We start from the raw sequence: 57671 nt of genomic DNA, 5'->3' as shown, positions 1-57671 counted from the left end.
CAGCGGAAAAAGCATCAGACCTATCAATGGAGGAGCGACTGAAGGAAACCATCTCGGAGGTGGAACAGAATGATCTAGAGGGTAGTCGGGATTGGAATGCAGAACCAGTACAAGCAATTGAAGAAGAACATGAAACAAATAACGATCGAATACCGGCAATGTATCCTATCGGTCAGCATCATGGTACCTATATTCTTGCACAAAATGAAAATGGATTGTATATTATCGACCAGCATGCTGCCCAGGAACGTATAAAATATGAATTTTTCAAAGAAAAAATCGGAGAAGTGCCGAATGAAGTACAAGAGCTCTTAATGCCTTTAACTTTTGATTTTTCTAGACAGGAAGCCTTGCTCATTGAACAATATCAGGAAGAATTCAGAAAGATTGGTTTGTTCTTTGAACCATTTGGCGAACAAAGTTACGCTATACGGTCGCATCCTCAATGGTTCCCAAAAGGTTTTGAAGAGGAAGTTATCCAGGAAATTGTCGAGCAAGTAATCGCCGATGAAAAAGTAAATATTAAAAAGATCAGGGAAGAAGCAGCTATTTTAATGTCCTGTAAACGATCCATCAAAGCAAATCATTACTTGAATCACGATGATATGTTCCGACTGCTAGAAGACTTAAGAAAATCGACCGATCCGTTCACTTGCCCGCACGGCCGTCCTATTATTGCCCATTTTTCTCCTTATGAGATGGAAAAAATGTTCAAGCGGGTTATGTGATTTGTGTATAACAGAATGAGTGCCAGCTTGTAGAAAATATGTTTTCTGCAAGCTTTTTTATTTGGGATGTGGAACAGGTGGAACTGCGAAATAGTTTAATGAGACATTCGCTCCTTTGATCTAGTTGAGAGTGGTTAACATTTTACTGCAGTGGCAATCAATAGTTCAGGTTGCAGTTTAACCACTGATTCGACGCATAGAGAAATGCAGTTTTTTGCCGTTTCCTTAACGCTTTTCATGTTTGTTATTAGTATTGTCAGGGTATTTGGATAACAACCGATAACGATTATGTATAATTCGCGTACATAATAAAAAAATAACCCTATAGAAAGGTGTGATGGGAAATGGCGGAAAACTTAAATGTTCATGTGAATGAAAACATGCCAGAAAATCAACGGTTGATCAACTTTTTAAATCAAGAGCTGTCTAATTTTGCGGTGCTGTATATTAAGCTTCATCGATACCACTGGTTTGTCACTGGCAGACACTTTTTTAAATTACACGAGGTGTTCGAGGACCTTTATAACGAAGCAGCAGAAGACTTGGATAACATAGCGGAGCGGGTACTTGCTATCGGTGGCAGACCCTTGGCAACTATGCATAAGTACATCAAAGAAGCGACCATCCATGAAGCACAGGCGGATGATACGGAAGATGAAATTGTCACCCAGCTATCTCGCGATTACCAAACAATCATCGATGAAATCAAAGAGAAAGGCGGTAAGTTGGCAGAAGAAGTGAATGACCAACCATCGCTTGATCTATTAAACGAACTGCAGGGGCGTTTGGAGAAACATGTCTGGATGTTGACCGCGTTTGAAGGCCATCTAAAATAATAAGTTCAAATAAGAAATTGTTAAGCATGCATTCAACTTGTAGAGAAACCTTGCGTTTTTCTGCAAGTTTTCTTTATACTGCGATCGCTTCTGCGGAAACAGCACACCCCGAATATCGAATATGCTGCAAGAAACGCTTATGGCTTCTGAGAACTCTATGGCCGTGCCCATGTAGAGCGACGTGTTCTTACACAGCGAAACATACGGACTCGACAAACATCAGAGTGAGAGAAGCGCCATAAGATAGAAATCTCACTGTGTCGCGCAGTTTCCACCTACTTTGTCTTTTTCACCCTACACGTGTACGTGATTCATTCAAATAAACCACGGTTCGTCATTGAAAAAGGAGGCACTGAATGAAACAGTGCCTCCTTTTTATTACCTTCTTACTGCACGGATGATGAGACTTAGTATTAGCACGAAAATAATCGCACCGATTAATGCCGGAATAAGGTATATATCACCTAGTTCAGGACCCCATTTTCCGAACAATTCCCCTCCGATCCATGCACCAATGATACCTGCAATAATATTACCGAAAATACCTGCCGGTAAATCCTTTCCGACTATTAAACCAGCAAGCCAACCGATTAGTCCGCCGACTATTAAATAAATGATAAAACCCATATTGTGTTACCTCCTTTTAGTATTTCGCTATTTTTGCTGATAAATTGAAAACTACAGCAAAGGATGCTGCGTTTGTAATACATGTACCCTAACAAAGTAAAAACTAAACGCTTGCTTATATTGATTGTCAGACGTGAAGATTGCGAAAAATCAAAGTTGATGTATAATGGTTTATCAAAAGGATAGTATAACCAAAACGTTAATTTATATATCTAGGAGTATTAGCATGAAACCAGTTGTAGTTGCGGTTGTCGGGCCGACGGCTGTTGGAAAGACCAGTTTGAGCGTGGAGATAGGCAGGAACTTTTCCGGAGAAGTAATCAGCGGCGACTCGATGCAAATTTATCGCGGAATGGATATCGGTACAGCAAAAATAACAAAAGAAGAAACAAAAGGCGTGCCACATCACATGATTGATATCAAGCACCCTGGCGAGACATTCTCTGTTGCAGAATTTCAACAAAAGGTAGCAGATTATGTGAAAGATATAACGGAAAGAAACCATTTGCCAATTATCGCAGGGGGAACAGGATTATACATACAAGCTGCTTTAAACGGTTATATTTTTGCCGACGAGAAGAGAGATGATTCCTTTCATGCAAAACTTGAAAAGGAGATCAATCAATATGGGATCGATTCATTCTATGCCAAGCTGCAAGAGGTAGATCCGGAACAAGCAGAGAAGATTCATCCCAATAATAAGCGCAGAGTCATCCGTGCCTTGGAAGTATTTGAAAAGACAGGCAAAACGATGAGTGAATATCAAGCGGGGCAAAAGGGAGACTCGCCTTACCGTCCTATTATCATTGGTTTGGAAATGGAAAGGGACCTGCTTTATCAACGTATCAACGAGCGGGTTGACGTAATGATCGAAACAGGGCTTGTAGAGGAAGTGAAGAATTTATACAATCAAGGTTTTGCAAACAGTCAGTCAATGAAAGCAATTGGATATAAAGAAATAATCCCTTATCTTAAAGGGGAAATGACCCTGGATGAAGCTGTCGACTTGTTAAAGCGAAACTCACGAAGGTTTGCCAAACGACAGTTGACATGGTTTAAGAATAAGATGGATATTCATTGGTACACAATTAAAACAGGACAAAAGGAGGAACAATTTGAAATAATTTTATCGGATTTAGCAGGAATGCTGGAGAAAAAATAGAAATTACATAGTACAGATAAAAAGAGGAGGAAAAACTATGTCTCAATCGGTAAATATTCAAGACCAATATTTAAACCAACTCCGGAAAGAACGGATTCAAGTCACCGTTTTTTTATTAAATGGTTTTCAGTTGAGAGGGACCGTGAAAGCTTTTGATAACTTTACCGTTCTATTTGATACGGACGGTAAGCAGCAATTGATCTTCAAACATGCTATTTCGACATTTGCGCCGGTTAAGAACGTTGCTTTGGAAAAGGAATAATACCAAAGGGGCATCATATCGGCTGTAAAGATATATGGTATAAAAAGGCGTTCATTGAACGCCTTTTTTAATTTTCGTCTTGTGCGCTCCAAGACGAAGTTGTTTGCCGCCAGCTTATGGGCGAATGTCACACTCGCTGCCTTTTCCACGTATAATATCGTGAATAAGGGGTGGTAATGTGGAATCTCAAGTATCATTAAAACGAAATGGTCAAATAAATATTATTTTAAACGAAAGAGAAAAACTCCCTACCTCCAATGAAATGAGGGAAGAAAATAGCTATGACCCATTTGTTGACATCGACCATCAATTTTCATCGTTTATTGGTTTAACCAACCTGAAGGATACCATGAAAGAAATTTACGCATCGATTACCATTAACCAAAAAAGGGAAAAGGCTGGATTGAAAGCGGAAAAACAAGTACTGCACATGCTTTTTAAAGGGAACCCGGGAACCGGAAAGACTACCGTGGCAAGACAACTTGCCAGAATGTTGTTTGAAATGAATATCTTGTCTAGAGGACATTTTATCGAGGCGGAGAGAGCTGATTTGGTAGGAGAATATATTGGCCATACCGCCCAGAAAACAAGAGATTTGATCGAGAAAGCAAAGGGCGGTATTTTGTTTATTGATGAAGCCTATTCACTGGGGCGCGGCGGTGATAAAGATTTCGGAAAAGAAGCGATTGATACATTGGTAAAGCATATGGAAGACAGCCACAATGAATTTATTTTGATTTTGGCTGGTTATCCTAACGAAATGGAATATTTTCTGTCGTTAAATCCTGGGTTGGTTTCCCGATTTCCAATCGTCCTTGAGTTTGAAGATTACTCTGTAGGGCAATTACTTGAAATAGCCAAACAGATGGCCGCTGAAAGGGAATACCAATTTACCAAGGAAGCGGAGTGGAAGCTGCAAGACTATTTAATCAAGCAAAAACAGAACAAAAACCATGATTTCTCAAATGCTCGCTTTGTCCGTAACTTATTGGAGAAATCAATTCGAAAGCATGCTGTCCGATTGATGAAAAAGCAAAGCTTAACGACCAAAGATCTGACCACTATCACCAAGAGTGATCTTCAATTGGATTAGATGGCAACTAGAACCTTGCTGTCCGAGGTTCTAGTTTTTATTTCGTTATATATTTGATATGATGAAAGCAGTATCAGAGAAAGAGGTTGAACAGATGCAGGAAAAAGTGCTAATCATAGCTGTCCGACAACCAAGACAAGAAGAGGAACGTTTTCAATCTTCACTGAGTGAATTACAGTCTCTTACGGAAACAGCGCAGGGAAATGTCCTGAAAATCATCACGCAAAATCGGGAAAAGATACATCCTGCTCTTTATATGGGTGAAGGGAAGGTACAGGAACTTACTGAAATTGTGGAAGAATGGGAAATAGATTTAGTCATCTCTAATGACGAGCTTTCACCAAGCCAGGCCAAAAATTTAGGTGAACGGCTAGGTGTACGAATCATAGATAGAAGTCAATTGATTCTTGATATCTTTGCAAAGCGGGCTAATACAAAAGAAGGAAAACTGCAAGTCGAATTGGCGCAGCTGGAATATATGCTTCCACGTCTTTATGGGCAAGGAAAGTCATTATCCCGGCTCGCAGGCGGTATCGGAACACGAGGTCCCGGTGAGACCAAATTAGAGTCTGACCGGAGGCACATTAGACGAAGAATAGACGAAATCAAGGCAAAACTGCAAGCAGTAGTAAATCAACGTGCACAGTATAGAAGCAGAAGAAAGGAAAACAGAGCATTTCAAATAGCGATTGTCGGTTATACGAACGCAGGAAAATCCACTTTTTTTAACCGGATAACCAAGAGTGAATCACTGGAAGAAAATCAACTGTTTGCAACCCTTGATCCGATGACACGACAAATTCAGCTTCCTTCCGGGTTTGCTGCTTTAATCACGGACACGGTAGGGTTTATCCAAGATTTACCGACAACATTGATTGCTGCATTTCGCTCAACACTGGAAGAAGTAACAGAGGCCGATTTTATCCTCCACATGGTAGACGCCTCCCATCCGGACTTGGAGAATCATCAAAAAACAGTAACCAAACTGTTAGAGGACTTGGGAGCGGAAAAGCTACCTATGCTAACTGTCTACAATAAAAAAGACATCCTGCAGGAGGACTTTATTCCATCTGTACATCCTTCGATGACGATAAGTGCCCATGATCCAATCGATTTAAAGCGGGTGCTGCATGAAGTTGAACAAATACTTATCGAGCAATGGGAAGCATACCAGACCCTTCTCCCGCCAGATGAAGGTAAGTTACTTCAAACATTGAGGAGAAGGACGATTATGACGGACCGTTATTTTGATGAAGAAAGAGATGGTTATCGAGTCAGTGGTTATATAAGCCCTGACCATCCGTTAAAATATAGGGTGAAGGAGCAGCACGAGAGAGAATGATTGATTCAACTATCAAGGAAACAGAAGAGGATATTCAGAAACAAATTGAAGTAGCAAACATGATTTCGGAAACCAATCAAAGAAGTGTGTTGCAGGCTTTCCAGAAACATCGAGTCAGTGACAGTCATTTCCATGCTACAACCGGTTATGGATACGATGATTTTGGAAGGGAAACCCTTGAATCAGTTTATGCTGAAGTTTTCGGGGGAGAAGACGCTTTGGTGCGTCCTCAAATCGTCTCTGGTACCCACGCAATTACAACGGCCCTGTTCGGTCTGCTGCGTCCGGGAGATGAGTTGCTTTACATAACCGGAAAACCCTATGACACTTTAGAAGAGGTCATTGGCAGCCGTGGAACAAACAATGGCAGTCTCAAGGATTTTGGCATCGATTATTGTGCGGTGGACTTGAAGGGAAATGGAACAATTGATTGGAGTAAAGTAAAACAATCAATAAAGAGAAACACAAAAGTTGTAGCTATTCAGCGATCAAAAGGTTATCATGACCGCCCATCTTTTACGGTTGACGAAATAAAAGAGATGGTTCAGTTTATTAAACACTTGGACAAGACCTTGCAAGTATTCGTAGATAACTGCTATGGCGAATTTGTTGAAACGAAAGAACCGCTCCACGTGGGAGCGGATTTGATCGCCGGTTCACTGATTAAGAATCCCGGCGGCGGGATCGTCCGGGCAGGAGGATACATAGCCGGCAAAAAACAATTGGTGGAACAGTGCGCCAACCGTTTGACAGCACCTGGTTTAGGTAAAGAAACCGGTGCAAGCCTCGGCATGTTGCAGGAAATGTTCCAGGGGCTTTTTTTGGCACCGCATGTCGTTGGGGAAGCTGTGAAGGGCGCTGTTTTCACATCGCGTTTTCTTGAAAAAAAGGGGTTTCAAACTTCACCTGTCTATCAAGCGAAAAGGACGGATTTGATCCAATCGGTTAATTTTGATACGGCAGAACAAATGATTGCTTTTTGCCAGGCGATCCAACAAGCATCTCCTGTCAATTCTTTTGTCAAGCCTTATCCTTCCGCGATGCCGGGTTATGAAGATGATGTGATTATGGCTGCCGGGACTTTCATTCAGGGGGCAAGTCTTGAACTGACTGCAGACGGACCGATTCGTCCGCCTTATACTGCTTATGTTCAGGGCGGTCTTACGTATGCACACGTAAAAATAGCAGTATCTGATGCAGTGAAGACGTTACAGGAAAAAGGGTATTTATCCAAATAGTGAGAGAAAAGAATCAGCCATTAAAGTCAGTGGCTGATTCTTTTCTATAGCACTGTTCTAATGGAGTTTACGTTTCGGGACAATAATGACGAACATTTTCTTGAATATTTACTGGGAAGTAGAGAGACAGTTAAAAAAAGAAATTTAATAACGCTTAACTCCTTTTTTACTTTCTTATCAGAAAATTCATTAAATTGATTACTTTTCGATGTAAAGAAATCTGACACACCTTGACAATTATTGTGCCAGATGTATAATGGAGTTATGGAAAAATAACAGGAAAGGGGTTTTTAACATGAGCGATCTGGACAGACGTTCCATGCCGTTATTTTCCATAGGTATTGTTAAGTCACTGACCGATTTGACAGCAAGACAAATCCGCTATTATGAAGAACATAACTTGGTGCATCCCGCCAGGACAAACGGAAATCAGCGTTTGTTTTCATTTAATGATGTTGACCGTTTACTGGAAATCAAAGAATTGATCGAAAAAGGGATTAACTTGGCAGGCATTAAACAAGTACTTAACATAAAAGATCTTCCAACAACAAAACAATTGAAGGAAAATGAAAAAACCCCGGAACTGTCTGAGAAGGAATTGCGGAAAATGCTGCAAAAAGAGCTTTACAGCACCGGACGTATGGGAAAAACATCGTTGCGCCAGGGAGAATTATCACGATTCTTCCATTAAATATATAGGAGGAGAGGAATAAATGGCTGCTAAATTTACGAAAGAAGAGATAATGCAAAAAATCAAGGAGGAGAACGTACGATTCATCCGTTTGCAGTTTACTGACATGCTCGGAACAATTAAGAACGTTGAAATCCCTCTAAGCCAATTAGAAAAAGCATTTGACAATGAAATGATGTTTGATGGCTCTTCTATTGAAGGATTTGTTCGCATTGAGGAATCCGATATGAAACTATATCCAGATCTTGATACATTCGTCGTATTCCCTTGGACATCTGATAAAGGAAAAGTTGCACGATTCATTTGCGATATCTATAATCCGGACGGCACTCCTTTCGAAGGGGACCCTCGCTATAATTTGAAGCGCAACCTGAAAAAGATGGAAGAGTTAGGCTTCTCCGCTTTTAATATTGGTACAGAACCAGAATTTTTCCTTTTTAAATTAGATGAAAAAGGCGACCCTTCTCTTGAATTGAACGACAAGGGAGGCTATTTCGACTTAGCTCCTACTGATTTGGGCGAGAATTGCCGGCGCGATATCGTACTTGAACTGGAAGAGATGGGTTTTGAAATCGAGGCTTCCCATCATGAAGTGGCGCCAGGACAGCACGAGATCGACTTTAAATATTCTGATGCTTTGAAGCACTGCGATGATATCCAAACGTTTAAGTTAGTTGTAAAAACGATCGCTCGCAAACATGGATTGCATGCTACGTTTATGCCAAAACCATTGTTCGGCGTGAACGGTTCGGGAATGCATTCCAATATGTCTTTATTCAAAGACGGCAAAAACTCTTTTTATGATCCAGAAGGAGAGCTGGAACTTAGTGAAACGGCTTATCAATTTATTGCCGGAATCATTAAGCATGCTACCAACTTCACAGCTGTTACTAACCCGACAATCAACTCATACAAACGTCTTGTTCCAGGGTATGAGGCTCCTTGCTATGTAGCGTGGTCTGGCCTGAACCGAAGCCCGCTTATCCGTGTACCTTCTTCAAGAGGTTTAAGCACGCGTGTGGAAGTGAGAAGCGTCGATCCAGCCGCAAACCCTTATTTGGCTATGTCAGTCATGCTTGCAGCGGGACTTGACGGTGTCAAAAACAAAATGGAAGCTCCGACAGCTGTTGATCGCAATATTTACGTAATGGATAAAGAAGAAAGGGAAGAAAACGGTGTACAAGACTTGCCGGCTACCCTTTACAATGCAGTAGAACTATTGAAGAAAGATGAAATCATCGTAGAAGCGCTTGGAGAGCATCTTTTCGAGCATTTCGTCGAAGCGAAAGAAATCGAATGGGATATGTTCCGTACACAAGTACACCCTTGGGAACGCGAACAGTATCTGCAAACTTATTAATCAATCAAACCCTTGGCGCACAAGCGTCAGGGGATTTCTTTTTATGCTTCGCCAAAGCGTCCTTTTTGGCCACCCACAACAGCACCCACGATACATCCACAAAAATTAATCCCCCTTTGAAGATGTGATTTGATTAAAGTAAGTTTCATATTTTGCCATCGATCTTTCATCCAGCGGTTTGGAAATAAGAGAATATACATCATTGGTAATTTGATAGCTACCTGGAAAACTGTTACAATTAAGTACTACAAAAAGGGGTCTTACTATCTACCTATAAGCTTAGTTATCATTCTGACTATATAGATGCTGCTAATGAAGTTATCGATGCTTACCATGCAAACCTTGACAGCAATCTATCTTCATCTGCTACTTATAAAGGGGTAGGAAACGCCATATTTATTAGCTCAGAAACGTACCCTGCCTCATTCTCTGTAGACACAAATGTAAGTGTGGTGAACTAATTTTGAATAAAATTAAAAAAAGTAATACTTACCTCAATTATTTTATCATTACTAGTTATCCTAGCTGTTTCAAATAATTTTTACTCTCTTTCGAAAAACACATCTGCTGAATCACCTGAAAATTATGCTTTGACTAAATTCAAAGAACAACAAGCGCAAGATTGAAAAAGGCTCCAATAAATTATTTATGAAAATTAATAATGAGGAAATTACCCTCAAGGAAATTTAAAAGAATTATGAATTTAATTAAAACAGCAAATGGACAAGAAAAACTTCAGATAAAAAAATAGAGAAAGAATTTATTAAGTCAGTATGAGAACAAAAAGCATTGTCCCAGAGGTTAAAAAGAAATTCGAATAGCAACAACGATAAAGATCCAGGAAACCCATAAATTTTTTCAAGATTACATTAAATCATTAGATATTTCCGAAAAAGAATATTGGGACAAATACGCAGTTGAAGAAATACCAAAATATACTTTCAGAAATGGAATTAAAGAAACAATTTGTGAGCCAGCAAAAATCAAAAGACAAAACTAATAACACCACTGAAATTTTGGAGCCTTTTTCTAAAGGTACTGATTTAGAAGAATTACACAGGCATGGAAAGAATACCAATTAAAATTAGTTGAAAACGCAAATGTTGAATTAATGACAAAGTAGGGTTGTAAGTTACTTATGAAAAAAAGGATAATGATTGTTTTTACTATGGTTAGTTTGTTTTTTGTAAGCAGTTGCGGAGAAGATGCGGAAGAAAGTGGTTATAAAAATGTTATGTATAAGTTTTATAAAGAAACTTTTTTATTGCAAAATTTTGACGCTGCTCAAGAATTAACCGTAAATATTCCTAAGAAAAAGTTACAAAAAGAATCCAGTAAAATTGATGAAAAATTAAGGGAAGATTTTAAAAACAAATTTTCAATTGCGTATCGAAAAATCTCCAATAAGGATGATTCTAACCATTTAAAATTCCAATTGTTTAGTCCTGCTTTTACCCAATTAGTTGATGTTAGTTTAAAGATATCGGAAGGGGAGTGGAAAGTAGATAAATTCACAACTAAAATTTTTAAAGATACAAACAAAATGGTGGATTTTTTGAATTCACATGAATGGAAAGAAAAACAACTAATAAATAAAAAAGAGTAATAGTCTAACGAACGCTATTCGTATAAATTTGTTGAATAATTTCCAAATCCAAAAAGGTTGCCACTATGGCAACCTTCTTTTGCTTACAAAGAAACATATCTTGTTGTCATGGTTGCTGCCTGTGCAAAAATGTTTATTGTACTCTATGAATTAGTCAGCAGGATAGAAGACCAGAAGCTGTACTTGATAAAGACAGTATTGATCAGTGGAAGTTAATGCAAGAAGTAAGAGACGTATTGATAAGAATTATTGTCATGAAGACCATAAGTCAAGCAGTTCATGGATCTGCTTCTACAATGGTTGATAATGTCATAAGATAATTATAATAAGGGGGGTGATTTTTAATTTGGAAAATGTCTTGATGTTTGCTACTATTTTATTTCCGGTTGTTTCCGCCTTAGTTGAATTGGTTAAAAAAACGTTTGTTCTTCCCAAAAATATTATTCCAACTATCAGCCTGGTGATAGGGATGGTGATTGGAGTCCTCGCTTATCCATTTAGTGAAATGGATATTGTTTTACGGCTGTGGGCAGGGGGTATAGCTGGTTTGGCAGGTACAGGTTTATTCGAGCTTGTCAAAAAAAGAGATGGTAAAACAAATAAAAATGAATAGCCCTCTATACAGAGGGCCGCGGATACTTTTATATCCTCATAGACAAGTATCGGAAAAAGATGGAGATAAATTCTATCAACAAATAGATAAATTTAGAAAGACCAGACAATTCGTTGTTTACAGATTCATTTTCTTGAACTCGGGTGTCATCCGATGCAGCTTTTTCATCTGTAGATTTAGACAGGTTTCCGGATTGTAAGCCGCTTTCTCGTTTTGGTGTTAATCCTTCCTTAATCGGTGATTCAGAAGTAATACTAACCTTAGCTTTTTCTTCGTTTTGTTCGGCATTCGATCCGCTAGAGTCAGAAAGAGTAGTAACAACTTTTTCATGATTATCCTGTTGATTACCACCGCTTGCCTTTTGTCCCAGCCTTGGAGTTGGATTCTGGATTATCTTGCCAGGATCCTTATCTTCTGTTTCTTTTGTTGGTTGTATTACTTTCTCAGTGTTGCCAGGTTTCTTTTGCTTTTTAGAAGGTAATGACTTATTCGTGGTACCTTGTACGTCTTCCGCTCCTTCGGACAACTGTTCTTCTTGCTCTATTTGCTCTGTTTCTGGCTGTTGTGGAAGGTTCTCTGAGTTGCTTTCTCCATTGCTTTCAGTTATGGAGGGCTTAAGCTCATGATTGGTTTCTGTTTTCGTTTTAACCGTAAGTGTTATACCTGTTGATTCATTTGAAAAGTTGTCAACCGTCGTCAATTTTATTAAGTATGTTTTGTCTGCTTCCATATTTGAAAACGTAAATACCGGATTTTCGGTACTATGCACGGAAGAAATAAGTTTACTGTCTAAATATAGGTTAGTCTTTCTAAAGTCGGTATCTTCGGGGTTTTCCCACATTACAGATATGGAACTTTGTGTTTTATCTTTTATAACAACATCAGAAACCTCCTGAGGAGCAATCTGGTCTGAGCGCCGAAAATCTATCAAACCAGCTCCAAAATAGACATCGTTGCCAGGATCTCCTAAATCAGTTGTATAATCCGCAGCCAGTTTCCTTAATCCCTCATATGCTAATTCTGGGTATTTTTGCTTTAACAATGCAAGCATACCAGTAACATGCGGAGCTGCTTGGGATGTACCGCTATAGGTAGCATATGTGTCATTTAAATACGTACTTCTTATATTTACACCTGGTGCGGCTAGTTCGACCTCCGGCCCAGTGGAAGAGAAGGAACCTAGTTCGTTATTTTTATTAGTGGCAGAAACCGCTATGACTTCCGGATATTTGGAAGGATAAATAACTGAATCTTTTTTTCCTTCATTCCCACTGGCTCCCACGATAAGGGTTCCTTCCTCGTAGGCTTTTTTTATAATATCTTCTAATATTTCACTATTGAATGAAGTTCCCAAAGAAAGATTGACTATATCTATATCCTGCTGAATTGCCCAATCGATCGCCTCAACAATATCGGCAAGACTACCTTCTCCATCTTGGTTTAGTGCCTTAACAGCATATAGGTTTGCGTCCGGAGCCACTCCAGAAATTCCAGTTTTATTGTGTTTGGCCCCTATGATTCCTGCTATGTGGGTACCATGACCATTATCATCCACCCATTCAGGACTATTATTTATTGTTGAATAGCCACCTTTAATGTTAAGATCCGCATGCTCAGCTACACCAGTATCAATAATGGCTATGTCGACTCCTTTTCCGGTGGTCTTTTCCGACCAGGCATGAGGAGCTCCAATTGCATACATATTCCACTGGCTTTCAACGGAAGCTGCTTGATTGATTTCTCGTGCAGTTTCTCCGGTTAATTTAACAATGGCATTCTTCTCTATGTAGGATATATCATCGTTATTTCGTAATAATTCTTTATTATCATGGGTTATCAAAACGGATAGGACAGGAATATTCTCATATCGATTGATAACTTGATAGCTTGCATGCATGATTTCTTGTTTGCTTCGCTCACTCTGATAACGGATAAGTACTTCTTCCTTATCCAATACAGCTCCGTCCATTTTTATAAAATCAATGGAGCTGAGGATAATTAGCAGAGAAAAGACAAAAAGCCACTTATTCACAGGCAATTACTCCTTTACTAATTAATACAGAGTTTTATTTTACCAGCATAATAACGATTTGTCCTTAGTATTTTTTTTTAGTAGTTCATTAGAGTACACAAAGGAGCAGTCTATAAACAGGAAAAAACTTTGGACAATTTCTTGGAAATTTAATAAAATTATGAGAGGGAGGTGTTATTTATCAAGTATGTTGGTTTTGTATTGATAGCAGCTTTGGTGTTGGCCGTCACAAAGAATTTTCAAGAGATATACGATTTTTCATCCATATGGTTATTTGTTTTCAATGTTTTATTGTTGGGGTATTTCGCATTCTTGGTAGTATTTCCGCTTCCTGAAACTAAAAAGCGAAACACTGCTAACTAAATTTATGGATAACGTTCCACACATATAGATAGAAAATCATTTTAGAAAGAAAAAAACCAAATCACAAGATTTGGTTTTTTTCTTTGCTTTTTACTGGATATGTCGATAGAGACCTACTACTTTTCCTAGGATTGAAACATTATCGAGAATGATCGGTTTCATTGTTGCATTTTCAGGCTGTAAACGAATATGGTCTTTTTCTTTAAAGAAGCGCTTAACAGTGGCTTCTCCTTCTTCCGTCATGGCCACGACTATTTCTCCGTTTTGAGCGGTTTGCTGTTGTTTGACAATTACCATGTCCCCATCAAGTATTCCTGCTTCTACCATGCTTTCTCCTTCGATAATCAACACAAATATATTTTCATCTGGATTAGCGATAGTGCCGGGTAGAGGCACATATTCTTCGATGTTTTCCACTGCGGTTATTGGGATTCCAGCCGTTACTTTCCCGATAACGGGAGCGAAAGTGGCTTCCCCGGCAGGAATTTCGTTTGCTTCTTCCAAATCGAGCACTTCAATCGCACGCGGTTTGGTTGGGTCTCTTCTAATAAACCCCTTTTTTTCCAACCTCGATAAATGGCCATGTACAGTAGAACTCGATGCAAGTCCAACAGCCTCTCCTATTTCCCTTACGGAAGGTGGATAGCCTTTATCCAAAACCTGTTCTTTAATATATTCTAAAATTGCCTGCTGCCTCTTTGATAGTTTTGTCATTAATGTAACACCTCGGACATAGTATTTATTGTGAATATTATACCATGCCTGGCATGTATATACAAACACTCGTTCGAAAAAAATGTTGACAGGAACCTATGTTCGTATATAATATAACTATAAACACGAACATAGGTTCTAATTATTTAGGAGGCGTATAGAATGTTTCAAAAACTTTCGAAACTAGACCTTTTCTATTTAACATTATTTATTTTGACTTTAGGATTAATGTATTATTCAATGGTCACCATCTAAATAATTTACGAGCAATAGCATTATAAGAGGTGTCAGAGCGTGGAGACAACAAAACAGCAAAAAGCAGTTATATATTGTAGAGTTAGCACAGCTAAAGAAGAGCAGGAAACCTCTTTGAAACGTCAAAAGCAGGAGTTAACTGATCTGGCTGTTAGTCATGGGCTAGAGATTGTATCGGTCATAGAAGAACAAAAAAGCGGCTACGAGATTGAACGGGAAGGCGTATTCCAGATGCTGGACCTTTTTTCTTCACAGCAAGCCGACTGTCTCCTCATTCAGGATGAGACACGGCTCGGAAGGGGCAATACAAAAATTGCATTGTTTCATCAGCTAAACAAATTGCAAATCCCCGTATATTCCCTGACACATCAGGGTCAGCTGCAATTGTCGGAATCGGACTCTATGGTCCTGCAAATCGTCGGAATTGTAGAAGAATATCAAAGAAAAATCCATAATATGAAAATTAAACGGGGAATGAGAAAGGCCATGGAACGGGGATATGATCCGGGCAAAAACTTAGCGAAGCAGCATGAATCTTCCGGTAGAGAGAGAATAGAATTCCCTATTGATGAGGTTATTCGGCTAAGGGCGAATAAGCTGACTTTTGAAGAAATAGCTGCGACTTTGAGAGGGCTTGGCTATCCAGTTTCTAAAGCCACCGTGCACCGAAGGTTTCAAGAGTTTGTTTCCCTTGATTCCAGCTCCAACAAACGATAAGATATGTACAAGACAAGTTCGGTTCTGTCTGAACTTGTTTTTTTGTTTCATGAATCTGTTTTATGGAAAGACAAGTAATAGAAATTATTTCAAAGGAGTATCTTATGCTTTCAAAAGATAAGTTGAATAGAATCAATGTGCTTGCTAAAAAAGCAAAGGAAGAAGGATTAACTGCTAAAGAAAAACAAGAGCAGCAATCATTGAGGGAAGAGTACTTAAAAAATGTCCGTAAATCCTTTAAAAATCAATTCAAGAGTATGACAGTGGTTGATCCGGAAGGAAAGGACGTCACTCCCCAAAAAGTAAAAGATTTAAAACATCGGGAAAAAAACAATCATTGAGGATCAAGCCTTTTTTGACAAGCATTCCAGCATGGAATTATAATGGACATGCTGAAATGCTTGTTTGATTTGTTTTTTCATTATAGGATATGAGGTGTACATAAACCGTAAATCAGAAAGGGGTTACAACAATACATGGTAAACCAAACAGAAAAACTATCCATTAATACCATTCGTACATTATCGATCGATGCAATTGAAAATGCGAACTCCGGTCATCCGGGATTGCCTATGGGAGCTGCTCCGATGGCATATACACTTTGGACAGACTTCATGACCCATAATCCGAAGAACTCGCACTGGTTCAATCGTGATAGATTTGTACTATCAGCTGGACATGGATCAATGCTGTTATACAGCCTTCTCCATCTTTCCGGTTATGGATTGACGATTGACGATTTGAAAGGTTTCCGTCAATGGGGGTCAAAAACTCCAGGCCACCCGGAAGTTCATCATACCGAAGGGGTAGAGGCAACCACTGGACCACTCGGACAAGGGCTGGCAATGACGGTCGGCATGGCGATGGCTGAACAACATCTTGCTGCCAAGTACAACAAGGAAGGCTATCCGGTTATTGATCATCATTCTTTTGCTCTTGTCAGTGATGGTGACTTAATGGAAGGTATCTCTCATGAAGCAGCATCATTGGCTGGTCATTTAAAACTTGGCAAGTTGGTCGCTTTATATGATTCGAACGATATATCGCTGGACGGTGAGTTGTCCCAGTCTTTTTCTGAAAATGTAGATGATAGGTTCAAAGCATATGGCTGGCAGGTTATTCGGGTTGAAGACGGCAACGATTTGTCCGCTATCCGAGATGCTATTAAAAAAGCGAAAGCAAATACAGAACAGCCTACATTGATCGAAGTGAAAACGGTAATCGGTTATGGATCACCAAACAAATCTGCTTCATCCGCTTCTCACGGTGCTCCTCTTGGTGCAGATGAAATCAAACTAACTAAACAGGCTTATGAATGGGAGCATGATGAGTTTCATGTGCCGGAAGAAGTCTACCAGGATTTCGATCAAAAGATCGTGCAACAAGGTAAACAGGCGGAAGATGAGTGGAACGCTCTTTTCGATAAGTATAAATCGGAATACCCAGAGCTTGCCAAAGAACTGGCGCAAGCTATTGCTGGTGAAATGCCTGCTAACTGGGCAGGGGAGCTGCCGAGTTACGAGGCAGGAAAAGATAAGCTGGCTACTCGTGCTTCTTCCGGTGAAGTAATCAATGCTATTGCCAACAAAGTGCCTTACTTTTTTGGGGGAAGCGCTGATTTAGCTGGATCGAATAAAACAAATGTAAAAGACGCGGGGGATTTCTCGAGAAATAACTATTCCGGCAGAAATATCTGGTTTGGTGTTCGTGAGTTTGCTATGGCTGCCGCTTTAAATGGAATGGGACTACACGGAGGATTAAAGGTCTATGCTGGTACTTTCTTCGTGTTTAGTGATTACTTGCGTCCTGCCGTACGGTTGTCTGCCATTATGAACCTTCCGGTAACATATGTTTTCACCCATGATTCCATCGCAGTGGGAGAAGATGGACCAACCCATGAGCCGATAGAACAGTTGGCATCTCTTCGTGCAATGCCGAATTTATCTGTGATTCGTCCTGCTGATGGAAACGAAACCAGTGCTGCGTGGAGGCTAGCGTTAGAATCCACGAAAACTCCAACGGCGCTTGTTCTTACCAGACAAGGCCTTCCTACTTTGGACGGGACTAAGGAAAAGGCATACGAAGGAGTCAAAAAAGGCGCTTACGTCATTAGTCCGGCCGATGGTGACCAAACGGACGGTTTGCTTCTTGCTTCCGGTTCTGAAGTGCAGCTGGCCGTGAAAGCACAGAAAGAACTGAAAAACAAGAACATTCATGTCAGTGTAGTCAGCATGCCTTCCTGGGATCGGTTTAAGCAGCAGGATAAAGCGTATCAAGAAGAAGTTCTCCCGTCTACTGTTAAAAAACGTCTGGCAATAGAAATGGCTTCACCTTTCGGATGGGAACGTTATGTGGGAGATGAAGGCACAGTCTTGGGCATTGAAACCTTCGGTGCTTCCGCTAATGGAGATAAGATTTTGGAAGAGTATGGGTTTACCGTAGAAAATGTAGTCAAACAGGCAGAGAGCCTCATTAAAGGGTAAATGACACTCCCCCCAGGCTGCTATCCAGTCGGGGGGTCTATTATGACTTCATATTTTTCTTGTACGACAAAAATCGCGGAATTCTACACCATCGTTTGACAACCGTTTCACATGGGATTGTGTATAATTGTTCCTACCAGGGAGGGACAAGCCAATGCCTAATTACTCCATTTTTTTGGTGAACAGTGAATTTGCGAATCATTATTATTATCGTTCTGATATTTTATATCGTTTTTTACGCAAGTTTGATGTTTATCCGGTTGATAGTATCCACTATAAACAATCTCGATATGTAACTTCTGAAATTCCTGTACGAGAAGTAATGGACTACCTGGCAAGGTGCCATACCGGCGAAAATGCATTCGAAAAGAAAGGGAACAGCTTGCGGATTGAAGGTCAATCAGACGTAGCGGAACTACTGATTGACGGGACTTGTATATATGGGAGTTCTTCTAGCTTTTCCGGAGCGGAAAAGCTGTTGTTTCAATATTTCAGGCGATTTAACAGCCGCTTTTTTATTATAGAGTATGATTCTGACAATTATGGATGGATCTCACCGATAGGTAAACGTCATAAGGACTTGAATACAAGGCTATTGTATTCTCTATTATGATTTACTATACTGTATGAGAGACAATTTGAAGGAGGAAGACGTGACATGGGCACGATTTGGGTAGTATTGATTGCCATTATTGCTTTGATTGCCGGTGTTGCTCTGGGGTTTTTCATTGCGCGAAAGTATATGATGAATTACCTTAAGAAGAACCCGCCGATTAATGAACAAATGCTTCGCACATTGATGATGCAAATGGGACAAAAGCCGTCGCAGAAAAAAATCAATCAAATGATGCGGGCGATGAACAACCAGTCAAAATAACGAATGAACCCACTTATTAGTGGTCAATGGTATCTAAAATAGATTCTATTTGATAACTATACATATAAATCCCTTGTCACTTAGCGGCAAGGGATTTATATGTAACAAAGTGAAAATTTCACTTTGTTGTCACAATGGCGTTTTTATCTTCTGCTACACTAAATAGGACGGATGTTTAGTGGGGTCCTCGATGCCATAACAATATAACGGTTTGATTCGCGCCGGAAAACACTTTCTATGTCGGACGGTTGAGATGATTTTTTTTTCAAGAGTGGATTACATACCAAAAAGGGTATTTAAACATACTGAAGTGAGCATTGGGGAGAATCAAATTGCAAAGAATTGAACTAACGAAGGAGGGAGAAAAATGGCAGCAGAATTAAATATTTTCATTGCCTTTGGAGCAGGCTTTTTATCGTTTATTTCTCCATGTGTTCTGCCATTATATCCGGCTTTTTTGTCATACATAACTGGAATGAGTGTGAATGATATAAAGGTTGAAAACGGAATGCTGAATAGCAAAAGCATTATCCATACAGTATTATTTTTGCTTGGATTTTCGAGTGTTTTTGTTTTGCTTGGTTTTTTTACCACCTTTATAGGAGAGTTTTTATTAACTTGGCAGGATGCAATCCGGCAGCTTGGAGCAATTCTAATTGTATTTTTTGGATTGGTTATCATAGGAGTATTCAACTTTCAATTTCTTATGAAGGATCATAAAATCGTTTTTCGTAACAGACCTAGTGGATTTATCGGTTCCTTTTTAATCGGAATGGCTTTCTCGATGGGATGGACGCCATGCACGGGCCCTATACTTGGTGCTGTCATCTCGCTATCTGCAGATAAACCGGATCTGGGAATGGTGATGATGAGTGCTTATTCGTTAGGATTCTCTGCTCCGTTTCTGATCCTTTCCTTTTTTGTGGGAAAGATGAAATGGATAAAAAGGAATGGGCCGCGATTGGTAAAAATCGGCGGTTATGTAATGATATTTATGGGCATCGCTTTGTTCTTCGACTGGATGACGGCGCTAACTTCCTACCTTGCCGGATGGTTTAACTTTTACGGATTTTAACCGATGGAAATCGCTGCATATTTATATTATGATAGAATTATGGAAATGAAAAAGGAGTTATGAAAATGCATGGAACGAATGACTTGATTTTAAGAACGGCGACAGTGTTAATATCATTCATTTTATTCGCTTTCTCAATTTATCTATTTCTTGCAGGGCATAATGCGCCTGGAGGTGGGTTTGTCGGTGGATTAATGACCGCTTCGGCGATTGTGCTTATGTATATGGCGTATGGAGAGAGAGCAGTCAGCAAAATTATACCTGTGAATTTTCGTTTTCTAGTACCGACCGGACTTATGATCGCATTGTTGACAGGTGTTGGTTCATTCGCTTTTGGCGAGCCGTTTTTAAATCAAACTTTTGGCCACTTCCATATTCCGTTACTGGGTGATAAAGAACTGGCCACAGCACTTTTATTTGATTTGGGTGTATATCTCACGGTAGTAGGGATAACCATGACAATCATTCTTTCGATTGCCGGCGATCGTGATTAGTAAGGGGGAATTTGATGGCAAACATATTAGTGGTTGATGATGCAAAATTTATTCGTGTAACACTATCGGGAATTTTAGAAAACGGGAGCCATACTGTTGTGGGGGAAGCAGAGGATGGTGACCAAGCGGTTGAGATGTACAAGCAGTTATCACCAGACTTAGTTACAATGGATATCACCATGCCGGGAAAAAACGGCATGGATGCAATGCAAGAAATCAAAGCGTTTGACAGCCACGCAAAAGTAATTATGTGCTCAGCAATGGGACAGCAAAAGCTGGTCGTAGAAGCGATCGAAAAAGGTGCCAAAGACTTTATAGTAAAGCCTTTTGATGAAAACAGAGTACTAGAGGCGGTTAATCGGGTATTGAGCTGACAATAGTTACTACATACATATAGTTAAGATGGAAGAGTTGATATTATGCTGATAACAGCGACCACAATCGTAGGAATCTTGATGGCAGTTACCATGATATTTGTCAGGATGAAAGCTTCGAGGAGACCGGCAAGTAAAGCCAGAATCATTTTACCGCCTTTATTCATGAGCACAGGTGCTTTTATGTTTTTGGTACCTGCCTTTCAGGTGTCGTGGGCACAGGTATTGGAAGCTTTTTCTGTCGGGGTGATATTTTCTCTATTTTTAATCAAAAGCTCCAACTTTGAAGTGAAAAATGGACATATATATTTAATTCCTTCGAAAGCATTTGTATTTATCTTGTTTGGATTACTAATCGTCCGTGTCACCCTGAAAGTGATCATCGGGAAAACTGTTTCCGTGGGAGAAACGAGCGGTATGTTTTTTTTACTGGCATTTGGGATGATACTATCCTGGAGAATTGCTATGCTGTGGAAATTCACAAGGATTGAAAAACGATTGAATAGCTCCGTAACGTCTTAAATGGGACACCCCGCAGTTGATTTAACTATTGGCTGCGGGGTGTCGATTTATTAGCAGGAACCTTCTCTAACTCAAACAATTCAGCATAAGGCTCCATATCAATTTGTTTTTCGTTCAGCTTTTTTCGTAAAAATTTATGGTCTCGCTTAGGCGTCGCGATAATATACCCTTCGATTAGAATATCTTGCGTTATTTTCTTTCGTTTTTTTTCCAAAGCAATTTCCCCAATTTTCCCCGCTATCTTTTGTCGTGCAATATCCCGGAATAATTCGGGGACGGGAGATACCAGCTCTTCTAGCAATGTCAATTCTTTCTTGCCCCACATATGGCGCGTTTTTTTTACGTAATATTCTTCCCAGTCAAGAATGGACTTGCCATCTTCTTTAGGGAGCCGCTTAAGGAATTTGCGGAACATAAAGAAGCCGCCAATTGCCATCAAACCAACCAGTAAGAACACCCAGGCAACGATGAAATAAGCAAAACCGCCTGTCATGTCGATCACCAATCTTTCTATTTTTGTCATAATTTATTCAAGTAAAGAAATATAGTGGAAATGTAGAAAAAATAGTGCAAAAGTTTAATTTTTTTGATATTTATAGTAATATTACTAATAATTGTTTAATTCTTTTACGGTATAGAAATAGGTATTCATCTGCAAGCTTTTAATCATCAGAATCAACTATGGTAATTATAAAAGGATATATTTATAAATACAAGTTTTCATACTGGATAGAGGAAAAAAGATAGAAGAAAGGCGGACTTTTTGAGATAATCATCCTAGTAGTCGGTACATGAGATAGGGGGACAAAAGGAATGGATTCAGAAGAAAGAAACAAAGAGACGAATATCCATCTCACGCATACTATGGAATTAAACGAACATCATCATCCTGCTACTGATTATTTGTTGAGCAGCTTGCCGGATAACATGCTCGAATGGATTGAGAATAACGGATATGATTTAATAACTGTATGCAACCTGGATGGCAGGGTCTTATATATTTCTAAGTCAGTACATCATGTGCTCGGTTTTAAAGCGGAAGAATTGATTGGAGTCTCTGTGTTAGAGCTTTTATCGCCGTATGATCAAAACCTTCTGAAGTCTAAATTAAACCAATACGCAACTGATTCCCAAAAGGTTCATTTGAGTATTCGCAATAAAGAAGGAAAATACATTTGGGCAGAAAGTGTTATAGGAAGATTAAGAGATGAAGAGCATGCATCGGATTTATTAATTTCTGTAACCAAAGATATACAGGACAAAAAGGAAGCCGAGGAAATGATGATCCGCTCGGAAAAAATGTCCGTGGCTGGGCAGCTTGCTGCAGGAGTAGCTCATGAGATTCGTAATCCGCTGACATCCATCAAAGGATTTCTCCAATTGCTTCAGGCAGGTATCGACCGGAAAGAGGAGTACTACAAAATAATGGTGGATGAGATAGAAAAAATTGAAACCATTACTTCTGAATTGCTTTTCATTTCGAAGCCTATGACGGATGACAAAAAAATAGAGATGTTATCTGAATTATTGGGTGATGTCATTGTTCTGCTCCGCTCTCAGGCAAAGTTGAAAAATGTTGATATTTACTTGAATCTTGATAAAGAACAATCTGTATTTTGTGACCGGTCGCAAATTAAACAAGTCTTTATCAATTTGATTAAAAATGCCGTTGAGGCTATGAAAGACGGAGGAAGCGTCTTCGTGAATGGAAGAACAAACAAAGGATGGGTTGAAATCGATATTGTTGACGAAGGCCCCGGCATTCCAGAAAATATTCTCCATAAATTGAAAGAACCTTTTTTCACTACAAAAAAAGATGGTACAGGACTCGGCTTGATGATATCTAACCAAATCGTCGAAAAACACCATGGTCGACTGGAAATCTATCGTAACCCTGATAAAGGAAGCACGTTCAGGGTAATCCTGCCAACTAAGCAGGAATATTGAACATGCCCTCTGCAAATCGTCCTGTAGGAAGTATGAGGAAATGAGAAAAAGAAGACTTTCTACAGGAGGTATCCGGTAACAGCTTTTTCGGAAGTAAAGGATTACGTCTCGAACATGGGCTTGCTGTCCTATCCTATCCTTTCTAAATCTCCTATTGTACTAGCAATCTTCAAAACTTAAAACTTTCTAAAAATATGTTCAAATGTTTTACTTATAAATCGATTTCATTTAAAATATATTGTGGATTCAAACAATAGATTTTGTCGAAGGCTGTTAAAAAGGGGATTGGAGGATCCTTCGACGATTCATAATCTTTAAAGGGGGTAACATAAAGTCTTATGAAAGCAAACAATACTTATAATGCAAAAAAGCAATTTGAACTGAATGGTAAAACGTATAACTTTTATCAATTAAAAGCCCTGGAAGACGCAGGACTAGGCGATATTACCCGCCTTCCTTTTTCTATCCGTGTGTTGCTTGAATCCCTTGTGAGACAACACGATGGCTTTGTGATCAAAGATGAACATGTTGAAAGCCTGGCGAAATGGGGGAAAACGGAAGGAAAAGATGTTCCGTTCAAGCCATCTCGCGTTATATTGCAGGACTTCACTGGGGTACCTGCAGTGGTGGATCTCGCTTCCTTACGAAAAGCAATGGTCGACATGGGAGGAGCACCTGATAAAATCAATCCGGAAGTTCCTGTTGACCTGGTAATCGACCATTCTGTCCAGGTAGACAAATATGGAACACCTAATGCATTACAAGCGAATATGGATTTGGAATTTGAACGGAACATGGAACGTTACGAATTTTTAAATTGGGCTCAAAAAGCATTCGATAACTATCGTGCTGTTCCACCTGCAACAGGCATTGTCCATCAGGTGAATCTCGAATATATCGCGAATGTTGTCCATGCACTCGAAAATGAAAGCGGTGAATATGACGCTTTTCCTGATACACTGGTAGGTACAGATTCTCATACCACCATGATCAATGGTTTAGGAGTATTAGGCTGGGGTGTTGGCGGTATCGAAGCAGAAGCAGGCATGCTTGGCCAGCCTTCATACTTCCCGGCACCGGAAGTTATCGGGGTCAAATTCACCGGCAGTTTCCCAAATGGAACAACTGCCACCGATTTGGCATTGAAGGTGACACAGGTACTAAGAAAACGTAATGTTGTCGGTAAGTTTGTAGAATATTTCGGACCGGGCTTGAAGGATATGCCATTGGCTCACCGTGCCACCATTTCCAATATGGCTCCTGAATATGGTGCTACTTGCGGTTTCTTCCCTGTCGATCAGGAATCTCTGAATTATTTGCGACTGACTGGAAGAAGTGAGGATCATATTGCTTTAGTTGAAAAATATTGTAAAGAAAACAACCTTTGGTATTCATCCGATCAACCGGATCCAGAATTTACTGAACTAGTTGAAATAAATCTTTCAGAGCTCGAGCCGAATTTATCTGGACCGAAACGGCCGCAAGATTTAATTCCGCTTTCCAAAATGAAAGAATCATTTAATGAGGCAGTAACAGCACCAGCAGGAAACCAAGGTTTTGGTTTGGATGCAAAAGAATTCGAAAAAGAAGCAGCGATTGGTCATCCGGATGGAAAATCTTCCGTGATGAAAACAGGGGCTGTGGCAATCGCGGCCATTACTTCTTGTACTAATACTTCCAATCCTTACGTTATGCTGGGGGCAGGACTCTTGGCTAAAAAGGCAGTAGAAAAAGGACTCGAAGTACCAGCGTATGTAAAAACATCGCTTGCTCCAGGTTCCAAAGTGGTTACCCGTTATCTGGAGGATTCCGGACTAATGCCTTACCTTGAACAGTTAGGTTTTAGTCTTGTAGGCTACGGCTGTACGACTTGTATTGGAAATTCTGGTCCATTGTCTCCGGAAATAGAGGATGCAATTGTGGAAAACGACCTTACTGTTTCTTCCGTACTATCAGGGAACCGTAACTTTGAAGGGCGCATTCATCCACTGGTGAAAGCGAATTATCTGGCTTCTCCTCCGCTTGTGGTAGCTTATGCACTTGCCGGCAGTGTCGATGTTGACTTATATAATGAGCCAATTGGCACTGACAACGATGGAAATGCTGTTTATTTCAATGATATTTGGCCATCCATTGACGAAATCAAACAGGAAGTAGCTAAAGCGGTAACACCAGAAATTTTCCGGAAAGAATACGAAAGTGTATTTGATTCTAATGAAAAGTGGAATGCCATAGATACGACCGATGAACCATTGTATAAATGGAATGATGAATCAACCTATATTCAAAATCCGCCGTTCTTTGAGGGATTATCTAAAGAGGCGGGGGAAGTCCACCAACTCAATAACTTGCGGGCAATTGGTAAATTCGGCGACTCGGTAACAACAGACCACATTTCCCCAGCCGGGGCAATTGCAAAAGACATGCCGGCTGGTAAGTATTTACAGGAAAAAGATGTTTCCCCTCGAAACTTTAATTCGTATGGTTCTCGTCGTGGTAACCACGAAGTCATGATGCGTGGAACATTTGCAAATATCCGGATCCGTAACTTGCTGGCTCCAGGAACAGAGGGTGGATACACTACGTACTGGCCAACCGAAGAAGTCATGCCGATTTATGATGCAGCAATGAAATACCAAGAGGACGAAACAGGTCTATTGGTCATTGCTGGAAAAGATTATGGCATGGGGAGCTCTCGCGATTGGGCAGCCAAGGGTACAAACTTGTTAGGAATTAAAACAGTCATTGCAGAAAGCTTTGAACGAATCCATCGTTCCAATTTGGTAATGATGGGAGTACTTCCATTGCAATTTGTCAAAGGCGACAGTGCTGAATCCCTAGGTCTGACCGGACGAGAAACATTTGACGTAGATATTGATGAAACCGTCAAACCCCATGACCTTGTGAAAGTGACGGCAACCGACGAGCAAGGCAATAAGACAGAGTTTGAAGTGATTGCACGCTTTGACAGCGAAGTTGAAATTGACTACTATCGTCATGGCGGTATCCTGCAAATGGTGCTTCGTAACAAATTGGAAACAAACTAATGGAGATTAAAACAGTCCGGCGATGCCGGGCTGTTTTTCTTTTGTACATTGCTCAAAAGCCTGTCACTATGCGGTATAAATATTAATCCGTATTAATATTAGTGGGGTGTTAAACAACGCTTTCGTAACATACTTCGCTTTCTGCGGACACAGCTTCAGCCGGGTGCTATATGAATAAGCTTCTTTGCTCCCTTGAATCTGGGATACACTCCAGCCACCACGAAAAGCGCAAGTTAATCCCACTGAATATAAAGCTAACATGTTTTCCCTGTCCATCTCTTTAGTTGGTATGCTCTTTTAACAGACGAATCAATAACAATAGTATGAACAACTTCCTGTTATCCTTTACATATTATTAGAAACAAATTAAGATTACAGAGTAAACAGGGCTTCTATGTTAATGATTTCCTACATAGAATGAAATGGAAAGTGTAGCAATGTACATGCTGCAAAATTTTTTGAGGAATGGTGAAAATGATTAAAAAAGCGACCGCTGCAATTTTGTTACTAACCTTGATTGTCATTTTTATCTATAATGTGACTGATAATGGAACTGAAAATGAAATGCAGCAGATGGTCAATAACCAAGCATCTGCGAACAATTTGAAAGCAGGACAGGCTGCTCCTGATTTATCGTTGGAATCGCTTGAAGCGAAACAAATAAATTTGTCCGATTTTAAAGGTAAAAAAGTATTGTTGAATTTTTGGGCAACATGGTGTGGTCCTTGCAAAGAGGAAATACCGGCTTTGGAACAGTTGAAGCAGGAATATGGAAATGAAGTGGAAATATTGGCGGTCAACGCCACTGCGACTGAACTGGATGGAATCGAAAAAGTTAAATCATTTAAAGAGCAGGCCAATGTTTCTTTCCGTATCCTTTTGGATAAAGAATCGAAGGCTGTAGATACTTACCGTGTCTTAAATATTCCGACATCCTATTTCATTGGCAGCGATGGAAACATCAAGCAGACGGTGACTGGCCCGATGACCTACGAATTTATGGAGAACACCCTAAAATCATTCGATTAGCTTATATTTTTTGAAAAGTTAGGCAATCCTCCTATTAACGGCGTTAGAGGAGGGATTGACCATTTCTTTGAGAAAACGAAAATCACTCGAAGACTTAATAAAGGAAAACAGGGAAGCCATTTTAAACGACAGTCAATTGCTGCATCATATCGAAGACAGGATCGACAGTCGAAGAAACGTTCTTTCGTCAAAACAGGAGGACTGATCACTAATCAGTCCTCCTGTTTTGCATAACTGCATTTATTTTGCCAATAATAATGATATCCTTTTGAAAGGGGGACTCGACGTGGGTAATCCTAAAAAGGACAGCAAACATTTCCGCCCCAGACATCTAGGAACGCAGCCGTTGGAGGCTGGGGGAAATAAGGGAAAACAAATGCAGGTAAAAAGTGACCGAAAACCTCAAGTGATACAAACAAAAGGTGAATAGGAGGGCTTGTCAATGGTGAAACATCGAACACAGCCGAATCCTGATGATCGATCTGACAATGTGGAAAAGCTACAGGGTATGGTTCAAAATACAATTGCCAATCTGGAAGCTGCTCATGAAACGATGAAGTTCGCATCCGGAGAGGAAAAGGAACAAATCAAAGCTAAGAACGCTCGCAGAGAAGAATCAATCCGCGGTTTTCGTGAAGAAATAAAAGACGAATATCGTGACAGCCGGCAACAGTAAAAAAGAGCCCTCACAGGGCTCTTTTTTACATAGTGCTATTTACTGGAAGATGGATGTTTCTGCCCATTTAGGACAGAAAATAATTGTGCAATTTATAATCATCAATGGCGGGGAAGCATGAAAATCTACAACATAGAATGCCTGTGATAGAATAAGGTTTGAATGGAAGGGAGCGGAATCGAAAGTGGCAATTACTGATAGAGACAACATAACAATAACCGGACAACTTGAGCAATGGACGACAATCAACCAACATCCCCCTTTTAGCGAGGTAGAGGCACTCCGACTTGTTAATGACTGGCAAAACGGAACAAGGGAGATTTCAGAATTTCATCAAGCAGTTGTGTACATGATCGTTGCCTTTCATCGATTAAAACGAAATCAAGAAGATGACCACATTGTTGATCTCCTTTTGAAAGAAACAGGTAAATTGATTGAAAAGCCGGTGGTATTACAGGAATTAAAAAGTATCAAAACCTATTTAAATTTTTACTCCGAACTGGAAAAGCTTCCGTTGGCAGAATGGGCTATCAGGGAAACAGATTTTGATCCCGCTAAATTAAAAAAAATACGTGAACTGTCAGTGGAAATGGATGAATTTTTAAATAAAAACAGCTTGATTCAGGAAGAGTTCGATGACAGCCGTTTATCACAAGTCGTTTCTCAAATCCTCGATCGAATATACCGTTTACTGGATATGCTAAAAGAGGCAGGGGATGCGATTGAAAATAAAAAAACCGGGCTGCCGGTTCAACAATTAAACAAGCAAGTAAAAGAAATTGTTAAGTGGAAATCGGAATTATCCACTCTGCTTCCTGACGCGTTTAAACAAGCTAATCAAGAAGATCCCCTGAAAATTCTTGATGATTTAATAGGAATGAAGGAAATCAAGCAATATATTCATCAATATTATCACTATTTAAAATACCAAAAAGAACGAAAAGAGCTTGGCTTCCAAATGGTCGACGAGCCGGGACTCCATATGATTATCAGTGGAAATCCAGGTACAGGTAAAACAACCATTGCCAGACTGCTGGCAGCTATTTACCATGAACTTGGACTGTTGGAAACAAACCAGGTCACCGAAGTAAATCGGGCGCACTTAGTCGGTTCCTACGTCGGACAGAGCGAGGAAAACACCGTCAACTATGTAAGACAATCAGTGGGCGGGATATTATTTATCGATGAAGCTTACAGTTTGAAACGGGAAGGTCAAAGCGGTAATGATTATGGACAAGCCGTTATTGACACGTTGGTATCCAGTATGACCAGCAAGGAATATGCAGACCGGTTTGCGGTAATTCTTGCAGGTTATCCTGAAGAAATGCGGCAATTTCTTTGGGCAAATCCTGGTTTGCGCAGTCGTTTTCCCGAACCGAATCATATTACGCTTCCCGACTTTAAGACCGACGAGTTACTACAAATTGCTGAAAAGACAGCATTAAATAATGATTACTTTTTTACAGAACAAGCGTTGCGTAAATTTGAAGGATTAATAGAAAAATCCAGAGTAGATGAAACCTTCGGCAACGCCAGGACGGTCAGAGACTTGGTTTTACGGGCCATTTTTCGTAAGGGAGCGTATAAACAACGTACTGCCGGTGAAAACTGGCTCGACCATATGAGAATTGATACCGAAGATCTTGAAGACTTGAATGATGAATCAGAAGAACAACAACCGATGCAGCGTTTGGATAATCTGATAGGATTGGAAAATGTGAAAGAGGAAGTGAAAAAGCTTTCTTCATTTGTCCGAATACAACAACAAAGAAAACAGCAAGGTCTTCCAACCGTTCCGATTCAATTACACGCTATATTTTCCGGGAATCCCGGCACTGGTAAAACAACAGTTGCCAACATCTATTCACAGGTGCTTAACGAATGCGGCTTGTTAAAAAGAGGACACCTGGTTGTTGCCTCGCGAAGCGACCTTGTTGCTGGGTTTGTCGGCCAAACTTCCATTAAAACAAAGCAAAAAGTCAGGGAGGCCCTTGGAGGCGTGCTGTTCATTGATGAAGCATACAGTCTATACCGAGGTGATAAAGATTTCGGAAAGGAAGCTATTGACACCCTTGTTGACGAGATGACCAAGCACAATGAAAATCTGGTGGTGATACTCGCAGGTTATACCAGAGAAATGGAGCAGTTTATTTCCAGCAATCCAGGGCTTGAATCCCGTTTTAAAAAATATTTTTATTTCCCGGATTATCAGGCCGAAGATTTGATGAAGATCACCAAGTCCCATCTCGAGGAATATCATTATCAATTAGATGAAGAAGCGGATCATTACTTGAACGAACAATATCAGGAACATGAAATTGATGGAAATGCAAGATTTGCAGTCAATTTAGTGGACGAAGCTGTTCAATTCCAGGCACTTCGTATTATAGAAGAACAACAGAGCACTGCCGAAGTGAATCAGCTTTTGACGAAAGAAGACTTCGCCCAGGCTTGGAGTACGATTAGGGGGAAAAGACCATGAAAATAGTGAAAACACCAATAAAGGTGAGATACCAAGAGACCGATCAAATGGGGGTCGTTTACCATGCCAACTATTTGGTTTGGTTTGAAATTGGCCGGACTTCATTTATTGAAGAACTAGGGTTTCAATATCATGAAATGGAAAACTTAGGGGTCGTATCTCCAGTGGTGGATGCCGATTTATCATTCAAACATCCAATTCGCTATGGAGAAGAAGCATTTGTGGATACTTGGATTAAGGAATACGATGGGCTGCGAGTATCATACGGTTATCGGATTTATAATGCAGAAGGAAATACTGCAGTCACAGGTTCCACCAGGCATGTCGTGGTGAAAAAGGAATCTTTTCGACCGGTTTCCATAAGAAAATCCCTTCCAGACTGGCATCAAGCATACCTTGATGCCATGAAAGGAGAATAACGGATGGCCTTTGGATTAAAAAGGAAAGAGCTGAATAAGTGGAAAAGGGAGGTAGAAAACGGTAAAATCGCTTTTCTTACTCACTATTGGCTTGATTCAAGATTCCCTGAATGTGATACTGTTACAAAAGCAGGGTGTAGTGATGTAGATAAATTGATAAAGTGGGGAAAGCAATACGGGTTGGATCCTTCTTGGATACACTACGATGATAAGTACCCTCATTATGATTTACTTGGTGAAAGACAAAAACAAATTTTAACTGCCGAAAGGCAATGGGGGCAATTGGAAAAGTTTCATATATAAAGGGAAACATTCCCGCCCAGTGTACATTCTATTATCAGTGGATGGGGAAAAGTATAGGGGACAAAAGGAAAACCGAATTCGTTCGATTTTCCTTTTTGATTTAACACCAGATTTACTTCTTTCATCACTTGTATAGAAATTTCGGTTCCTCGGAGTCCATTTCAACTTGCAGGTCAGCACCGTCAAAATACCAGGAATCATCTTCTTCTATAAAAAAATGAATCCCATTTACTGTTGAATCGGCTGTCGGATTTTCAGGGTCTTCTCTGGTCACCCCAAGTGAAAAGCCTGGCTGATGACCTCCTACGCCGCCATAACGTACAAAAAAACGCACTTGCTCATTTTTATCTAAATCCAATTCTTCAATATACCATTGTGTGGCTGATTCTGAAATTTGCAAATCCACTATTATCAAACTCCTTTCGCACCTGTTATCGTTTGTATTAACGAAATAAGTTGTCCTAAAACCCCTTTATTTCCTTTCGACTGACGCCAACTCACGAAAAATTTTGTAAGAACAAAAAGGTTTTTGTTGAAAAAAGAAGAAATAGTCAAGAGGCTGTTTCGTCCTTTAGATGCTTGTTATTTATTTATTTTCAAGCTAGAACTTCTGCTTGTCAATCCGTTATGCTTAGGAATAAAAAGAAAAAGAGGTGAGCGTCATTTTTGACCTGTCATTACTGCAATGGCTGATTGTGATTCTATGCAGCGTTTTTATCGGATTTGCGAAGGCAGGAATACCGAGCTTGGGGATACTGGTAGTGACTGTCATGATGTTTGTCTTTCCCGCAAAGCAATCTGTCGGTATTTTGGTACCGATGTTGATTATAGGAGATATTTTTGCTGTTACTTATTATCGCAGGAATGTCGTATGGAAATATTTGATTTCCTTGCTTCCATGGGTGTTGGCGGGCATTGTGGCAGGCTACTTCGTGTTGGATCATGTAAGCAGCAGACAACTTAAACCGTTAGTCGGGAGCATCGTTCTTTCCATGGTTCTTTTACACGTATTCCGGAGCAAGCTTGGGGAAAGATTTAATCAGCTGCTGCCTGAATCGAATTGGTTCACCGTTTTCATGGGAGTGTTGGGAGGATTCACCACCATGGTGGGAAATGCAGCGGGAGGAGTGATGGCTGTCTATTTATTGGTCAAGGGCTTGCCGAAACAGGAGTTTATCGGTACAGGAGCTTGGTTTTTTCTATGTGTGAATATAATCAAAGTTCCGTTTTACATCTCCTTAGGATTGATAACTACCGATTCGGCCCTGTTCAACTTGTACATGACGGCTGCGATAATTGCCGGCGCATTTCTCGGTGTCTATCTTTTGAAGTTCATCCCCCAGAAAACGTTTCAGGTTCTAGTTTTGTGCTTTGCTGCACTCGGAGCTGTCAGGTTGTTGTTTTAGACAATTAGAGGTTTGAATGCTTATTTAAAGGAGTAACCAAATTATGAAACAGATTCAAAAAGAAAAAAACAGCTTTAATGATTTTTATGTGAGAAAAGTAGGCATTGGAAAACCAATAGTATTTTTGCCCGCGGCTGGATTTTCTGGGCTGGAAGGGCTGAATATTGCCGATAGACTAAGTGCTTTCTGCCAGACACACCTTCTCGATCTTCCGGGTTATGGAAAAAGTAAAGGATTGGACGAGAAGTGCACAGCGAAACGATTGGCTGATTGGTTGAAAGAATACCTTGATCAACAACACATCCATTCTGCCGACATCATTGCCCATTCACTAGGGGGAGCCGTTGCATTGTCATTCGCTGTTCATTATCCAGAAAGGGTAAAACAGTTTATTTTATTGGATGCTGGGCATAAATCTTTTCCACGGGTACCTTTTCAGGAATTCGGACCCTTTGCGCTTTTGTTTCCTTTGTTAAATATAGGTTATCATCTGAAAGGGATTTCGTTTATGGAAAGGCTGACCGGGTTATTTTCCGAAAGCAATGCTGAGCAGGAAAATGAGGGAGAGAGGGTCGAGCGTTTTTGTGATATTGTCGGAATTGAGAACAGTACGTATGTCCAGGAAGCTTTACGACAATCCCCAGAACTGACTGCTGCCGGTATGAATCTTTTATTCGGGTATTATAATCTTAACTTACCAAATCTTGTAACGGAATTAACTGTGCCGACATATCTAATATATGGCACTTTTACCAACATAAATCCGAAACAATTCCGACTGACTAAAAGGAGCATAGCAAGACTGCAGGAAAAGAAAAATCTCCCGGTTAAATACATGCCGGTAAACAGTGGACATTATGTACACTGGAGCGGGGAAGATGTATTGGATAAATTGGCATTTATTATGGAGCAGGATTCAGAAAAGGAAAGAGAGCAAATTAAAGCTTATCCCTGAATATACGAACCATCTAATGGTTACGCTTACTGACTATCGTGGAAAAGTTCGATTCAGTGTAGGAAAGGAACTTATTCATTCAGTTGTTTACATACCGGAAAAAATAGCGAAGGAAGGAGGTCTCCCTAGGGTTAGAGTTCTATTCTCCCGTTGATTAAGTGAGGATACTTCTTATCACAACGTTATGATACTGGATTTCTTGCTTCAATTTATATAAGTCAATGCACAATTACTATAAAGAACAACCGAACGCGTTCGATCGTTTAAAATTTCGAATCATCGTTCGGTTATTCCTTCTATCACTCTGCATTTAGTCAGCCACTGTCATCAAGTGTTATTGGATGGACTTTGAAAATTTGCCTGGTCGGTTTCGGGTGGGATCATATCGGGTGGGACAGTACCATGAATATATGCTGGTGAAGGCTGAAGTTGAGGGTTTTGCCCCATCGCTTCTGGTTTTGAAACATACTCAAAAGAAGCCTGCCCATCCATGCTCTTTCCTTTTGCCCATCTGCCGTCTGAGCTTTCCTCCCCTTCTGAGAAGTTCATGAACGAATAAGAAACCTCTTGTTTTTCAAGGTTTTGTGGAAAAGTACTCGGTACAATGGCTTTTTGATTAGCCTCCAGTTCTTCGATAGCGGCCATCCATTGATTCTGATGCATCGTATCTCTCGCTATCAAAAAGGAAAGCATATCTCTGACTCCGGGATCTGTCGTCGATTCATACAATCGGACAACCTGAAGGCGGCCTTGTGATTCCGCGTTTAAATTTGCTCGGAAATCTGCCAAAAGGTTGCCACTAGCTATGGTATAACGCGAGTTCCAAGGATAACCGACACTGTCTGTCGGTGTAGCTCCTAGTCCGGAAACAATAATATGTTGAGGGTTCATGCCTCCCAGTACTGCTTCGACAGCAGGGTTTTTAGCGGCAGCCTCCTCCTGTTCTTTTGCCGGGGCGCCGTCTAATAATTGAGCAATCATGGTTGCGATCATTTCAACATGTGCGATCTCTTCGGTTCCAATGTCCAGAAGCATATCTTTGTATTTTTGTTCTGCACGGCAATTCCATCCTTGGAACAAGTACTGCATCATCACCGTAATCTCCCCGAATTGACCACCTAGTATTTCCTGAAGCTTTTTGGCATATACGGGATCGGGGCTGGTGGGTTTGGCATTGTACTGCAATTCTTTTATATGAGTAAACAATTAATATCCCTCCAATCAGATTCACTGTTTATTATTCTTCTTTCAGTCGGAAATATTCCGGAAGAGGGATAAAAGCAAAACCTCCCATAGGTACGAGAGGTTTGGGTCTTACTTTATTTTTTTCTTTTTTTCTCTGGAACAGGATCAAAACCCCCCGGATGGAACGGATGGCATTTTAACAATCGTTTGATTGTCAAAAAGCCGCCTTTTATAACGCCGAAGCGTTCAAATGATTCTACTCCATATTGGGAACAAGTAGGATAAAAACGGCATGTCGGAGGCTTTATAGGACTGATCATCTTTTGATACATCTTAATAAATAGGATAAACAATCGTTTCATCCGCATCTCCTACGCATCTGTGTTTTTGTCAAAGGATAACGTTGCTACCGCGTCGTGCAAATGGATTGATTCCTCATTCTTGCAAGAGATCGTGAACTTTTCAACAAACGGAAGCTCGTACAAATCTGCAGCAACCAATCGTACGATATCTTCCACAAATCGTGGATTTTCGTATGCTTGTTCTGTCACTATTTTTTCATCAGGACGCTTCAACACCGGATGGATTCTTGCACTGGCATTGCTTTCTGCAGCTTCCAACAGTGCTTCTTTCCAGTCCGTTTCATTCTCATCAAAATCTTCTGAAAGGACTGCTGTCATTTCCACTCTGCCGCGTTGGTTATGAGCGCTATATTCACTGATCTCTTTCGAGCAGGGGCAAAGGGTAGTGATTGTACCTGCCAGAGTAACTTCGATATGGTGGCCCTTGTCTTGATCGTAAGTTACTTTTATACCAGCATCAGCATGGTTTAACCCAGCTAATCCCGAGGAAGGACCTTTCCGTTCGAAAAACCAGGGGAAATTCACTTCCATTTGGGCATCCTTTTGCTTCAACCTGATAGCTAAATCTTTGGTGAACCTCTTCAATGTGTCGATATCAATGGAGTAATTATTTTTGTAATAAGCATCAAGTTGTTCGGTGAATCGGCTCATGTTCGTTCCTTTGCTATCCTTGTCAATCCGGGATGTGAAACGGAATGTACCAATGGTTGTCTGATTGTTTGGTATTAAATGACTTGTAATATTAATCGGATTTTTCACATTGGCAATTCCAACTGCATCTATATCGAATAAAAAGTCTTTTTTTGAATTTTGTAGATCAACCATTTTTTCTTTGTCGACAGGCTTTGTTTTCGGACCGGGTTCCACAGAACCAAATAATTTATGTCGTTCGGCCTTGCTGGGCAATGTTTTTTTGTTCTTAAGTTCTGTATTGTTCATAGCAGTGGCTCCTTTCAACCATTTCAGCTAATAAAAGTATAGTAAAATGCATTTTATTATTCAATTTTTCAGCTTATAAGCAGATTAATTTAAAAATCCCTATCAACATGTAATGATTATTAAGTAATAAGTTGATATACAAATGGAAAAGGATCCGGCTGGTGCCTGATCCTCTCCATTCTTTACATCCAGGTTATTTTTGGTTCAGTTTTATTGATAATTCGTTTAATGTTGGCACGATGCCGGTAAAAAACAAAGATGGTCAGTAAAGAAGTAGCAATTAACAACCCAGTTTCCTGGAATATGATGGTGACGACTACCGCGACAACCCCGGTGATCATCGAAGCTAATGATACATACTTCGTTAAGAACAGGCTCAAAAAGAATGTTGCTAGTATAACGAGGAACAACAGTGGGTTTACTCCGAGAATCACTCCTCCAGAAGTAGCTACTGCTTTTCCACCTTTGAATTTAGCGAATACAGGGTACATGTGACCAATGACCGCAAAAATGCCAATAATTATAGCATTGACATCGTCCGTGAAGACTTGGGGAAGAATAACCGCCAAGGTTCCTTTTAAAATATCGGATACCGTAACAAGCAGGCCGGCTTTGAAACCAAGGACCCTGAAGGAATTGGTGCCTCCAAGATTTCCGCTTCCATGCTGGCGGATATCGATTTTAAACCCGAGCTTTCCCACGATCAATCCGAATGGAATAGATCCGATAAGATATGCAATAACTGCAAAAATAATATAATTCATATGCAAAACTCCTTTTTCAATGCACAGCTTGTAATCTTATTTTATCATGAAGAGGAAGCAGTTACATTAGAAACTTTGCCATTTGTTCAAATGTGAGGATACTCTGTGCTGACATTATGATTGGTTGGTATAAGTTTTCAACTTTATCTGCAAGGGTAAAGGGAAATAATCCATTAATTTAACAAGGGAGAATACTATGATTCAATTTGAGAATGTTTCGAAGGTTTATCCAGATGGAACGGAAGCAGTTAAACAATTGAATTTAACTGTAGAGGAAGGGGAGTTACTAACCCTTATCGGCCCAAGTGGATGTGGTAAAACGACAACCATGAAGATGATCAACCGTCTGATTGAACCATCTACCGGAATAATACGCATACATAATAAAAGTATCAACGATTATAACATCCATGAACTCCGCTGGAATATTGGTTATGTACTACAGGAAATCGCACTTTTTCCGCACATGACAATTGAAGAAAACATCATGATTGTGCCGGAAATGAAAAAATGGGGAAAACAAAAGATCAGACGCAGAGTGGATGAATTGATGGAAATGGTTGGTCTTGATCCGGAAAATTTTAAAAAAAGAAAACCGCAGGAATTGTCAGGTGGCCAGCAACAGCGTGTTGGCGTTTTAAGAGCTCTGGCAGCCGATCCGGATATCCTGTTGATGGATGAGCCTTTCAGTGCGCTTGACCCAATAACGAGGGAACAATTGCAAAGCGACATCCGTACACTTCAAAAAGAAATCAAGAAAACCATTGTATTTGTCACACATGATATCGATGAGGCGATGGCTATAGGAGATCGTGTTTGTTTAATGAAAGATGGAGAAGTTGTACAAGTAGACAGACCACAGCAATTGATCCTAAAGCCGCGTACCGACTTTGTAAGAAATTTTATAGGAGAGAAAAAATCCCCTTGGCAAACGGCTGTGGATGTGATTATGGACCCAACCGGAAGCAGGGTGGTTTCCCGTCTGCAATATGAGCGTAAAAACTTCAACTCCAACGGGGTTTATATCATTGTGGATGAAGACAATCAGTACATCGGTACTTATAAAGACGGCCAAAAACTAGAGCATCCCGAACTACCCAATGACATGCAGCTAGTGCACACTACGGAAATCTTCCTCCGGAACGAGATTGATATATTGCCTGTTGTGCAAAATAATCGAGTGATAGGAACACTGTCCTACGGAGATATCGTCCATTATCTTGACAGTAAAACCACAATGGAAAACGGGGTGGTTCAGCAATGAGTCACTTTTTGGAAGTTTTTCAATCACGTGAATCCATGCTGTGGGAAAAAATTTGGGAGCATTTACAAATATCGATCATTTCTCTATTGATAGCAGTCATTATAGCGGTACCCCTTGGTATTGCACTCACAAGGTCGAAACGGTTGGCAGAGCCAATCATTGGCATTACTGCTGTTTTACAAACAATTCCAAGTCTTGCTGTTCTGGCTTTTTTGATTCCTTTTTTAGGAATAGGACGGCAGCCGGCTGTTGTAGCGTTGATTGCCTACGGATTGTTACCAATTTTAAGGAATACATATACAGGGATTAAAGAGGTCAACCCTGCCCTCAAAGAAGCAGCTACGGGTATGGGAATGAATTCTTTACGTCGCTTAGCGAAAGTGGAGCTGCCTTTGGCCATGCCTGTCATCATGGCTGGCATCCGTACTTCCATGGTATTGATTGTAGGAACTACCACCATCGCCGCTCTTATCGGGGCAGGAGGATTAGGAGAACTTATACTGCTTGGCATCGACCGGGGCGGGGAGATTAATTTGATTTTACTAGGGGCTATACCGGCTGCGCTATTAGCCGTATTACTAGATTTTATTTTAAGAGTAGTGGAGCGTACATCAGTCAAGGCTGGTTTCCGTTCATTGGCAGCTGTTATGGTGGCAGCAGTATTGATTATCGTCAGTCCGTTCCTAATAAACATGGAACAGCGGACGGACCTGGTAATCGGAGGAAAGTTGAACGCGGAACCGTCTATCTTAATCAATATGTATAAAATCCTTATTGAGGAAGAAACGGATTTGAAAGTGGAACTGGAAGAAGGACTCGGAAAAACTGCATTTGTATTCAGTGCTTTACAGGAAGGAAGTATTGACATTTATCCAGAATTCACCGGAACAGCTATTGTTACCCATCTGGAAGAGCAGGCAGTAAGCAACGATGCGAGAGAAGTGTATGAACAGGCAAAAGAAGGAATGAAGGAACAGTACGACATGGCATTCCTGGAGCCGATGGCATATAACAATACGTACACATTAGCAACGACACATGGGTTTGCTGAAGCAAACGATCTTGAAACGATAAGTGATTTAAAAACCATCGATGATGAAGTTACTGCCGGTTTCACGCTGGAATTCAATGACAGGGAAGATGGCTACCAAGGCATACAGAAACTGTACGGAATTGAATTCGGCGAAGTAAGGACGATGGAACCTGGTATCCGTCAAGGAGCGATAGCTAATGGACAGGTAGATATTATTGATGCCTACTCGACAGATAGTTATATGGTGGAACTGGATTTGAAAGCTCTAGAAGATGATAAAAATTTATTTCCTCCATACCAAGGCGCACCATTGATGAGACAGGAGACGCTAGACCGCTACCCGGAACTTGAAGGTATTCTAAACCAACTTGCCGGAAAGATTACAGATGAACAAATGCGGGAAATGAATTACCAAGTCGATTATGAAGAAAAAAGTTATGAAGAAGTGGCTCGAAAATTTTTAAAAGAGCAAGAACTGATTAATTAAAGGAGGGAAAAACCCATGTCATACCAAGCACCTGATAAACAGGAATTGAAAAGAATTCTGGAAGAAGCTAAAACCATTGCTGTAGTCGGTCTTTCTGACAAACCTGAAAGAACTTCTTATCAGATTGCCAAGGCTATGCAGGAAGCAGGATACCGGATAATCCCTGTCAATCCGGAAGTCGAGGAAACCCTCGGCGAGAAAGCTTATGACACACTTGCCGAAGTTGAGGAAAATATAGATATTATCAATGTTTTCCGTCGCTCTGAGTATTTGTATGAACTTGCTGAACAAGCAATCGAAACAAATGCAGATGTTTTTTGGGCGCAACAAGGTATTTTTGACGAAAAGGCGTATGAACTATTAAAGGATAAGGGTTATACTGTCATCATGGATATGTGCATCAAGGTGGCTCATTCGATAACCATTGGAAAATAAAAATTAATCCCCCGTTTTTGGGGGGTTTTTTATTATTCTCAGCAGATAGAAATTGCGAACTAAATCACTCAATCTTCCTTCATCCTGACACAAATATACCTCTGTCTAAAAAATTCATGATATGCTTCCAGGGCACTCTACTTTGCTGAGCATTTAACTTGAATTTTAAGGCAGGGATTGACTTTCTAGATACTTTTTCCTTAGGATATAAAAGAGTATGCAGGGAGGTTTTTCCTTCTTGACGGTTTGCGTATCTTGAAAAAAGGGCTAAAATAAGAAATACGCTTATTAATGTTTCTTTTGGAGCATAGCTTTCCAAAAGATCGGACAAGGGCCGTATTCTAAGCAATTCTTTACAGAAGCAAACATTTGTTCTATTATAATGCAAAGAGAGTAGTTGAAAGGAGCCGGTGTTCGATTGGTAAAAGAATCAATGCAATACTCGGATGATTCCATACAAGTACTGGAAGGTCTGGAGGCTGTCAGAAAAAGACCGGGAATGTATATCGGCAGTACCGATTCCCGAGGACTCCATCACCTCGTTTATGAAATCGTCGACAATTCTGTCGATGAGGTACTGGCAGGCTATGGAGATCAAATCCGGGTAACCATACATCAAGACAATAGTATTTCTGTAGAAGATAAAGGAAGAGGGATGCCGACCGGGATGCATAAAACCGGAAGACCGACACCAGAAGTTATTTTCACCATATTGCACGCCGGAGGAAAATTCGGCCAGGGTGGATATAAGACTAGTGGTGGATTACATGGGGTTGGTGCTTCGGTAGTAAATGCTTTATCGGAATGGCTGGAAGTTACGATTTATCGGGACGGCTATATTTATACCCAGCGTTTTGAAAATGGTGGAGTACCGGTAACTTCTTTGGAGAAAAAAGGAGCGACTCGTAAAACAGGGACTACCATTCATTTCAAACCGGATCCTACTGTTTTCACTTCGACGACCTATCAATTCGAAATGCTTTCGGAACGTCTTCGTGAAGCCGCTTTTTTGCTAAAAGGACTACAAATAGATATTGTAGACAAGCGCAGTGGTGAACAGGAATCCTACCAGTACCCCGATGGGTTGGAATCATTCGTCGCATATTTGAATGAAGAAAAGGATACATTGCATCCGGTAGTATCATTTGAAGGGGAACAGCAAGAAATTGAAGTAGACTTTGCTTTCCAATTCAATGATGGTTTTGCCGAAAGCATGCTGTCTTTCGTCAATAATGTCCGAACAAAAGATGGCGGAACACATGAATCAGGTGCAAGAACAGCTATTACTCGAGTGGTTAATGAGTATGCGAGAAAAAACAGCTTGCTAAAGGAAAAAGATAAAAACCTGGAAGGAAACGATATTAGGGAAGGCTTTACTGCTATCGTATCGGTTAGAATACCGGAGGACAAGCTTCAATTTGAGGGTCAGACAAAAGGGAAATTGGGAACGGCAGAAGCCAGATCAGCCGTGGATTCGGTTGTTTCGGAAAAGCTCTCCTATTTCCTGGAGGAAAACGCTGATATCGCTGGAATGCTGATAAAAAAGGCGGTTCGTGCGAAAGAAGCAAGAGAAGCAGCCAGAAAGGCAAGAGAAGAAGCGAGAACAGGTAAAAAGAAAAAACGAAAAGACGCTCTGTTAAGCGGGAAGTTGACGCCTGCTCAGTCTAAAAATGCAGCTAAAAACGAGTTATACCTGGTAGAGGGTGACTCGGCCGGAGGATCGGCAAAGCAGGGAAGAGACCGTAAGTTCCAGGCTGTCTTACCTTTACGGGGAAAAGTCATCAATACAGAAAAAGCAAAACTTGCCGACGTGTTTAAAAATGAAGAAATATCTACTATTATCCATACGATCGGGGCAGGAGTCGGCGGTGACTTCAATCTGGAAGATGTGCAATACGATAAAATCATCATCATGACTGATGCCGATACGGATGGTGCTCATATCCAAGTACTGCTTTTAACCTTCTTCTACCGCTATATGCGACCGCTTATTGAGGCTGGAAAAGTTTATATCGCCCTGCCTCCTTTATATAAGATTTCGAAAGGAAAAGGGAAGAAGGAAACCGTCCGATATGCCTGGAACGAAGAAGAGATGAAAGCAGCGACAAAAGAAATGAAAAATGGATATATTCTCCAGCGCTATAAAGGGCTTGGCGAAATGAATGCCGATCAGCTGTGGGAAACGACCATGAGCCCAGGAACAAGGACATTGGTCCGGGTAACGATTGAAGATTTGACGAGAGCCGAACGAAGGGTAACAACCCTTATGGGTGATAAAGTTGAACCACGTCGTAAGTGGATCGAGTCCCATGTTGAATTCGGTCTCGAAGATGAAAAGAATATATTGGAAAATGAAAACATTCATACGTAAAACCAGTCGTTTGAAACGGGGGGAGCCTACTTGGCTGAAACAGAACAATATTTAGATTTACCCTTGGAAGACGTCATCGGTGACCGTTTTGGAAGGTACAGTAAGTACATCATCCAAGACCGGGCACTTCCTGACGCCAGGGATGGACTGAAACCAGTACAACGAAGAATACTTTATGCCATGCACGAAGAAAGAAATACCCATGACAAACCGTTCCGTAAGTCTGCGAAAACTGTAGGGACTGTAATCGGTAATTATCATCCACACGGAGATAGTTCTGTTTATGAAGCAATGGTAAGGTTAAGTCAGGAATGGAAGGTACGCAACGTGCTTGTGGAAATGCACGGAAACAATGGCAGTGTCGATGGCGATCCGCCGGCGGCTATGCGTTATACAGAAGCACGGCTTTCCAGCATCGCATCGGAATTAATTAGGGATATAGAAAAAGAGACTGTCGAGTTTGTCCCGAATTTCGACGATACCATAAACGAACCGGTTGTCCTTCCGGCAAAGTTCCCGAACTTGCTTGTCAATGGCTCTACTGGTATTTCATCCGGTTATGCTACCGAGATACCTCCGCACAACCTCGGAGAAATAATTGATGCTGTCATCCGGAAAATTGACAAACCTTCTGTCACTTTGGATGAATTGATGCAAGTAATCAAAGGACCAGATTTTCCAACAGGTGGAATTATTCAGGGTGTAGAGGGATTGAAGAAGGCCTATGAAACAGGTAAAGGAAAAGTTATCGTTCGCGGCCGGGCAACTGTCGAAAAACTTCGGACCAGCCGGGAACAAATAGTCATCGATGAGATACCATACGAAGTAAACAAAGCAAGCCTGGTTAAACGGATGGATGAACTGCGAATCGACAAAAAAGTCGAAGGGATTGCCGAAGTCCGGGATGAAACGGACCGAACCGGCCTTCGGATTGTGGTCGAGTTGAAAAAGGATGCAGATAGTGAAGGAATCCTGCACTATTTATATAAAAACACAGATTTGCAAATTTCTTACCATTTCAATATGGTGGCGATCAAGGATAAAACACCAAAACAGTTAAATCTGCAAATGATGCTGGATGCTTATATCGATCATCAAAAAGATGTGGTGACCAGGCAGGCACAGTTTGACTTGCGAAAAGCCAACGAACGATCGCACATTGTCGAAGGCTTAATCAAAGCAATATCCATTCTTGATGAGTTGATTGCCACGATTCGGGCCTCTAAAGACAAGCAGGACGCCAAAGCACGTATAAAGCAAGCATATGATTTTTCTGAAGCACAGGCAGAAGCAATCGTGAACCTCCAGCTTTACCGGCTTACCAATACAGATATCACATCTTTGGAGAAGGAAGCAGATGAACTGAGAGCCAGGATTAAAGAATTGGAAGAAATCCTTGGGAACGAAAAGAAGCTTCTAAAAGTCATCAAAGATGATTTAAAAAGCTTAAAAAAGAAGTATACAGAACAGAGACGAACCGTTATTCAACAAGAAATTGAAGAGTTAAAGATTAATTTGGAAGTGATGGTAGCAAGCGAGGATGTGCTCGTTTCCGTCACTAAGGACGGTTATATCAAACGAACAAGCCTCCGGTCTTATGCTGCCTCGAATGGAGAGGATCTGGCGATTAAAGAGGAAGATCATCTGATCGCTTTACAGGAAATTAACACGACGGACAAGTTACTGGTGTTTACAAATAAAGGAAGGTATTTGTATTTGCCGGTTCATGAATTGCCAGATATCCGGTGGAAAGATCTCGGCCAGCATATTTCCAATATAGTATCTATTCAAAAAGATGAAACACTAGTTAAGGCAATACCTATACGGGAGTTCAATACCAGTCAATATCTCGTATTTTTCACGAAAAACGGAATGGTCAAGCGAAGTGAGTTGAAATTATACGAGGCACAACGCTATTCCAAGGCTCTTGTAGCTGTCAACCTTAAAGGAGAAGATTTGGTACAGAGCGTCCATCTTACGGATGGAAATGCAAATATTTTTGTTGCTTCAGATAAGGGCTATGGCCTCTGGTTTGAAGAACAAGAGGTCTCACCGGTAGGACAGCGCGCTGCGGGTGTTAAGGCAATTCAATTGAAGGATGGAGAAATGGTTGTCGGTGGTGAAGTGTTTGCACCGAATTCCGATCCCAACATTGTTTTATTGACCCAAAGGGGCGCTTGTAAACGAATGAAATTGTCGGAATTTGAGCCGTCAAGTCGAGCAAAAAGAGGATCGGTTATGTTGCGGGAATTAAAACGGAAACCACATCGTATTACAGGTTTTTATCTTGTCCATGATAATGAAGTCCTCCAGTTTAAGACTGCGAATGGATCAATCCAGTCTGTATTGCCGCTCGATCTACCAAAAAGCGACCGATACAGCAACGGATCCTATGTCGTTGATTCCGACGAAAAAGGGGAAGTTGTAGAAGTATGGCCGGCGACGAATTATGAACAGCCATTTTTAGAGGAAAACGAATCGTAATATATGCCTATTGATACTACAAGAAAATAAACTCATTAAAAAGGTTTCGCTGGTTTTCTTACATTAACTCACATAAGTATAGAACCAACCTTTTAAAAGGAATGAATTTGAAAAGTGTTAGGGAGGCTGCCTTTAAAGTATTTTGGTCTTGTGAGGCAGTCTCTCTTAGTATCTTAATATTCGTATAAATGTTAATTGTTTTTTTACTGATTTATGATAAAATGCTAACTATGAGGAGGATTAGATACTCCTTCTCTTTATGTACCGATTCAGCAGCAATTCCACTTCTCTTTATCTCACCTTAGACAAATCAAGCTTAATACCTTACCAACATTTTTTTTAACTCCATTAGAAAGCGCTTACAAATTTCGAGGCAAAACGCAGATTTTAAAAAAAGGGGGAAACTGGATGGATTTTGATCTAACAGAGGAACAACAAATGACGCAAAAAATGGTCCGGGACTTTGCGCAGTCTGTCATCGCTCCTCGCGCAGAAGAAATCGATACCTCTGCTGTTTTTCCAGAGGATATATTTGAAGAGTTAGGCAAACTTGGGCTCATGGGAATCCCTTTTCCGGAAAAGTATGGAGGAGTCGGGGGGGACACTGTAACTTATACACTCGCAGTAGAGGAAATTGGACGGGTTTGCGGCAGTACAGGGTTGAGTTACGCAGCAGCAGTGTCACTTGGTGCAAGTCCCATTTTTTATTTTGGGACGGAAGAGCAGAAAGAAAAATACTTAACCCCTTTGGCGATGGGGAAAAAACTCGGCTCTTTCGGCTTGACTGAGCCAAACGCTGGATCTGACGCAGGTGGAACCCAAACTACTGCGGTTTCTAAAGGCGACAGCTTTGTCATCAATGGAGAAAAATGCTTTATTACTAATGCTTCTTATGCTAGTACCATTATCGTGACAGCAGTAACAGGTAAGGACAAAAAGGATAAAAATATTATCTCTGCTTTCATCGTTCCGGCGGACTCTCCTGGAGTTACCATCACGAGTAATTATCAAAAGCTCGGTGTTCGCGGTTCCAATACAGCAGCGATCATATTAGAGGATGTGGAAGTGCCTGCTGATCATTTATTGGGCGATCCGCAAAAAGGATTCAAACAGTTCTTATACACATTAGATGGCGGGAGAATTTCAATTGCAGCTTTGTCGTTGGGAATTGCCCAGGCAGCCCTTGATAAAGCTTTGGATTATGCTAAACAACGAAAACAGTTCGGAAAGCCGATTGCTGCTTTTCAGGCAATTCAATTCAAGTTAGCAGACATGGCGATGGAAATAGAACTGGCTAGAGGGATGGTACGAAAAGCGGCATGGCTGAAAGATCAAAACCGTTCTTTTGCGAAAGAAGCAGCTTTTGCCAAATTGTTTGCTAGTGAAACTGCCACACGTGCAGCGAACCAGGCAATACAAATACTCGGTGGTTATGGTTATATGCAGGAGTACCAGGTAGAACGTTATCTTCGGGATGCAAAACTGATGGAAATCGGGGAAGGAACATCGGAGATACAGCGCCTTGTTATCGCGCGTCAGTTGGGTTGTTGAGTAAATCGATAATCGGGAGGGCAAACATGTTCGAAAAAATATTGATTGCAAACCGTGGAGAAATTGCTGCAAGAATCATCAGATCCTGTAAAAAGTTAGGAATAAAAACAGTAGCCGTATATTCGGATGCCGACAGGCAAGCAAAGTTTGTCGATTTGGCTGATGAGAGTTATCATATCGGACCGGCTCCCGTAAGTAAAAGCTATATGAATATAGAGAATGTAATAGAAGCGGCAAAACGTTCAGGCGCCGATGCTGTGCATCCTGGTTATGGATTATTGAGTGAGCAAGCCTCTTTTGCCGAAGCATGTGAATTGGAAAGTCTGACTTTTATCGGTCCAAAACCTGCTGCAATTGAGAAAATGGGCAGCAAGGTGATGGCAAGACAAACGATGAAGGATGCTGGTATTCCGATTGTGCCGGGAAGCAGCGATCCCGTTGCCGATGTTGAGGAAGCTGCTGCAATTGCTGAAAAAATCGGTTATCCAGTGATGATTAAAGCTTCAGCAGGCGGCGGTGGAATCGGTATGGTGCTTGCAGAAAATCAAAAAACATTAAAGGAAAGGTTTCCTGATACAAGTAAACGTGCTGCCATGCTGTTCGGAGATGGCACGATGTTCATAGAGAAAGTCATATCCAGGGCGAGACATATAGAAGTCCAGCTTCTTGCAGATTCATATGGAAATGTTGTTCATTTATTTGAACGGGAGTGTTCCATTCAACGCCGTCATCAGAAAGTGATTGAAGAAGCTCCATCGGGAACGGTTCAGCCAGATTTACGCAAGAAATTAGGAATGACGGCAGTAAAAGCTGCACGTGCAATTGGCTATGAAAACGCGGGGACCATTGAGTTTTTAATGGATGAAGAACAAAATTTTTATTTTCTGGAAATGAATACACGTCTTCAGGTAGAACACCCGGTTACAGAAGAAATAACAGGGGTCGATATTGTCGAAGAACAGATTAAGATTGCGGCAGGGCATAGACTCGGAATCAAGCAGGACAACCTGAAAATAAATGGTCATGCCATCGAGACGAGAATCTATGCTGAGGATCCGTACACATTTTATCCGTCTCCTGGCAGAATTACCAGCTTGAAATTGCCAGAAGGAAAAGGAATCAGGCATGAATTAGCTGTGAGAGAAAATGCTGAAGTGACTCCGTATTATGACCCTATGATCGGAAAACTCGTTGTCTCAGCAGCGTCTAGAAAAGAAGCTATCCAATTATTGAAGGGAGCATTGGATCACTATCATGTAGACGGGATAAAAACCAATATACCGATGCTGAAAGAAATTGTTAGTCATGAGCAATTCGAAAAAAGTAACACCCTGACAAGTTTCATTGAAGACTATTACCTCAAGGGTATCCGCAATCAAAAGGAAAAGGAGAAAAGCAAATGACAGAAGTTAAAGCAACGATGGCCGGAAGTGTATGGAAAATTATCGCTGAAAAAGGGAAAACAATCAAATCTGGAGAGGATATCGCCATTTTGGAATCGATGAAAATGGAAATCCCTATTACAAGCTCTTCAGATGGCGTTCTAAAAGAATGGAAAGTGACAGAGGGAGACTTTGTCGATGAGGGAGATACAATCGCCATTATCGAGTAACGGAATAGCCAGGGAGGTGGGACGATGAGTGAAATACCTAAGAAAATAAATGTGAAAGAAGTCGGACCACGTGACGGCCTGCAAAATGAAAAGCTGATTTTACCTTCAGAAGATAAGATCAGCTGGATTGACGCATTGTCCTCTACCGGGCTGTCTTATATTGAGATGACCTCTTTTGTTCACCCAGATTGGATTCCTCAGTTAAGTGATGCGCAAGATGTTGCTGAAGGAATCCGACGACATCCTGATGTTACCTATGCGGCTTTGGTTCCCAATCAAAGAGGATTGGAACGAGCTTTAATGGCGGGAATCGATGAAGTGGCTGTATTTATGTCAGCAAGTGAAAGCCATAACCGGAAAAACATTAATAAAACCATTGAGGATACATTTCCAGTTTTACAAGGTGTGGTGGAAACGGCGAAATCTGAAGGGAAAACAGTCCGTGCGTATCTGTCGACAGTTTTCGGCTGTCCTTATGAAGGAGCGGTGGCCATAGATAAAGTGATGAAAATCTGCGATCGGTTGTTTTCTATGGGAATCGATGAACTATCATTGGGCGATACAATCGGAATTGCCAATCCACTGCAGGTAAATGAAATGCTCACAAGGCTGCTTCCCCGTTTCAAAGAAGGTTCTGTCGCCTTACATTTCCATAATACAAGAGGGATGGCCTTGGCAAATGTTTGGTCCGCCTTGCAACACGGAGTGACAACATTCGATGCTTCCTTAGGTGGATTGGGCGGTTGTCCTTATGCTAAAGGTGCATCTGGAAATTTAGCCACGGATGATTTGGTATTTATGCTTGAGGAAATGGGAGTGGAAACCGGCATTGACCAATCCGTACTAAATAATGCGGCGGATTTCATTGAAAAACGGCTTGGCAAGCTTTTGCCAAGTCACCAAAGACAACTGCAACATTCCAGACAAGGGGGGGACCGGTTTGTCAGGTGAATTGATAGGCTTTCACAAACGGAATGATCATATTGCGGTACTGATACTTAACAGGCCAGGTGCTGCTAATGCTTTTTCAATGGAACTGCTCCGTCAATTTAATGATCGGTTAACACAGTTGGAGAGTGATCCACTATTGCGGTGCTTGGTGATTACCGGTGCTGGGCATAAAGTATTCTGTGCAGGAGCCGACTTGAAAGAAAGAAGCAAAATGACAGAACAGCAAACAAGAGAAGCAGTCCAATACATCGGCAGCACGCTGCAAAGAGTCAGTGAATTGCCAATGCCGACAATTGCGGCGATAAACGGAGCCGCCTTTGGTGGTGGATTAGAACTCGCACTTGCATGTGATTTAAGAATTTCTGCTTCACATAGTAAATTGGCTTTAACCGAAACTTCTCTGGGTATCATTCCTGGAGCAGGTGGAACACAGAGGCTAAGCCGTCAAGTAGGACTGTCCAAAGCAAAAGAAATGATATTTACTGCCAGTCCTGTAGACGCTGAAAAAGCTGAACAAATAGGATTGGTCGAATACGTCCATGATTCGGAGGAATTAATGGAAAAGGCAGAATCTTTAGCGGAGGAAATTGCTAAAAATGCCCCTGTTGCTTTAAGGCAGGCCAAACTGGCCATTAGTAAAGGAATCGATATGGAACTTTCGGAAGGGCTCGCATTTGAGAAACAATGCTACCAGCAAACGATCAATACAAAAGATCGATTGGAAGGACTCCAAGCTTTTAAAGAGAAGCGGACTGCTGTATTCATTGGAGAATAGAGGAACTGGAGGAATGACCATGCAAATAGACAGAGCAGAAGAAAAATCCTCACACCAAGATCGCATTAAAAAAGGCGGCGCAGAAAAGTACCATGAAAGAAACCTGGAAAAAGGGAAGCTATTTGTGAGAGATCGTTTGAAGGAACTGTTTGATGATGATGTTGAATTGGAAGACGGCTTGTTTGCCAATTGTCTCGATCCAACGCTTCCTGCCGATGGAGTAGTGACTGGTATCGGTAAAATCCACGGGAAAACAGTATGTGTCATGGCTAACGATTCTACTGTCAAAGCGGGATCTTGGGGGGCAAAGACCGTCGAAAAAATTATCAGAATACAAGAAACCGCTGCTAAATTAAATGTGCCAATGCTTTATTTAGTTGACTCTGCCGGTGCCAGAATAACGGATCAAATCGAAATGTTTCCCGGCAGACGAGGAGCAGGGAGAATTTTTCACAATCAAATCAAACTTTCCGGAAGGGTGCCTCAGGTTTGTTTACTATTCGGTCCTTCGGCAGCAGGGGGAGCATACATACCAGCTTTTTGTGATATTGTTGTCATGGTGGACGGGAATGCTTCTATGTATCTCGGCTCTCCTCGTATGGCTGAAAAAGTGATCGGGGAAAAAGTTACGCTGGAAGAAATGGGTGGAGCTGCGATGCACTGTTCCGTGTCAGGTTGCGGTGATGTATTAGCTGCATCAGAAAAGGAAGCGATTGAATTTGCCCGTAAATATCTTCAGTATTTTCCGGATAATTATCAGGGGAGGCCGCCCCGTACATCGGCGCTTCCTCCGAAAACAGGCGAAAAAACGATCGGTGAGCTGATACCTGAAAATCAAAACGCCCCATTTGATATGTATGAGTTAATCAATCATATCATTGACGAAGCTTCATTTTGTGAAATTAAGCGGCTGTTTGCACCAGAATTAATAACCGGTTTCGCCCGTTTGGACGGTGAAGCAGTCGGCGTAATCGCCAATCAGCCGAAAAGCAAAGGCGGCGTGTTATTTCCTGATTCTGCAGACAAAGCGGCCAAATTCATTCAACTCTGTGATGCCTTCCATATTCCTTTGTTGTTTTTAGCCGATATACCAGGTTTTATGATCGGGACCAAGGTGGAGAGGGCAGGTATAATTAGACATGGTGCCAAAATGCTCGCTGCAATGAGCGAAGCGACAGTGCCCAAAATTTCGGTTGTCGTTCGAAAAGCGTACGGTGCGGGTTTGTACGCCATGGCCGGTCCTGCATTTGAGCCGGATTGCACACTTGCATTGCCTGGTGCGCAAATTGCAGTTATGGGACCAGAAGCTGCTGTCAACGCCGTCTATGCCAACAAGATTGCAGAGCTTCCAGCAGAAGACAAAGCCGAATTCATTCGTGCGAAACAGGAGGAGTATAAGGCCAATATCGATATATATCGGCTGGCATCGGAATTGGTTGTTGATGCTGTAATTGAACCAGAGAAATTAAGAAGGGAACTAATCTCTAGATTTGCTTTTTACAAAAACAAATCCGTACAATTTACGGAAAGAAAACACGGCGTTTATCCAGTTTGATAAAAGAGGGGAAAGGCAGTCCCAATAGGGACTGCCTTTTTTATACGAAAATGGTTTTTATTCGGCTATGTTTATCAAGGAGGGAAGACCATCCTCGTTTTCCTGCCTATTTTTCTCGAAGGGCTGTTATTTCTTCAAGGATTTCCGGGTTGACCAGAGCGCTTAAATCACCCTGGGATTCACCGAGGAAAACGGTCTTTAAAGCACGTCTCATCACTTTGGCATTCCTTGTTTTTGGTAAATCAGATAGGAAATACAGCTGGTTGGGAGCTAGTGCCTTACCTAAACGGCTCCTCATATAAGTGAGTATTTCCTCTTTTTTCTGTTCGGTTGATTCATAGCTACTATCGAGTACTGCAAAGGCAGCAGCTATTTCCCCTTTCAGCTCATCAGGCAAGCCAATCACTCCAGCTTCTGCAACAGCTGGGTGACTTACTAAACAAGATTCGATTTCTGTTGGCCCAATCCTTTTTCCGGCTATGTTCAATGTATCATCAGAGCGTCCTGTAATGGTGAAGTAGCCATCACTATCTTTGATAACCCAGTCTCCGTGAACCCACGTATCTTTCCAACGATGCCAGTACGTATTCTCATACCGATGATCGGTATCCTTATAAAATCCCTTTGTCATTCCCACCCATGGCTGTTGTATCACAAGCTCCCCGACTTCTCCGGTAATTGGCTGCCCCTCTTGATTGAAGACATTTGCGGCCATTCCGGGGAGTGCTGCATTGAAATTAGCAGGTTGAATCGGCTTTACCAATACATTTCCAAAGATACCTCCAGAAGTCTCTGTTCCGCCAGAATAATTGAAAATAGGGATTTTACTATTGCCGACTTTCTCGAAAAGCCAGTGCCATGGTTTTTCGTTCCAAGGTTCGCCTGTGGAAGCGAATAACCGCAGACTGCTTAGTACATACGTTTCCATTGGTTTCGTACCGTGTTGCATCAAGCTTCGGATTAGGGTAGGAGAAATACCTAAATGGGTTAGTTGGAGTTCGTCCGTCAACTGCCAGAGCCGATCCGGCCCAGGATAATCTGGTGTACCTTCAAATAAGACGATAGCAGCTCTGTTTAGCAACCCCCCATATACTAAAAACGGACCCATCATCCATCCCATATCGGTAAGCCAAAATAATTTATCATCTGGTCTGACATCCATGCAAATACCAGCGTCGAATGCCGCTTTAATCGGAAATCCTGCATGGGTATGTACCGTTCCTTTCGGCTTCCCGGTAGTACCAGAAGTATAAATGATCATGAAAGGCTCTGAACTGTCAGTTTCTACAGCTTTGAAATCGCTGCTGTTTTTCGTAATCGTTTTCCACGCCACATCTCTGCTTGACCATGATCCGATCCCTCCAATTCTTTCCACGACTATCACTTTTTCTAGTGAATGGGATTGGCCGGCTGCTTTATCTGCTTCTTGTTTCATATTGACTATTTTCCCGCGGCGGTAATACCCATCTGCTGTTATTAAAAATTTTGCCTCCGAAGCTTCGAGCCTGGCCGATACGGCATCTGCCTTGTAACCGGAAAATGCAGGTGTAAACACTGCCCCTATTTTTGAAATGGCCAGCATAGCAATTACCGTTTCCGGGATCATCGGCATATATAAAAAAATGACGTCTCCACGCTTTACCCCTAGTTGCTTGAATCCGTTCGCAGCTGCATTTGCTGCCGTATTTAACTGCTCGAATGTGTAAACCTTTTTTTCCTGTCCGTCCCCTTCCCAAATGAGTGCAGTTCGGTGGCGGGTCGATGGGTTATCCGCCCATTTTTCCACTGCATTATAGGCAACATTTATTTTTCCTCCCACAAACCACTCGGGATACTGGACCCCTCTGGATAGATCAAGGGTGGTGTGGGGACTGGAAAACCAGGAAATATCCAGTTCTTGTACAGCCTCCTGCCAAAACCAATCAATTTTTTTAATAGATTCTTGATAAAAAGAATCATAATTGGAAAAACCAAGTTTCCGCATCCAGCTCCCTAACCGAGAATTTTGCAGAATGTCCTTGGATGGTTCCCATGCCGCCTGTGTCGAATTTATCAACTCAACCGCCCTCCCTAAATGTAAGTGCTTACATTATACATTATACATCAACGAGTTAAGTTTATCAGCGGTATCTGCGATATAGGATGAAAGGAAAAGTGCTTTCTGATCAGCTGAGTAAAAGCAATATTATTCCAACTGTCCTACTTCCGTGATACGCTATAAGAGAGCAGGGAAACGTTGTCCTCTCCTAGTTGAAACACAAATCGATAAAAAGGTACTAATTATAAATAAAAACTTCGAGGTGTTAAAATGAAAATTAGCGAGTTTATGATCAGAGATGTTGTGCAAATTGAAGAGCATGTCACGATTAAGGATTTATTAGAAATCCTCGTCGCAAACAAAATCGGCGGTGTTCCTGTCGTTGATAAACAGGGAGTGCTGCAAGGGATGATCAGCGATGGAGATGTTATCCGGTTTTTACAGCCGCAGGGAAGAACTATATACGATATTTACACCCTTGTCCTTGTGAGTGAGCGTCAGGATCTGAAGGATAAATTGAAAAGCTCGATTCATCTACCGGTAGAGGACATGATGAGAAAACAAAAGCTTTACACGGTAAAACCGACTGATAATCTCGAAAAGGCACTTGAAATTCTTGCAGAGCATGGTTTTAAGAAAATACCAGTAGTCAACGATGCCGGCAGAGTGGTCGGAGTAATCAGCAGGGGAGACTTAATCCGTTATATATCCAACCAGTTAATCAGAGAATTAGACTAGAATGTAAAAGATATGCTTTGCGCTGATGGCGACTATTTGAAGTAGGGTAGAACTAAAAATCAATCATTAAAAAGGAAATACACATGAAAAAAGTCACCACAAGCTTTTTAGAATTCAGAGGAAGCCATGCTCAGTTTGGTTTTGAACAAGGTAAAAGACTTAAGGATTCCGCTTTGGAAAAGAATTACCAACGTGTCAACCAACCTAGGAAAAGACCAAGATATGTTGTCGACGCTAATAAAGCCGAGAAGACCATCAAAGCATACATGCCTCATTTATGGGAAGAACTTGAAGGGCTTTCGGAAGGTCTCAAGCTCTCGTTGGAGGAGACGGTACGGAATTACAGTGGATACCAGCAGGAGTGGCACCCTTCTGGTTGTTCGATTTTGACCGGACGTGATTATCTGGTGCGTAACTATGATTATCATCCAAAGACGTATGAAGGTCGATTCGTTTTATTTCAACCCCAGCACGGCTACGCGACGATTGGTCCTAGTCAACGAATCACCGGCAGGTCTGACGGGATGAACGAACACGGATTAATTATCGGCTATAATTTTGTCCACCGTAGGAAACCAGGGGACGGCTTTATCTGCAATGCGATTACTCGAATGGTATTGGAAACCTGCAAAAACAGCGAAGAAGCTGCCGATATGTTAAAACGGGTTCCTCACCGGCATTCCTTTAATTATGTTGTGTTCGATCGATTCGGAAAGGCGAAAGTCGTCGAAGCTACGCCAAGGGGAGTCGTTGTCAAAGATGAGCCATTGAGCACAAATCATTTTGACATTTTACAAGAGGAAAACCGTTACCATTTAGATGATTCAAGACGAAGAAAAAAGTTATTAGTAGAAGAAAAGGGCAGGCTGACTTCTCCCTATGAAGCTTTTCGGTTGTTCAACGATAAAGCGAAAGGGATTTTTTCGGAAAAATACACACAATGGGCTGGTACGTTGCATACTTCTGCCTACCTTCCAAAGGAACTAGCAGTATGGTTCGCTGTTGGCAGCGATAGAGAGCCATTCATTCTGTCTTTTAAGGATTGGTTACAAGGGAAGGATACAAAAATCAAACAATTAATTGGATACTTGAACACAGATGAAGAGCTGCCATTTATGGAATCTTGATTAGTCTGGATTTTCTAACTGTGGTCAATTTGATTCATTGCACGTATAATAATCTTGTCAGGAAATCGGTGTTTTATGAGGGAAATGGCATTGATTGTATTTACAGCATTGCATGTTACTCTTCAGATCCTTTATAGAATTATTGCTAACCCAACACCGGGGAAACGAGAAAATGAAGCTTTCGGCAGTGGAGACAGAGCACATAGAATCTTCGAAAATGAAAAATCAATTATCTTTGTACATGATAAGCCTAGGGAAGTATTCCATGTGAATGAGCAGTATCCTCGGTTAGAAACAGGATGCTGTTTATAGCGCAGGGTATTTCCGCAGAGTCGCACTGCTAGTAGAGACCTGAAAGAGGCGCCATGAGAAAACTATTTCGCAGTTTCATTCAATAGACAAGCAATGAAGTACACTCCCCTGTATTACTGCATTGCAAACTTCTTATTCCAGCAAAAAAAGGGAGCATGAACATAAATGAACAGCACTATAAGTCAATCTACAACACAACATCTTGGGGCATTGTATGCGAAATTCACGGAAGCCGGACAAACAGAATTAGCAGACAAAGCGCTTGACTTGTTGGAAAAGTTGGATTCCCATGAGTTTGTCATTTGTTTTGCAGGCCACTTTTCAGCCGGTAAGTCAACGATGATCAACGAGTTACTTGGCAATGATCTCTTACCTTCCAGCCCAATTCCCACCAGTGCAAATGTTGTGAAAATACTGGCCGGAGATGGAACTGCCCGTGTGTTTTTCAAAGAGGGAGACCCATTGTTGTATAAGGAACCTTATGATTTTGATACAATTCAGGCCCATTGTAAAAATGGTGATGCGATAAAACGAGTCGAAATAGCTGCCAAGAACCAGCATCTCCCTAAAGGAGTAGCCTTGTTGGATACTCCTGGTATTGATTCATCAAACGATGCAGACAGAGTAATAACCGAATCCTCCATGCATTTAGTGGATGTGCTTTTTTATGTGATGGATTATAATCATGTTCAGTCAGAGGTAAATCTTTCGTTTATGAAGCAGGCCCAGCAAGAAGGAAAGCGCATTTACATCATCATAAACCAAATAGATAAACATCAGGAACGGGAATTGTCATTTCAACAATTTAAAAATAGTTTAACGAAGACGCTTGAAAAATGGGATTTGGAGCCGGAAGCTATTTTTTATACTAGCTTGAAAGAACTGGGACACACTTTTAGTCAATTTCAGACACTGCAAACAGAACTGCAGCAGTTGATGAAATATAAAATTGATTTAGTAGAGGAAACCGTTGTGTTTTCCGCAAAAAAATTAGCATCAGATTATTTGAACGCCTATCAAGAAAAAATAGAACAGGAAAAAGCGGATTATTTCCAACAATTATATCAATTGGACGGCAAGGAAGATTCGGAAACAGTAGAAGAGGCCAGGGAGGAATTGAAAAGGCTCGAAACACTGCCCGAACAGGCAGAGAAGGACTTGAAAAATACAGTGAATACAACGCTCAAAAATGCCTATCTCATGCCATTCGAGCTTAGGGAACAGGCAAAGGCATATCTGGAATCGATGCAGCCGAAATTTAAGCCAGGTCTATTTTCCAGTAAGAAGAAAATAGAACAAGTTCGCGAGCAACGATTGCAAGCATTTCATGCGTCGCTTAGCACGATAGTCGAAGCAGCCATTGACTGGAAAATCCGTGATAAACTGATGGAAACAGTTAAATATATGCAAATAAATGACGTTTCCATTATTAAATCGATTCAGAAATTCTCGGTACAGTTCCCAAAAAAACGCTTGACGGAACTGATAAAACCCGGAGCTACGTTAAACGGTGAATACTTACTGGTTTATACGGAAGATGTCTCGCAAGCGATCAAGCAGTCGTCCAAACAACTAGCCATGAGTATTATTGAACAAGTGACTGCCTTTGTCCGGGAACAGGCCGAATCAGATAAGCGCAAACAAGTACAAGCCGTAGAACGGGCTGAGCAATATCAGCAAATAGAAGAAAAGCTTTACAAAACAGATGAACGATTTGAAGCAGAAAAAAAGGATGTATACCAGGTTCAGAACGACCAACCTTTTATTAGCCGGACATTGGAGACAATGAGACGGCAAATTCAAGATAAGAAAGATGCCGTTCTCTTTCGGGAGTCAGAGGAAGAAGTTATCCTGTCGGAAGATCCTGGAGTGCCTCCTGAATCAAAATCAATCGAAGAGGAAATCGAACTGCCTGGCCATCTGTCGGTTATGGAGACCGTCAAAAAGGTGGAACAAGCAA

56 protein-coding genes (2 of these 56 only partly in view) are annotated in these 57671 nt (G+C 41.1%); 46 read left to right on the top strand and 10 right to left on the bottom strand.

From position 1 onward, the window contains the following. Positions 1-728 carry the end of a DNA mismatch repair endonuclease MutL gene (mutL, locus tag BLR82_RS01810; RefSeq protein ID WP_074597303.1) on the top strand. It extends 1144 nt beyond the left edge of the window, so 728 of the gene's 1872 nt are visible here — the last part of the coding sequence; its start codon lies beyond the left edge, outside the window; the stop codon is at positions 726-728. 344 nt (positions 729-1072) lie between these two features. Continuing rightward, positions 1073-1564 carry a Dps family protein gene (locus tag BLR82_RS01805; RefSeq protein WP_245693628.1) on the top strand — a complete coding sequence of 164 codons (492 nt, stop codon included), beginning with the start codon at positions 1073-1075 and terminating at the stop codon, positions 1562-1564. A 378-nt stretch (positions 1565-1942) separates the two neighbouring features. Here BLR82_RS01805 and BLR82_RS01800 read toward each other — a convergent pair whose 3' ends face one another. After that, on the bottom strand, positions 1943-2191 hold the full coding sequence (locus tag BLR82_RS01800) for a GlsB/YeaQ/YmgE family stress response membrane protein (RefSeq protein ID WP_074597302.1): 249 nt from the start codon (positions 2189-2191) through the stop codon (positions 1943-1945). Between the two features lie 226 nt (positions 2192-2417). Between BLR82_RS01800 and miaA the strand changes: the two genes are divergently transcribed. The 10 genes from miaA (at position 2418) to BLR82_RS01755 (ending at position 11558) form a co-directional block, all read left to right on the top strand. After that, on the top strand, positions 2418-3353 hold the full coding sequence (gene miaA, locus BLR82_RS01795) for a tRNA (adenosine(37)-N6)-dimethylallyltransferase MiaA (protein WP_074597301.1): 936 nt from the start codon (positions 2418-2420) through the stop codon (positions 3351-3353). 37 nt (positions 3354-3390) lie between these two features. Continuing rightward, positions 3391-3615: an RNA chaperone Hfq gene (hfq, locus tag BLR82_RS01790; protein WP_074597300.1), complete on the top strand. Its 225-nt coding sequence runs from the start codon at positions 3391-3393 to the stop codon at positions 3613-3615. 178 nt (positions 3616-3793) lie between these two features. Further along, positions 3794-4708 (top strand): stage V sporulation protein K, encoded by a 915-nt coding sequence (spoVK, locus tag BLR82_RS01785; RefSeq protein ID WP_074597299.1) that lies wholly within the window; start codon positions 3794-3796, stop codon positions 4706-4708. 94 nt (positions 4709-4802) lie between these two features. After that, positions 4803-6050, top strand: coding sequence for a GTPase HflX (gene hflX, locus BLR82_RS01780; RefSeq protein WP_074597298.1), 1248 nt, complete (start codon positions 4803-4805; stop codon positions 6048-6050). Further along, positions 6047-7288 (top strand): methionine gamma-lyase family protein, encoded by a 1242-nt coding sequence (locus BLR82_RS01775; RefSeq protein WP_074597297.1) that lies wholly within the window; start codon positions 6047-6049, stop codon positions 7286-7288. The genes hflX and BLR82_RS01775 overlap by 4 nt, the downstream gene beginning before the upstream one ends. A gap of 295 nt (positions 7289-7583) precedes the next feature. Continuing rightward, the gene (locus BLR82_RS01770) at positions 7584-7979 is read left to right on the top strand and encodes a MerR family transcriptional regulator (protein ID WP_074597296.1); all 396 of its coding nucleotides are present in this window, start codon (positions 7584-7586) and stop codon (positions 7977-7979) included. 22 nt (positions 7980-8001) lie between these two features. After that, positions 8002-9339, top strand: coding sequence for a type I glutamate--ammonia ligase (glnA, locus tag BLR82_RS01765; protein ID WP_074597295.1), 1338 nt, complete (start codon positions 8002-8004; stop codon positions 9337-9339). Between the two features lie 917 nt (positions 9340-10256). Continuing rightward, complete coding sequence (locus BLR82_RS20915) at positions 10257-10421, top strand: hypothetical protein (protein WP_175486737.1); 165 nt, start codon at positions 10257-10259, stop codon at positions 10419-10421. Between the two features lie 56 nt (positions 10422-10477). Then, positions 10478-10945 carry a hypothetical protein gene (locus BLR82_RS01760; RefSeq protein ID WP_074597294.1) on the top strand — a complete coding sequence of 156 codons (468 nt, stop codon included), beginning with the start codon at positions 10478-10480 and terminating at the stop codon, positions 10943-10945. A 346-nt stretch (positions 10946-11291) separates the two neighbouring features. Continuing rightward, on the top strand, positions 11292-11558 hold the full coding sequence (locus BLR82_RS01755; protein ID WP_074597293.1) for a holin: 267 nt from the start codon (positions 11292-11294) through the stop codon (positions 11556-11558). A gap of 28 nt (positions 11559-11586) precedes the next feature. On the opposite strand, the gene BLR82_RS01750 is transcribed toward BLR82_RS01755, so the two are convergent. Together BLR82_RS01750 and lexA are read right to left on the bottom strand one after the other, a co-directional pair. After that, positions 11587-13590, bottom strand: coding sequence for a S8 family peptidase (locus BLR82_RS01750; RefSeq protein WP_074597292.1), 2004 nt, complete (start codon positions 13588-13590; stop codon positions 11587-11589). 453 nt (positions 13591-14043) lie between these two features. After that, the gene (gene lexA / locus BLR82_RS01740; RefSeq protein ID WP_074597290.1) at positions 14044-14667 is read right to left on the bottom strand and encodes a transcriptional repressor LexA; all 624 of its coding nucleotides are present in this window, start codon (positions 14665-14667) and stop codon (positions 14044-14046) included. Between the two features lie 294 nt (positions 14668-14961). On the opposite strand from lexA, the gene BLR82_RS01735 reads away from it, so the two are divergent. From BLR82_RS01735 to BLR82_RS01695, 9 genes are all read left to right on the top strand, one after another. Further along, positions 14962-15639, top strand: coding sequence for a YneB family resolvase-like protein (locus BLR82_RS01735; RefSeq protein ID WP_074597289.1), 678 nt, complete (start codon positions 14962-14964; stop codon positions 15637-15639). A gap of 104 nt (positions 15640-15743) precedes the next feature. Beyond that, positions 15744-15980: a DUF896 domain-containing protein gene (locus BLR82_RS01730; protein ID WP_074597288.1), complete on the top strand. Its 237-nt coding sequence runs from the start codon at positions 15744-15746 to the stop codon at positions 15978-15980. 135 nt (positions 15981-16115) lie between these two features. Then, positions 16116-18122: a transketolase gene (gene tkt / locus BLR82_RS01725; protein WP_074597287.1), complete on the top strand. Its 2007-nt coding sequence runs from the start codon at positions 16116-16118 to the stop codon at positions 18120-18122. Positions 18123-18276: 154 nt separating this feature from the next. Further along, a complete protein-coding gene (gene sirA, locus BLR82_RS01720) occupies positions 18277-18735 on the top strand; it encodes a sporulation inhibitor of replication protein SirA (RefSeq protein ID WP_074597286.1) in 459 nt (152 codons plus the stop codon). A gap of 45 nt (positions 18736-18780) precedes the next feature. Then, a complete protein-coding gene (locus tag BLR82_RS01715; RefSeq protein WP_026570271.1) occupies positions 18781-18999 on the top strand; it encodes a YneF family protein in 219 nt (72 codons plus the stop codon). 367 nt (positions 19000-19366) lie between these two features. After that, entirely contained in the window at positions 19367-20074 is a 708-nt protein-coding gene (locus BLR82_RS01710) for a cytochrome c biogenesis CcdA family protein (protein WP_074597285.1), read from the top strand. A 59-nt stretch (positions 20075-20133) separates the two neighbouring features. After that, complete coding sequence (locus BLR82_RS01705) at positions 20134-20568, top strand: Na(+)/H(+) antiporter subunit B (protein ID WP_074597284.1); 435 nt, start codon at positions 20134-20136, stop codon at positions 20566-20568. Positions 20569-20582: 14 nt separating this feature from the next. Then, a complete protein-coding gene (locus BLR82_RS01700; protein ID WP_074597283.1) occupies positions 20583-20942 on the top strand; it encodes a response regulator in 360 nt (119 codons plus the stop codon). A gap of 45 nt (positions 20943-20987) precedes the next feature. Further along, positions 20988-21464 (top strand): CcdC family protein, encoded by a 477-nt coding sequence (locus tag BLR82_RS01695; protein ID WP_074597282.1) that lies wholly within the window; start codon positions 20988-20990, stop codon positions 21462-21464. Positions 21465-21489: 25 nt separating this feature from the next. On the opposite strand, the gene BLR82_RS01690 is transcribed toward BLR82_RS01695, so the two are convergent. Then, complete coding sequence (locus BLR82_RS01690) at positions 21490-21987, bottom strand: DUF2621 domain-containing protein (protein ID WP_074597281.1); 498 nt, start codon at positions 21985-21987, stop codon at positions 21490-21492. Between the two features lie 290 nt (positions 21988-22277). Between BLR82_RS01690 and BLR82_RS01685 the strand changes: the two genes are divergently transcribed. The 9 genes from BLR82_RS01685 (at position 22278) to BLR82_RS01645 (ending at position 31367) form a co-directional block, all read left to right on the top strand. Then, positions 22278-23411, top strand: a complete 1134-nt coding sequence (locus BLR82_RS01685) for an ATP-binding protein (RefSeq protein ID WP_074597280.1) — start codon at positions 22278-22280, stop codon at positions 23409-23411. A 338-nt stretch (positions 23412-23749) separates the two neighbouring features. Beyond that, a complete protein-coding gene (gene acnA / locus BLR82_RS01680) occupies positions 23750-26458 on the top strand; it encodes an aconitate hydratase AcnA (protein ID WP_074597279.1) in 2709 nt (902 codons plus the stop codon). Between the two features lie 474 nt (positions 26459-26932). Then, positions 26933-27487, top strand: a complete 555-nt coding sequence (locus BLR82_RS01675; RefSeq protein WP_074597278.1) for a TlpA family protein disulfide reductase — start codon at positions 26933-26935, stop codon at positions 27485-27487. A 67-nt stretch (positions 27488-27554) separates the two neighbouring features. After that, positions 27555-27692: an FbpB family small basic protein gene (locus BLR82_RS20535; protein ID WP_245693627.1), complete on the top strand. Its 138-nt coding sequence runs from the start codon at positions 27555-27557 to the stop codon at positions 27690-27692. Between the two features lie 81 nt (positions 27693-27773). Continuing rightward, positions 27774-27917, top strand: coding sequence for an acid-soluble spore protein N (locus tag BLR82_RS01665; RefSeq protein ID WP_074597277.1), 144 nt, complete (start codon positions 27774-27776; stop codon positions 27915-27917). A gap of 12 nt (positions 27918-27929) precedes the next feature. Next, on the top strand, positions 27930-28163 hold the full coding sequence (gene tlp, locus BLR82_RS01660) for a small acid-soluble spore protein Tlp (RefSeq protein WP_074597276.1): 234 nt from the start codon (positions 27930-27932) through the stop codon (positions 28161-28163). 184 nt (positions 28164-28347) lie between these two features. Next, a complete protein-coding gene (locus tag BLR82_RS01655; protein ID WP_245693626.1) occupies positions 28348-30645 on the top strand; it encodes an AAA family ATPase in 2298 nt (765 codons plus the stop codon). Beyond that, a complete protein-coding gene (locus BLR82_RS01650; protein WP_074597275.1) occupies positions 30642-31064 on the top strand; it encodes an acyl-CoA thioesterase in 423 nt (140 codons plus the stop codon). Before BLR82_RS01655 ends, BLR82_RS01650 begins: the two co-directional genes overlap by 4 nt. Before the next feature lie 3 nt (positions 31065-31067). Then, positions 31068-31367, top strand: coding sequence for a hypothetical protein (locus BLR82_RS01645; RefSeq protein ID WP_074597274.1), 300 nt, complete (start codon positions 31068-31070; stop codon positions 31365-31367). A gap of 124 nt (positions 31368-31491) precedes the next feature. On the opposite strand, the gene BLR82_RS01640 is transcribed toward BLR82_RS01645, so the two are convergent. Next, positions 31492-31773, bottom strand: a complete 282-nt coding sequence (locus BLR82_RS01640) for a HesB/YadR/YfhF family protein (RefSeq protein ID WP_074597273.1) — start codon at positions 31771-31773, stop codon at positions 31492-31494. 247 nt (positions 31774-32020) lie between these two features. Between BLR82_RS01640 and BLR82_RS01635 the strand changes: the two genes are divergently transcribed. Both BLR82_RS01635 and BLR82_RS01630 read left to right on the top strand, forming a co-directional pair. Continuing rightward, the gene (locus BLR82_RS01635; RefSeq protein WP_342720993.1) at positions 32021-32773 is read left to right on the top strand and encodes a sulfite exporter TauE/SafE family protein; all 753 of its coding nucleotides are present in this window, start codon (positions 32021-32023) and stop codon (positions 32771-32773) included. Positions 32774-32816: 43 nt separating this feature from the next. After that, positions 32817-33728 carry an alpha/beta hydrolase gene (locus BLR82_RS01630; RefSeq protein WP_074597272.1) on the top strand — a complete coding sequence of 304 codons (912 nt, stop codon included), beginning with the start codon at positions 32817-32819 and terminating at the stop codon, positions 33726-33728. A gap of 327 nt (positions 33729-34055) precedes the next feature. Here the strand turns inward: BLR82_RS01630 and BLR82_RS01625 are convergent, their stop codons facing one another. From BLR82_RS01625 to plsY, 4 genes are all read right to left on the bottom strand, one after another. Beyond that, a complete protein-coding gene (locus BLR82_RS01625; protein WP_074597271.1) occupies positions 34056-34934 on the bottom strand; it encodes a manganese catalase in 879 nt (292 codons plus the stop codon). A 113-nt stretch (positions 34935-35047) separates the two neighbouring features. Continuing rightward, positions 35048-35275, bottom strand: coding sequence for a membrane protein insertion efficiency factor YidD (yidD, locus tag BLR82_RS01620; RefSeq protein WP_074597270.1), 228 nt, complete (start codon positions 35273-35275; stop codon positions 35048-35050). Between the two features lie 9 nt (positions 35276-35284). Beyond that, entirely contained in the window at positions 35285-36214 is a 930-nt protein-coding gene (gene folE2 / locus BLR82_RS01615; RefSeq protein ID WP_074597269.1) for a GTP cyclohydrolase FolE2, read from the bottom strand. 182 nt (positions 36215-36396) lie between these two features. Continuing rightward, entirely contained in the window at positions 36397-36978 is a 582-nt protein-coding gene (gene plsY, locus BLR82_RS01610) for a glycerol-3-phosphate 1-O-acyltransferase PlsY (RefSeq protein WP_074597268.1), read from the bottom strand. A 196-nt stretch (positions 36979-37174) separates the two neighbouring features. Between plsY and BLR82_RS01605 the strand changes: the two genes are divergently transcribed. From BLR82_RS01605 to BLR82_RS01555, 11 genes are all read left to right on the top strand, one after another. Further along, positions 37175-38242 (top strand): ABC transporter ATP-binding protein, encoded by a 1068-nt coding sequence (locus BLR82_RS01605; protein WP_074597267.1) that lies wholly within the window; start codon positions 37175-37177, stop codon positions 38240-38242. Continuing rightward, positions 38239-39762 (top strand): ABC transporter permease/substrate-binding protein, encoded by a 1524-nt coding sequence (locus BLR82_RS01600; protein ID WP_074597266.1) that lies wholly within the window; start codon positions 38239-38241, stop codon positions 39760-39762. Before BLR82_RS01605 ends, BLR82_RS01600 begins: the two co-directional genes overlap by 4 nt. Positions 39763-39777: 15 nt before the next feature. Beyond that, on the top strand, positions 39778-40197 hold the full coding sequence (locus tag BLR82_RS01595) for a CoA-binding protein (RefSeq protein ID WP_074597265.1): 420 nt from the start codon (positions 39778-39780) through the stop codon (positions 40195-40197). Between the two features lie 433 nt (positions 40198-40630). Beyond that, positions 40631-42568: a DNA topoisomerase IV subunit B gene (parE, locus tag BLR82_RS01590; protein ID WP_074598226.1), complete on the top strand. Its 1938-nt coding sequence runs from the start codon at positions 40631-40633 to the stop codon at positions 42566-42568. A 30-nt stretch (positions 42569-42598) separates the two neighbouring features. Continuing rightward, positions 42599-45052, top strand: a complete 2454-nt coding sequence (gene parC, locus BLR82_RS01585) for a DNA topoisomerase IV subunit A (protein ID WP_074597264.1) — start codon at positions 42599-42601, stop codon at positions 45050-45052. Positions 45053-45460: 408 nt separating this feature from the next. Then, positions 45461-46603: an acyl-CoA dehydrogenase family protein gene (locus tag BLR82_RS01580; RefSeq protein WP_074597263.1), complete on the top strand. Its 1143-nt coding sequence runs from the start codon at positions 45461-45463 to the stop codon at positions 46601-46603. Between the two features lie 26 nt (positions 46604-46629). Then, positions 46630-48006 (top strand): acetyl-CoA carboxylase biotin carboxylase subunit, encoded by a 1377-nt coding sequence (locus tag BLR82_RS01575; protein ID WP_074597262.1) that lies wholly within the window; start codon positions 46630-46632, stop codon positions 48004-48006. Next, positions 48003-48215 (top strand): acetyl-CoA carboxylase biotin carboxyl carrier protein subunit, encoded by a 213-nt coding sequence (locus BLR82_RS01570; protein WP_074597261.1) that lies wholly within the window; start codon positions 48003-48005, stop codon positions 48213-48215. The genes BLR82_RS01575 and BLR82_RS01570 overlap by 4 nt, the downstream gene beginning before the upstream one ends. Before the next feature lie 24 nt (positions 48216-48239). Further along, positions 48240-49166, top strand: a complete 927-nt coding sequence (locus BLR82_RS01565; protein ID WP_074597260.1) for a hydroxymethylglutaryl-CoA lyase — start codon at positions 48240-48242, stop codon at positions 49164-49166. Next, entirely contained in the window at positions 49156-49941 is a 786-nt protein-coding gene (locus tag BLR82_RS01560; protein WP_245693625.1) for an enoyl-CoA hydratase-related protein, read from the top strand. Before BLR82_RS01565 ends, BLR82_RS01560 begins: the two co-directional genes overlap by 11 nt. Positions 49942-49954: 13 nt before the next feature. Then, positions 49955-51496, top strand: coding sequence for an acyl-CoA carboxylase subunit beta (locus BLR82_RS01555; protein WP_074597259.1), 1542 nt, complete (start codon positions 49955-49957; stop codon positions 51494-51496). 106 nt (positions 51497-51602) lie between these two features. Here BLR82_RS01555 and BLR82_RS01550 read toward each other — a convergent pair whose 3' ends face one another. Then, positions 51603-53552 carry an AMP-binding protein gene (locus BLR82_RS01550; protein WP_342720989.1) on the bottom strand — a complete coding sequence of 650 codons (1950 nt, stop codon included), beginning with the start codon at positions 53550-53552 and terminating at the stop codon, positions 51603-51605. Positions 53553-53804: 252 nt separating this feature from the next. Between BLR82_RS01550 and BLR82_RS01545 the strand changes: the two genes are divergently transcribed. The 3 genes from BLR82_RS01545 to BLR82_RS01530 all read left to right on the top strand — a co-directional run. Beyond that, the gene (locus BLR82_RS01545; RefSeq protein WP_074597258.1) at positions 53805-54272 is read left to right on the top strand and encodes a CBS domain-containing protein; all 468 of its coding nucleotides are present in this window, start codon (positions 53805-53807) and stop codon (positions 54270-54272) included. An 83-nt stretch (positions 54273-54355) separates the two neighbouring features. Then, positions 54356-55399, top strand: coding sequence for a C45 family autoproteolytic acyltransferase/hydrolase (locus BLR82_RS01540; protein WP_074597257.1), 1044 nt, complete (start codon positions 54356-54358; stop codon positions 55397-55399). A gap of 477 nt (positions 55400-55876) precedes the next feature. Continuing rightward, positions 55877-57671: the beginning of a dynamin family protein gene (locus BLR82_RS01530; RefSeq protein ID WP_074597255.1), read on the top strand. It continues 1844 nt past the right edge of the window; only the first 1795 of its 3639 coding nucleotides appear in the window; the start codon lies at positions 55877-55879; the stop codon falls past the right edge of the window.

The sequence above is a fragment of the Sediminibacillus halophilus genome, assembly GCF_900103695.1.
Lineage (GTDB): Bacteria > Bacillota > Bacilli > Bacillales > Amphibacillaceae > Sediminibacillus > Sediminibacillus halophilus.
This window is presented reverse-complemented; position numbering and strand designations above follow the sequence as displayed.

Bases quoted from the DNA above. Each gene is read 5' to 3' on its own strand.
- BLR82_RS01575 (WP_074597262.1), top strand. From the start codon at position 46,630: ATGTTCGAAAAAATATTGATTGCAAACCGTGGAGAAATTGCTGCAAGA.
- BLR82_RS01805 (WP_245693628.1), top strand. From the start codon at position 1,073: ATGGCGGAAAACTTAAATGTTCATGTGAATGAAAACATGCCAGAAAAT.
- lexA (WP_074597290.1), bottom strand. From the start codon at position 14,667: ATGACAAAACTATCAAAGAGGCAGCAGGCAATTTTAGAATATATTAAA.
- BLR82_RS01630 (WP_074597272.1), top strand. From the start codon at position 32,817: ATGAAACAGATTCAAAAAGAAAAAAACAGCTTTAATGATTTTTATGTG.
- tkt (WP_074597287.1), top strand. From the start codon at position 16,116: ATGGTAAACCAAACAGAAAAACTATCCATTAATACCATTCGTACATTA.
- BLR82_RS01705 (WP_074597284.1), top strand. From the start codon at position 20,134: ATGAAAATGCATGGAACGAATGACTTGATTTTAAGAACGGCGACAGTG.
- sirA (WP_074597286.1), top strand. From the start codon at position 18,277: ATGCCTAATTACTCCATTTTTTTGGTGAACAGTGAATTTGCGAATCAT.
- parE (WP_074598226.1), top strand. From the start codon at position 40,631: ATGCAATACTCGGATGATTCCATACAAGTACTGGAAGGTCTGGAGGCT.
- BLR82_RS01605 (WP_074597267.1), top strand. From the start codon at position 37,175: ATGATTCAATTTGAGAATGTTTCGAAGGTTTATCCAGATGGAACGGAA.
- BLR82_RS01690 (WP_074597281.1), bottom strand. From the start codon at position 21,987: ATGACAAAAATAGAAAGATTGGTGATCGACATGACAGGCGGTTTTGCT.
- BLR82_RS01645 (WP_074597274.1), top strand. From the start codon at position 31,068: ATGGCCTTTGGATTAAAAAGGAAAGAGCTGAATAAGTGGAAAAGGGAG.
- BLR82_RS01555 (WP_074597259.1), top strand. From the start codon at position 49,955: ATGACCATGCAAATAGACAGAGCAGAAGAAAAATCCTCACACCAAGAT.
- BLR82_RS01570 (WP_074597261.1), top strand. From the start codon at position 48,003: ATGACAGAAGTTAAAGCAACGATGGCCGGAAGTGTATGGAAAATTATC.
- BLR82_RS01565 (WP_074597260.1), top strand. From the start codon at position 48,240: ATGAGTGAAATACCTAAGAAAATAAATGTGAAAGAAGTCGGACCACGT.
- BLR82_RS01600 (WP_074597266.1), top strand. From the start codon at position 38,239: ATGAGTCACTTTTTGGAAGTTTTTCAATCACGTGAATCCATGCTGTGG.
- BLR82_RS01685 (WP_074597280.1), top strand. From the start codon at position 22,278: ATGGATTCAGAAGAAAGAAACAAAGAGACGAATATCCATCTCACGCAT.
- plsY (WP_074597268.1), bottom strand. From the start codon at position 36,978: ATGAATTATATTATTTTTGCAGTTATTGCATATCTTATCGGATCTATT.
- BLR82_RS01775 (WP_074597297.1), top strand. From the start codon at position 6,047: ATGATTGATTCAACTATCAAGGAAACAGAAGAGGATATTCAGAAACAA.
- BLR82_RS01675 (WP_074597278.1), top strand. From the start codon at position 26,933: ATGATTAAAAAAGCGACCGCTGCAATTTTGTTACTAACCTTGATTGTC.
- BLR82_RS01580 (WP_074597263.1), top strand. From the start codon at position 45,461: ATGGATTTTGATCTAACAGAGGAACAACAAATGACGCAAAAAATGGTC.
- BLR82_RS01695 (WP_074597282.1), top strand. From the start codon at position 20,988: ATGCTGATAACAGCGACCACAATCGTAGGAATCTTGATGGCAGTTACC.
- folE2 (WP_074597269.1), bottom strand. From the start codon at position 36,214: ATGAACAATACAGAACTTAAGAACAAAAAAACATTGCCCAGCAAGGCC.
- hfq (WP_074597300.1), top strand. From the start codon at position 3,391: ATGTCTCAATCGGTAAATATTCAAGACCAATATTTAAACCAACTCCGG.
- BLR82_RS01700 (WP_074597283.1), top strand. From the start codon at position 20,583: ATGGCAAACATATTAGTGGTTGATGATGCAAAATTTATTCGTGTAACA.
- BLR82_RS01760 (WP_074597294.1), top strand. From the start codon at position 10,478: ATGAAAAAAAGGATAATGATTGTTTTTACTATGGTTAGTTTGTTTTTT.
- acnA (WP_074597279.1), top strand. From the start codon at position 23,750: ATGAAAGCAAACAATACTTATAATGCAAAAAAGCAATTTGAACTGAAT.
- glnA (WP_074597295.1), top strand. From the start codon at position 8,002: ATGGCTGCTAAATTTACGAAAGAAGAGATAATGCAAAAAATCAAGGAG.
- hflX (WP_074597298.1), top strand. From the start codon at position 4,803: ATGCAGGAAAAAGTGCTAATCATAGCTGTCCGACAACCAAGACAAGAA.
- BLR82_RS01650 (WP_074597275.1), top strand. From the start codon at position 30,642: ATGAAAATAGTGAAAACACCAATAAAGGTGAGATACCAAGAGACCGAT.
- yidD (WP_074597270.1), bottom strand. From the start codon at position 35,275: ATGAAACGATTGTTTATCCTATTTATTAAGATGTATCAAAAGATGATC.
- BLR82_RS01540 (WP_074597257.1), top strand. From the start codon at position 54,356: ATGAAAAAAGTCACCACAAGCTTTTTAGAATTCAGAGGAAGCCATGCT.
- tlp (WP_074597276.1), top strand. From the start codon at position 27,930: ATGGTGAAACATCGAACACAGCCGAATCCTGATGATCGATCTGACAAT.
- BLR82_RS01730 (WP_074597288.1), top strand. From the start codon at position 15,744: ATGCTTTCAAAAGATAAGTTGAATAGAATCAATGTGCTTGCTAAAAAA.
- BLR82_RS01770 (WP_074597296.1), top strand. From the start codon at position 7,584: ATGAGCGATCTGGACAGACGTTCCATGCCGTTATTTTCCATAGGTATT.
- BLR82_RS01595 (WP_074597265.1), top strand. From the start codon at position 39,778: ATGTCATACCAAGCACCTGATAAACAGGAATTGAAAAGAATTCTGGAA.
- BLR82_RS01800 (WP_074597302.1), bottom strand. From the start codon at position 2,191: ATGGGTTTTATCATTTATTTAATAGTCGGCGGACTAATCGGTTGGCTT.
- miaA (WP_074597301.1), top strand. From the start codon at position 2,418: ATGAAACCAGTTGTAGTTGCGGTTGTCGGGCCGACGGCTGTTGGAAAG.
- BLR82_RS01710 (WP_074597285.1), top strand. From the start codon at position 19,367: ATGGCAGCAGAATTAAATATTTTCATTGCCTTTGGAGCAGGCTTTTTA.
- BLR82_RS01715 (WP_026570271.1), top strand. From the start codon at position 18,781: ATGGGCACGATTTGGGTAGTATTGATTGCCATTATTGCTTTGATTGCC.
- BLR82_RS01545 (WP_074597258.1), top strand. From the start codon at position 53,805: ATGAAAATTAGCGAGTTTATGATCAGAGATGTTGTGCAAATTGAAGAG.